Origin of the sequence: Psychrobacillus sp. PGGUH221, assembly GCF_042055255.1 — a bacterium.
Taxonomy (GTDB): domain Bacteria; phylum Bacillota; class Bacilli; order Bacillales_A; family Planococcaceae; genus Psychrobacillus.
Map to the genome: position 1 here is coordinate 1 of NZ_JAQMHQ010000015.1, position 56,772 is coordinate 56,772.

Annotated in this window: 57 protein-coding genes, 2 tRNA genes and 1 rRNA gene; 56 read left to right on the forward strand and 4 right to left on the reverse strand. The window is 36.7% G+C overall.

Features of this window, described 5'->3' with window-relative positions; all coding sequences use genetic code 11:
- The 11 genes from rrf to rsmI all read left to right on the forward strand — a co-directional run.
- Positions 1-97: ribosomal RNA gene (gene rrf, locus PGC35_RS20480) — 5S ribosomal RNA — on the forward strand; the annotation flags it as partial.
- 633 nt (positions 98-730) lie between these two features.
- A complete protein-coding gene (locus PGC35_RS20485) occupies positions 731-2,152 on the forward strand; it encodes an aminotransferase class I/II-fold pyridoxal phosphate-dependent enzyme (protein ID WP_375220499.1) in 1,422 nt (473 codons plus the stop codon).
- Positions 2,153-2,154: 2 nt separating this feature from the next.
- The gene (gene tmk, locus PGC35_RS20490; RefSeq protein ID WP_082461121.1) at positions 2,155-2,793 is read left to right on the forward strand and encodes a dTMP kinase; all 639 of its coding nucleotides are present in this window, start codon (positions 2,155-2,157) and stop codon (positions 2,791-2,793) included.
- Between the two features lie 45 nt (positions 2,794-2,838).
- Entirely contained in the window at positions 2,839-3,168 is a 330-nt protein-coding gene (locus tag PGC35_RS20495) for a cyclic-di-AMP receptor (protein ID WP_375220500.1), read from the forward strand.
- A gap of 24 nt (positions 3,169-3,192) precedes the next feature.
- On the forward strand, positions 3,193-3,633 hold the full coding sequence (locus PGC35_RS20500; RefSeq protein WP_056833321.1) for a YaaR family protein: 441 nt from the start codon (positions 3,193-3,195) through the stop codon (positions 3,631-3,633).
- Positions 3,634-3,705: 72 nt separating this feature from the next.
- Positions 3,706-4,713, forward strand: coding sequence for a DNA polymerase III subunit delta' C-terminal domain-containing protein (locus PGC35_RS20505; RefSeq protein ID WP_056833322.1), 1,008 nt, complete (start codon positions 3,706-3,708; stop codon positions 4,711-4,713).
- A complete protein-coding gene (locus PGC35_RS20510) occupies positions 4,706-5,536 on the forward strand; it encodes a PSP1 domain-containing protein (protein WP_053591106.1) in 831 nt (276 codons plus the stop codon). Before PGC35_RS20505 ends, PGC35_RS20510 begins: the two co-directional genes overlap by 8 nt.
- A gap of 9 nt (positions 5,537-5,545) precedes the next feature.
- Positions 5,546-5,908, forward strand: a complete 363-nt coding sequence (gene yabA / locus PGC35_RS20515) for a DNA replication initiation control protein YabA (RefSeq protein WP_053591105.1) — start codon at positions 5,546-5,548, stop codon at positions 5,906-5,908.
- A 63-nt stretch (positions 5,909-5,971) separates the two neighbouring features.
- Positions 5,972-6,718, forward strand: a complete 747-nt coding sequence (locus PGC35_RS20520) for a tRNA1(Val) (adenine(37)-N6)-methyltransferase (RefSeq protein WP_056833325.1) — start codon at positions 5,972-5,974, stop codon at positions 6,716-6,718.
- The gene (locus PGC35_RS20525; protein ID WP_056833327.1) at positions 6,705-7,007 is read left to right on the forward strand and encodes a GIY-YIG nuclease family protein; all 303 of its coding nucleotides are present in this window, start codon (positions 6,705-6,707) and stop codon (positions 7,005-7,007) included. The genes PGC35_RS20520 and PGC35_RS20525 overlap by 14 nt, the downstream gene beginning before the upstream one ends.
- A complete protein-coding gene (rsmI, locus tag PGC35_RS20530) occupies positions 6,970-7,848 on the forward strand; it encodes a 16S rRNA (cytidine(1402)-2'-O)-methyltransferase (RefSeq protein ID WP_375220501.1) in 879 nt (292 codons plus the stop codon). The genes PGC35_RS20525 and rsmI overlap by 38 nt, the downstream gene beginning before the upstream one ends.
- 62 nt (positions 7,849-7,910) lie before the next feature.
- On the opposite strand, the gene PGC35_RS20535 is transcribed toward rsmI, so the two are convergent.
- Positions 7,911-8,186, reverse strand: a complete 276-nt coding sequence (locus PGC35_RS20535) for a transition state genes transcriptional regulator AbrB (protein WP_053592248.1) — start codon at positions 8,184-8,186, stop codon at positions 7,911-7,913.
- A gap of 344 nt (positions 8,187-8,530) precedes the next feature.
- On the opposite strand from PGC35_RS20535, the gene metG reads away from it, so the two are divergent.
- The 28 genes from metG to PGC35_RS20675 all read left to right on the forward strand — a co-directional run bounded on the left by metG (position 8,531) and on the right by PGC35_RS20675 (position 36,485).
- Complete coding sequence (gene metG, locus PGC35_RS20540) at positions 8,531-10,489, forward strand: methionine--tRNA ligase (RefSeq protein WP_375220502.1); 1,959 nt, start codon at positions 8,531-8,533, stop codon at positions 10,487-10,489.
- Positions 10,490-10,688: 199 nt separating this feature from the next.
- Positions 10,689-11,459 (forward strand): TatD family hydrolase, encoded by a 771-nt coding sequence (locus PGC35_RS20545; protein ID WP_053591100.1) that lies wholly within the window; start codon positions 10,689-10,691, stop codon positions 11,457-11,459.
- A gap of 130 nt (positions 11,460-11,589) precedes the next feature.
- Positions 11,590-12,801: a resuscitation-promoting factor gene (locus PGC35_RS20550; RefSeq protein WP_375220503.1), complete on the forward strand. Its 1,212-nt coding sequence runs from the start codon at positions 11,590-11,592 to the stop codon at positions 12,799-12,801.
- Between the two features lie 179 nt (positions 12,802-12,980).
- A complete protein-coding gene (rnmV, locus tag PGC35_RS20555) occupies positions 12,981-13,541 on the forward strand; it encodes a ribonuclease M5 (protein ID WP_056833334.1) in 561 nt (186 codons plus the stop codon).
- Positions 13,542-13,544: 3 nt separating this feature from the next.
- Positions 13,545-14,423 (forward strand): 16S rRNA (adenine(1518)-N(6)/adenine(1519)-N(6))-dimethyltransferase RsmA, encoded by an 879-nt coding sequence (gene rsmA, locus PGC35_RS20560; protein ID WP_375220504.1) that lies wholly within the window; start codon positions 13,545-13,547, stop codon positions 14,421-14,423.
- A 154-nt stretch (positions 14,424-14,577) separates the two neighbouring features.
- Positions 14,578-14,841 carry a biofilm formation stimulator Veg gene (veg, locus tag PGC35_RS20565; protein WP_375220505.1) on the forward strand — a complete coding sequence of 88 codons (264 nt, stop codon included), beginning with the start codon at positions 14,578-14,580 and terminating at the stop codon, positions 14,839-14,841.
- A gap of 165 nt (positions 14,842-15,006) precedes the next feature.
- Positions 15,007-15,180 carry a small, acid-soluble spore protein, alpha/beta type gene (locus PGC35_RS20570; protein WP_082461123.1) on the forward strand — a complete coding sequence of 58 codons (174 nt, stop codon included), beginning with the start codon at positions 15,007-15,009 and terminating at the stop codon, positions 15,178-15,180.
- Between the two features lie 236 nt (positions 15,181-15,416).
- Positions 15,417-16,283: a 4-(cytidine 5'-diphospho)-2-C-methyl-D-erythritol kinase gene (gene ispE, locus PGC35_RS20575; RefSeq protein ID WP_053591095.1), complete on the forward strand. Its 867-nt coding sequence runs from the start codon at positions 15,417-15,419 to the stop codon at positions 16,281-16,283.
- A gap of 55 nt (positions 16,284-16,338) precedes the next feature.
- A complete protein-coding gene (purR, locus tag PGC35_RS20580) occupies positions 16,339-17,190 on the forward strand; it encodes a pur operon repressor (protein WP_056833338.1) in 852 nt (283 codons plus the stop codon).
- The gene (locus tag PGC35_RS20585) at positions 17,168-17,539 is read left to right on the forward strand and encodes a RidA family protein (RefSeq protein WP_053591093.1); all 372 of its coding nucleotides are present in this window, start codon (positions 17,168-17,170) and stop codon (positions 17,537-17,539) included. The genes purR and PGC35_RS20585 overlap by 23 nt, the downstream gene beginning before the upstream one ends.
- A 516-nt stretch (positions 17,540-18,055) precedes the next feature.
- Entirely contained in the window at positions 18,056-18,343 is a 288-nt protein-coding gene (gene spoVG / locus PGC35_RS20590) for a septation regulator SpoVG (RefSeq protein ID WP_053591092.1), read from the forward strand.
- Between the two features lie 205 nt (positions 18,344-18,548).
- Positions 18,549-19,913, forward strand: coding sequence for a bifunctional UDP-N-acetylglucosamine diphosphorylase/glucosamine-1-phosphate N-acetyltransferase GlmU (gene glmU, locus PGC35_RS20595; protein WP_375220506.1), 1,365 nt, complete (start codon positions 18,549-18,551; stop codon positions 19,911-19,913).
- Between the two features lie 28 nt (positions 19,914-19,941).
- On the forward strand, positions 19,942-20,901 hold the full coding sequence (locus PGC35_RS20600) for a ribose-phosphate diphosphokinase (protein ID WP_056833342.1): 960 nt from the start codon (positions 19,942-19,944) through the stop codon (positions 20,899-20,901).
- A 77-nt stretch (positions 20,902-20,978) separates the two neighbouring features.
- Positions 20,979-21,596 (forward strand): 50S ribosomal protein L25/general stress protein Ctc, encoded by a 618-nt coding sequence (locus tag PGC35_RS20605; RefSeq protein ID WP_375220507.1) that lies wholly within the window; start codon positions 20,979-20,981, stop codon positions 21,594-21,596.
- Between the two features lie 390 nt (positions 21,597-21,986).
- Positions 21,987-23,350, forward strand: a protein-coding gene (locus tag PGC35_RS20610; RefSeq protein WP_375220508.1) for an IS3 family transposase whose coding sequence is annotated in 2 segments (ribosomal slippage) — positions 21,987-22,446 and positions 22,446-23,350 — 1,365 coding nt in all. Because the reading frame shifts where the segments join, the coding sequence is not laid out codon by codon here.
- Positions 23,351-23,972: 622 nt separating this feature from the next.
- Complete coding sequence (gene pth, locus PGC35_RS20615; protein ID WP_053591088.1) at positions 23,973-24,536, forward strand: aminoacyl-tRNA hydrolase; 564 nt, start codon at positions 23,973-23,975, stop codon at positions 24,534-24,536.
- A gap of 45 nt (positions 24,537-24,581) precedes the next feature.
- Positions 24,582-24,812, forward strand: a complete 231-nt coding sequence (locus PGC35_RS20620) for an anti-sigma-F factor Fin (RefSeq protein WP_053591087.1) — start codon at positions 24,582-24,584, stop codon at positions 24,810-24,812.
- Between the two features lie 217 nt (positions 24,813-25,029).
- A complete protein-coding gene (mfd, locus tag PGC35_RS20625; protein ID WP_375220509.1) occupies positions 25,030-28,563 on the forward strand; it encodes a transcription-repair coupling factor in 3,534 nt (1,177 codons plus the stop codon).
- 86 nt (positions 28,564-28,649) lie between these two features.
- A complete protein-coding gene (gene spoVT, locus PGC35_RS20630) occupies positions 28,650-29,186 on the forward strand; it encodes a stage V sporulation protein T (protein WP_053592247.1) in 537 nt (178 codons plus the stop codon).
- A 130-nt stretch (positions 29,187-29,316) separates the two neighbouring features.
- Positions 29,317-30,936, forward strand: a complete 1,620-nt coding sequence (locus PGC35_RS20635; protein ID WP_375220510.1) for a putative polysaccharide biosynthesis protein — start codon at positions 29,317-29,319, stop codon at positions 30,934-30,936.
- A gap of 12 nt (positions 30,937-30,948) precedes the next feature.
- Positions 30,949-32,406, forward strand: coding sequence for a bifunctional methyltransferase/pyrophosphohydrolase YabN (yabN, locus tag PGC35_RS20640; RefSeq protein ID WP_375220511.1), 1,458 nt, complete (start codon positions 30,949-30,951; stop codon positions 32,404-32,406).
- 7 nt (positions 32,407-32,413) lie between these two features.
- On the forward strand, positions 32,414-32,704 hold the full coding sequence (locus PGC35_RS20645) for an RNA-binding S4 domain-containing protein (RefSeq protein WP_053591084.1): 291 nt from the start codon (positions 32,414-32,416) through the stop codon (positions 32,702-32,704).
- Between the two features lie 108 nt (positions 32,705-32,812).
- Positions 32,813-33,115, forward strand: coding sequence for a sporulation protein YabP (gene yabP, locus PGC35_RS20650; RefSeq protein WP_053591083.1), 303 nt, complete (start codon positions 32,813-32,815; stop codon positions 33,113-33,115).
- Positions 33,112-33,609 (forward strand): spore cortex biosynthesis protein YabQ, encoded by a 498-nt coding sequence (yabQ, locus tag PGC35_RS20655; RefSeq protein WP_345798825.1) that lies wholly within the window; start codon positions 33,112-33,114, stop codon positions 33,607-33,609. Before yabP ends, yabQ begins: the two co-directional genes overlap by 4 nt.
- Positions 33,610-33,633: 24 nt before the next feature.
- Entirely contained in the window at positions 33,634-34,029 is a 396-nt protein-coding gene (locus PGC35_RS20660) for an FtsB family cell division protein (protein ID WP_053591081.1), read from the forward strand.
- Positions 34,030-34,166: 137 nt separating this feature from the next.
- The gene (locus PGC35_RS20665) at positions 34,167-34,598 is read left to right on the forward strand and encodes a S1 domain-containing RNA-binding protein (protein WP_053591080.1); all 432 of its coding nucleotides are present in this window, start codon (positions 34,167-34,169) and stop codon (positions 34,596-34,598) included.
- A 208-nt stretch (positions 34,599-34,806) separates the two neighbouring features.
- Complete coding sequence (locus PGC35_RS20670; protein WP_053591079.1) at positions 34,807-36,012, forward strand: EAL domain-containing protein; 1,206 nt, start codon at positions 34,807-34,809, stop codon at positions 36,010-36,012.
- Between the two features lie 23 nt (positions 36,013-36,035).
- Positions 36,036-36,485 carry a DinB family protein gene (locus PGC35_RS20675; RefSeq protein ID WP_053591078.1) on the forward strand — a complete coding sequence of 150 codons (450 nt, stop codon included), beginning with the start codon at positions 36,036-36,038 and terminating at the stop codon, positions 36,483-36,485.
- Positions 36,486-36,888: 403 nt separating this feature from the next.
- Here PGC35_RS20675 and PGC35_RS20680 read toward each other — a convergent pair whose 3' ends face one another.
- From PGC35_RS20680 to PGC35_RS20690, 3 genes are all read right to left on the reverse strand, one after another.
- Positions 36,889-37,605, reverse strand: a complete 717-nt coding sequence (locus PGC35_RS20680) for a nucleotidyltransferase domain-containing protein (protein ID WP_375220512.1) — start codon at positions 37,603-37,605, stop codon at positions 36,889-36,891.
- A gap of 76 nt (positions 37,606-37,681) precedes the next feature.
- Positions 37,682-37,753, reverse strand: a tRNA-Glu gene (locus PGC35_RS20685).
- 18 nt (positions 37,754-37,771) lie between these two features.
- A tRNA-Met gene (locus PGC35_RS20690) sits at positions 37,772-37,845 on the reverse strand.
- Between the two features lie 196 nt (positions 37,846-38,041).
- Between PGC35_RS20690 and PGC35_RS20695 the strand changes: the two genes are divergently transcribed.
- The 17 genes from PGC35_RS20695 (at position 38,042) to lysS (ending at position 56,370) form a co-directional block, all read left to right on the forward strand.
- The gene (locus tag PGC35_RS20695) at positions 38,042-40,417 is read left to right on the forward strand and encodes a SpoIIE family protein phosphatase (protein WP_375220513.1); all 2,376 of its coding nucleotides are present in this window, start codon (positions 38,042-38,044) and stop codon (positions 40,415-40,417) included.
- 296 nt (positions 40,418-40,713) lie between these two features.
- Positions 40,714-42,102: a tRNA lysidine(34) synthetase TilS gene (tilS, locus tag PGC35_RS20700; protein WP_375220514.1), complete on the forward strand. Its 1,389-nt coding sequence runs from the start codon at positions 40,714-40,716 to the stop codon at positions 42,100-42,102.
- A gap of 18 nt (positions 42,103-42,120) precedes the next feature.
- On the forward strand, positions 42,121-42,663 hold the full coding sequence (hpt, locus tag PGC35_RS20705; RefSeq protein WP_053591074.1) for a hypoxanthine phosphoribosyltransferase: 543 nt from the start codon (positions 42,121-42,123) through the stop codon (positions 42,661-42,663).
- A 98-nt stretch (positions 42,664-42,761) separates the two neighbouring features.
- The gene (ftsH, locus tag PGC35_RS20710) at positions 42,762-44,756 is read left to right on the forward strand and encodes an ATP-dependent zinc metalloprotease FtsH (protein WP_053591073.1); all 1,995 of its coding nucleotides are present in this window, start codon (positions 42,762-42,764) and stop codon (positions 44,754-44,756) included.
- Positions 44,757-44,871: 115 nt separating this feature from the next.
- Positions 44,872-45,654 (forward strand): type III pantothenate kinase, encoded by a 783-nt coding sequence (locus PGC35_RS20715; RefSeq protein WP_375220515.1) that lies wholly within the window; start codon positions 44,872-44,874, stop codon positions 45,652-45,654.
- Complete coding sequence (gene hslO / locus PGC35_RS20720; protein ID WP_053591071.1) at positions 45,655-46,536, forward strand: Hsp33 family molecular chaperone HslO; 882 nt, start codon at positions 45,655-45,657, stop codon at positions 46,534-46,536.
- Positions 46,520-47,446 (forward strand): peptidyl-prolyl cis-trans isomerase, encoded by a 927-nt coding sequence (locus PGC35_RS20725; protein WP_375220516.1) that lies wholly within the window; start codon positions 46,520-46,522, stop codon positions 47,444-47,446. The genes hslO and PGC35_RS20725 overlap by 17 nt, the downstream gene beginning before the upstream one ends.
- A 166-nt stretch (positions 47,447-47,612) precedes the next feature.
- Positions 47,613-48,536, forward strand: a complete 924-nt coding sequence (cysK, locus tag PGC35_RS20730) for a cysteine synthase A (RefSeq protein WP_053591069.1) — start codon at positions 47,613-47,615, stop codon at positions 48,534-48,536.
- Between the two features lie 427 nt (positions 48,537-48,963).
- Positions 48,964-50,337, forward strand: a complete 1,374-nt coding sequence (locus tag PGC35_RS20735; RefSeq protein ID WP_375220520.1) for an anthranilate synthase component I family protein — start codon at positions 48,964-48,966, stop codon at positions 50,335-50,337.
- A complete protein-coding gene (pabA, locus tag PGC35_RS20740) occupies positions 50,334-50,924 on the forward strand; it encodes an aminodeoxychorismate/anthranilate synthase component II (protein WP_275783748.1) in 591 nt (196 codons plus the stop codon). The genes PGC35_RS20735 and pabA overlap by 4 nt, the downstream gene beginning before the upstream one ends.
- Before the next feature lies 1 nt (position 50,925).
- Positions 50,926-51,759 (forward strand): aminodeoxychorismate lyase, encoded by an 834-nt coding sequence (pabC, locus tag PGC35_RS20745; RefSeq protein ID WP_375220517.1) that lies wholly within the window; start codon positions 50,926-50,928, stop codon positions 51,757-51,759.
- Between the two features lie 4 nt (positions 51,760-51,763).
- Positions 51,764-52,621 carry a dihydropteroate synthase gene (folP, locus tag PGC35_RS20750; RefSeq protein WP_056833364.1) on the forward strand — a complete coding sequence of 286 codons (858 nt, stop codon included), beginning with the start codon at positions 51,764-51,766 and terminating at the stop codon, positions 52,619-52,621.
- Between the two features lie 6 nt (positions 52,622-52,627).
- A complete protein-coding gene (gene folB / locus PGC35_RS20755) occupies positions 52,628-52,993 on the forward strand; it encodes a dihydroneopterin aldolase (protein WP_275783739.1) in 366 nt (121 codons plus the stop codon).
- On the forward strand, positions 52,990-53,508 hold the full coding sequence (folK, locus tag PGC35_RS20760) for a 2-amino-4-hydroxy-6-hydroxymethyldihydropteridine diphosphokinase (protein ID WP_375220518.1): 519 nt from the start codon (positions 52,990-52,992) through the stop codon (positions 53,506-53,508). The genes folB and folK overlap by 4 nt, the downstream gene beginning before the upstream one ends.
- Positions 53,460-53,678 (forward strand): helix-turn-helix domain-containing protein, encoded by a 219-nt coding sequence (locus PGC35_RS20765; RefSeq protein ID WP_053591063.1) that lies wholly within the window; start codon positions 53,460-53,462, stop codon positions 53,676-53,678. The genes folK and PGC35_RS20765 overlap by 49 nt, the downstream gene beginning before the upstream one ends.
- A complete protein-coding gene (gene dusB, locus PGC35_RS20770) occupies positions 53,675-54,706 on the forward strand; it encodes a tRNA dihydrouridine synthase DusB (RefSeq protein ID WP_056833366.1) in 1,032 nt (343 codons plus the stop codon). Before PGC35_RS20765 ends, dusB begins: the two co-directional genes overlap by 4 nt.
- 173 nt (positions 54,707-54,879) lie before the next feature.
- Positions 54,880-56,370 carry a lysine--tRNA ligase gene (gene lysS, locus PGC35_RS20775; protein WP_375220519.1) on the forward strand — a complete coding sequence of 497 codons (1,491 nt, stop codon included), beginning with the start codon at positions 54,880-54,882 and terminating at the stop codon, positions 56,368-56,370.
- Positions 56,371-56,772 lie beyond the last annotated feature (402 nt).

A 56,772-nucleotide genomic window follows, 5' to 3' on the forward strand; every position in this document is an offset into this window, starting at 1 on the left:
AGGTCACACCCGTTCCCATACCGAACACGGAAGTTAAGCTCTTCAGCGCCGATGGTAGTTGGGGGTCTCCCCCTGTGAGAGTAGGACGTCGCTGGGCAATTGAAAAGTCGTCACCGAGTAATCGGTGATGGCTTTTTTTGTGCGGAAAGAAAAGGCCAAAGGCAAAGAATTGTAGATATACTTGCAAGGAAGAGAGTCTCATAACGTAGGACAGAAGAAAAAATATGTCATCTCAGAGAAAGTGAACTCTATATAGTGAGAAATGGTCGCTTTCATTATCTAATTGATTGCTTTTAAATTCACCTTAGTCGCTTATACGACTCATTTGGTTGCTCTAACAGAAAAACTAGTCTCCCTTATCCATAATATTACTGAAATTACTTACGAAGAATCTATCCACGAGTAATTTGTGGCTACTTTTTTTATTAAAAGTGATGATTGGTCTCGATTTCACAAGAATTGGTCTCGAATTTAAGAATTTAGTTTCGGTATTGTTCAAAATAGTCTCGGTTTCAATAAAATTAGTCTCTTACTGACCTTTAATGGAAATTTTATTAAGGTATTGGATTACTATATAGTCTAATACTAAACTCGAATATTTATATCCTATAGTATAATGGTCATCTCTTATACAACATGTTCGTTACAGAAGTGAATTTAAAACCGTCTTCTCGTTTGTTCATGTATAATAGAGGAAGGAAATATGATCGAAACAGTGGGGTAATAACGAATGCAAGAGAAACGTCCATTAGTTGAAGCAATGGAAAAATTTCATAAACAAAAAAATGTATCCTTTCATGTGCCTGGACATAAAAATGGATTACTATCTAACTTGCCCGGGGCACTGAAAGAGAGTATGCAGTATGACTTTACAGAGCTTACTGGGTTAGATGATTACCATCACCCTGAAGGAGCAATAAAAGAGGCTGAGAATCTTTTAGCTTTGGCATATGGAACTCAGAATAGCTTTTTCTTAGTAAATGGGACAACTGTAGGAAATCTTGCGATGATTTATGCTATTTGTCAGTTCGGCGAGCAAATTATTGTTCAAAGAAATGCACATAAATCAATTTTCCATGCAATTGAATTAGTAGGGGCAGAACCTATATTTGTTACTCCTGAATGGGATGAAAAAACCAATACTGCGTCCTATGTTTCTATGGAAGTTATACATAAAGCACTGGAGGCATATCCTTTTGCTAAGGCTGTTGTACTTACATACCCCAACTACTATGGCGTTGCTTCTTCTGAAATAGAAAGCATTATAAAGCTATGTCATGCAAGTAATATTCCAGTACTTGTGGATGAAGCTCATGGCGCTCATTTTCATGTAAATAGAGGATTTCCGAAATCTGCACTAGAATGTGGAGCTGACGTAGTCGTTCAATCCGCACATAAAACATTACCTGCGTTCACAATGGGTTCCTTTTTACATGTTAATTCTGCCTTCATTGATGCAAAAAAAATAAATAATTATTTGAGGATGCTACAATCTAGCAGTCCATCCTATCTTTTGTTGGCTTCTCTAGATGATGCTAGGAGTTATGTAGAAAGATACAATGAGATAGATTTTAAACAGTTTATGTATAAAAGAAAGTTATTTATAGAGGCTTTAGAAGCACTCACCCATTTGGAAATAGTACAAGTAGACGACCCGCTAAAGTTATTAATTAGAGTAGATAAGTATTCGGGTTTTCAACTACAGAAAGTATTGGAGCAGCAGAATATTTATGTTGAGTTAGCGGATAGCTATCAAGTATTAATGATATTACCACTACTAAAAGTGGAGCATGAATATCCTTTTGCTGAAATTAGAAGAAGAATAAAGCATGCAGTAGATGAATTAAGAAAAGAAGTCCCAAACAGTCCGACGATCAATCAATTTGAAAAGCAAAAATCTATTTCCACATTGCATATGAATATTGGTTTATTAAATGAAAAACAAGGCGAATGGATTCCATATGTACGAGCTACAGGAAGGATATCTAAAGCAAGTATAATTCCTTATCCACCTGGTATTCCATTAATGGTGCCTGGAGAGAAAATAACGATAACAATGTTGACTGATTTAGAGGAATGGATGAATAAAGGTGCGTTATTTCAAGGTCAACATCGACTAGATGAAAAGTTAATATATGTAGTGGAGGAGTAATTGTGAAGAAAAAAGGGTATTTTATTTCTAGTGAAGGTCCTGAAGGTGCTGGGAAAACCACCATCATGAATTTACTAGGCAATAAATTAATAGAAGAAGGCTACGATGTTGTTATGACTAGAGAGCCTGGTGGGATAATGATTTCTGAAAAAATTAGAAACATAATTTTAGATAATAAGCATACAATGATGGATAGCCGTACAGAAGCTTTATTATATGCTGCAGCTAGAAGACAGCATTTAATAGAAAAAGTACAACCTGCCCTAGAGGAAGGAAAAATCGTTATATGTGATCGCTTTATTGATAGTTCGCTTGCATATCAAGGTTATGCAAGAGGGATTGGTGTTGAAGAAATACTAGCGATTAATAAGTTTGCAATTGGTTCAACAATGCCAGATAAAACAATTCTTTTTGATATTGAGCCAAGTGTTGGACTAGCAAGGATCAATGCGCATGATGACCGAGAAAAAAACCGTTTAGATGTAGAGAGTTTAGCTTTTCATGAAAAGGTAAGAGAGGGATATCTATCACTTGTAGATCAATACCCAGAACGGATTCAACTAGTGGATGCATCACGAACTTTAGAAGAAGTATTAAATGAAGTGTATAAAGTTATAAAAAAGGGAATTAGAAGTTATTAGATAATTCATGTTATAATAGAAAAAAAATAATAGGAGTGAGTATCGATGAAATTGATAGTAGCGGTTGTGCAGGGTCAGGATAGTAACCGATTGTCTAATGCTTTAACAAAAGCGAAGTTTAGAGCAACAAAACTTGCGAGTACGGGTGGGTTTCTACGATCTGGAAATACTACATTTTTAATCGGTACCGAGGACTCGTTAGTATCTTCAGCATTAGAGTTAATAAGAGACAATTGTAGAGCACGTGAACAAATGGTTGCACCTGTATCTCCAATGGGAGGAAATGCAGATTCGTATATTCCATATCCCGTAGAAGTGGAAGTTGGAGGAGCTACGGTATTTGTTCTACCGATTGAACAATTCCATCATTTTTGATAATGAGGGAAGGGGTAGAAAAGATTGAAAATTAATCAAGACTTACGAGTAGGAATGGATAAAATCCGAAAAGACACTACTCTAAACAATACACAGTCTGCAAAATTTGGACAAATGGTAGTAAAGCATGATCAAAGAATGCAGACCGAGACACTGACTAGGTTATTAGGGGACATTTCAACAGCGGGTGATCGTCTAGCACGTTCAAGAAATTTACGTGACATGGCAAAATTTAAAATGCTAATACGAAAATTTTTACATGAAGCCGTGGATTTTGGTATGGGATTAAAACAATCGCATACATGGAATCGTTTTGGTGAAGGTAGAAAATTGAAAATTGTTGAGACAATTGACGAAAAATTAGTAGAGTTAGCAGAAGAGATTCTTAACCAAGAGAAAAGCTCCATTGATTTATTAGACAAAATTGGAGAGATAAAGGGTCTACTTATTAATCTATACACGTAGATTTCCCGTGTTTTCGCAGTACGCGAGACACGGGATTTTTTCAAGATTATTTGACCAGAGAGGATGATGGACATGGAAGACTGGTCGATAGAAGGAATAGAAAAATTGCAACCTTTCGCTATTAAGCAGATAAAATCTATTGTGACGAAAAATCGAATAGGACATGCTTATATAATTGATGGAGCCAAAGGAACTGGAAAAACAAAAGTAATGCAATTTTTTGTTCAACTCGTTTTATGTGAAAATCCGATAGAAAATGTTCCATGTGAAACATGTAGATCATGTAAAAGACTAAAATCGTATAATCATTTAAATTTTATGCATATAGAACCAGATGGCCAATTTATTAAAAGAGGTCAGATTGATGAGTTAATACATGAGATGAGTAAGACTGCTATTGAAACGGGACGTAAAATATATGTCATTCACCAAGCAGATCAATTAAATTCAAGTGCAGCAAATACTTTGTTAAAATTTTTAGAGGAGCCACAAAGTGAGATTACGGCAATTCTTCTAACAGATAAAGTCCATGCACTTATTCCAACAATTCGATCTAGATGCCAACAAATCAGCTTAGCTTCCATACCGCAATCTATCTTAAAACAGAAGCTAGTAGAGGAAGGTATTACAGATTCCATGGCTTCTACAGTTTGCAGAATGACAAACTTAGTAGATGAAGCAATAGAATTAGCAAAAGACGAGCAGTTTGGACTTGCTAGGAAATCAGTGTTAAAATTGGTTGAAGCAAGTGGTAAAAGTGTTCAAGATGCACTAATGTGTATTCAAGAGGATTTTGGTCCACTTCTTAAAGAAAAAGAGCAAGCAGAACAAGCATTAGATTTACTACTGTTCGCCTATCGTGATATAGTAGCAATAAAAGCAAGTCCCATCGCAGAATGCACTTATCCGGACATGAGCCATTATTGGAAGCAAGTTGCACTTCATTCAACATATGAACAACTCTCCCAACAATTAGAAACAATCTTGCATGCAAAACAAAATTTGCATAAAAATATGAACCGGACATTGATGATGGAGCAATTAATGCTAAACTTGCAGGAGGGAAATACTTTTGTATAATGTTGTAGGTGTCCGCTTTAAAAAGGCGGGTAAAATATATTATTTCGATCCAGTGGATTTTCATTTAGAGAAAGATGACTATGTCATCGTAGAAACTGCTAGAGGAGTAGAGTATGGCAAAGTTGTTGTACCAATCAAGCAGGTAGGTGAGCACGATGTTGTGCTTCCATTAAAGCAAGTAGTTAGACCTTCGAATGAAAAAGATCGAATTCAAGTAGAAGAAAATAGAGTAGAATCTGCTCAGGCTCTAGCATTAGGGACAGAAAAGATTTTGGAAAGAGAATTAGAAATGAAACTTGTGGATGTTGAATATACTTTTGACAGAAACAAGATTATTTTTTACTTTACTGCAGAAGGCAGAGTTGATTTTCGCGATTTAGTAAAAGACTTGGCTTCTGTTTTTAGAACTCGTATCGAATTAAGACAAATTGGTGTACGGGACGAGGCAAAAATGTTAGGTGGCATTGGTCCATGTGGTCGTATGCTTTGTTGCTCAACATTTTTAGGTGATTTTGAACCAGTTTCTATCAAAATGGCGAAAGATCAAAACTTATCTCTGAATCCTTCTAAGATTTCTGGACTTTGTGGTCGACTCATGTGTTGTTTAAAATATGAAAACGATGAATATGAGACAGCAAGAGAGCAAATGCCGGATATTGGTGATAAAGTAGAAACACCAGATGGATTAGGAAAAGTAGTTAGCATGAATATATTAGAAAGAATACTACGTATAGAATTACATGATCCACTAAGAGTATTAGATTACACGTTAGAAGAAATAATAAACCATGCGGAAAATCCGGTACAATGGACGGGGCAATGAGGTGAATGTGTGATGGACCGAAATTTTTTTGATACAATTACAGAATTTGAAAAACAATTAGAGTCCACGCAGCTGCAATTTCGCGCTTTAAAAGAATTTGTAGCGATAATGGTAGAAGAACGTCAAGCGCTGCAGCAAGAGAATAGTCATTTAAGACAAAGACTTGATGAAATGCACGAAAGAGAAGTTTTACTTGAAAAAGCTCAAGAAGAAAAAGATCGACTAAGCAAAAAGGATATTGGAGAGGGCTATGACAACTTAGCACGACTTTACCAGGAAGGCTATCATGTATGTCATGTTCACTTCGGAAGCTCTAGAAAAGAAGAGGATTGTCTATTTTGCTTGTCATTTTTAAATAAACAAAACATCTAATCAATGGACTGATGCCACTCCCAAGTGGGTGTCAGTCTTTTGTTTTGCTGGAGGAATAAAATAATGGAACAATGGCTAAAGGACGATGAAAGACTCGATTATTTATTGGCGGAAGAGTTAAGAATCATTCAAAGTCCCTCTGTTTTTTCTTTTTCTTTAGATGCTGTTCTGCTTTCCAGATTTGCATATGTACCAATAAAAAGAGGAAAAATAGTAGACTTATGTACGGGAAATGGAGCAATACCGTTATTTTTAAGTGCTCGTACGGATGCTGAGATAATTGGAATTGAACTTCAAGAACGGCTAGCGGATATGGCAAAAAGAAGCATTCAATATAATAAATTAGAGGAACAAATTACAATCATAAAGGCGGATGTAAAAGGTATTCCTAATCAAATAGGTTTTGAAAAATATGATGTAGTAACCTGTAACCCACCGTATTTCCCTGCACATGAGGCAAGCGAAAAGAATCTTAAAGAACATTTAGCTATAGCAAGGCACGAGATACATCTAACATTGGATGAAGCGGTGCGTTCTGCAAGTGAATTATTAAAACAAGGTGGAAAAGCAGCATTTGTTCATCGGCCAGGAAGACTTTTAGACATTGTGACTTCCATGAGAGCCAACCGTTTAGAACCAAAGCGTATTCGTTTTGTATATCCGAAAGAAGGTAAGGAAGCTAATACCTTATTAATAGAAGGAATAAAGGATGGTAAGCCAGATTTGAAAATCTTACCTCCTTTATATGTATATGGGGAGAACGGTGAGTACACAGAAGAAGTGAAAGAGATGCTTTATGGAAAAGAATGAAAAAGCACATACATTTTACGTGCTAGAATGCAGCGATGGCTCTTATTACGCAGGATATACGAATGATTTAGAAAAAAGAATAATCGTACATAATAAGGGGAAGGGAGCAAAATATACGAGGGCAAAACTCCCAGTATCGTGCATTTTCTATGAACAGTATGAAACAAAACAAGAAGCCATGAAAGCAGAATATGCATTTAAGCAACTCACAAGATCACAAAAAGTACAATATATGGGAGGGCAATTAAAGGATGAAATCTCAAAAATCGACCGAACACGAACAAAGTAGCTGTTTGTATTTAGTTGCAACACCTATTGGAAATTTAGAAGATATGACAATGCGTGCCATTCGAATATTAAAAGAAGTAGATATGATTGCCGCTGAAGATACACGAAATACAAAAAAACTATGTAATTATTTTGAGATATCTACACCACTTATGAGCTATCATGATCATAATCAACAAGTAGGTGGAGAAAAAATATTGGATATACTTCGACAAGGTAAGCGTGTTGCTTTGGTGAGTGATGCCGGCTTACCTTGTATTTCAGATCCCGGAGCAGACATCGCAGCAAAAGCTGTTGATGAAGGAATTGCGGTCGTTCCTGTTCCAGGAGCAAATGCAGCTCTTAGTGCATTGATTGCTTCAGGATTATCGACCCAACCCTTTTTCTTTTATGGGTTTTTAAGTAGAAATAAAAAAGAACGAAAAGAAGAAATTACAAAGATTCAAAAAAGACAAGAATCCATTATATTATATGAATCTCCTCATCGCTTGAAGGATTCCTTAAAAGATCTACAAGCATTGATGGGGGGGGATCGTAAGATTGTACTTGCAAGAGAACTGACAAAAAAGTTTGAGGAATTTTTAAGAGGTACTATAGACGAAGCAGTAGCTTGGACTGAGCAATCTGAAATCCGTGGGGAATTTTGCATTGTTTTAGAGGGTACGAGTGAAGAGTATATAGATGAATCGGAGTCTCCTTGGTGGGAATCTTTGAGTATTGAAGAACACGTAAACTATATAATAGAAGAAAAGCAATATAATTCAAAAGAGGCAATAAAGGAAGTAGCGATTCAAAGAGGTTTATCGAAGAGAGAAATTTATCAAGAATATCATGTGAAATGAATATTAATCTACTAAATAAGTAAACATCCGTATGCCCTAAAGGATACGGATGTTTGTTTTTCTTATTTTAAGTTGCTTTGAATCTCTTTAATAAGTAATTCTGCACCCTCTGGGCTTAAAATTAATTTTCCTCCAACTAGACGAAGGTTGTCGTCTGACACTTCACCAGTTACAGCACAAGTCATGTTTGGCATATATTTTTTCAAGATGATTTTGTCATCATCTACATAAATTTCAAGAGCATCTTTTTCAGCAATTCCTAATGTACGACGAAGTTCGATTGGAATAACTACGCGTCCTAATTCATCAACTTTACGAACAATACCTGTAGATTTCATTATTAATTTTTCCCCTCTCACGAGTGCATTTTTTTCGTCAAGATTCGACATAAATCTCTTTGATGTAAACTATCATACCAAGTAATACCATTTCCGTCAATAATTAAATTGCTAGTAAATTATGATTTTTAATAAAAAAATGATATGAAAACCTATGTAATAATAAAAAAACGTTATCTTTTTAGTGAAATAGGAATTATTTTGATATATTAACTATTTAAATGCAATTCATAAATTAGATACTAATTTTCGACAAATGGCTATATTTATTAATTAATTGAAACAATTTCTTCATTTCGATAGAATAAAGAGAAAGTAGAATCAACATTGGAGGCATCCTTACATTGAAAGATCAACAGAAAACATTTTATTTAACGACACCGATTTATTATCCAAGTGGAAAGTTCCATATTGGTACGGCATATACAACGGTGGCATCTGATGCAATGGCACGGTACAAAAGACTTAGAGGTTATGATGTTCGTTTTCTAACTGGGATGGACGAACATGGGCAAAAAATTCAAGAAAAAGCCCAAGAAGCTGGTATGGAGCCTCAAGTATATGTGAATGAAATTGCAGAGGCCGCTAAGAAAGTTTGGGCCTTAATGGATATTTCGTACGATGATTTTATTCAAACAACGGAAGAACGTCACACGAAAGCTGTCGAAAAGATTTTCCAAAAGTTTTTAGATAACGGAGATATTTATAAAGGGCAGTACGAAGGATGGTATTGTACACCTTGTGAGTCTTTTTTCACAGAAACACAATTGGTAGATGGGAATTGTCCAGATTGTGGTCGACCTGTCCATAAAGTGAAAGAGGAATCCTATTTCTTTAATATGAAGAAATATGCAGATCGGTTATTGGCTTACTATGAAGATAATGTAGAGTTTATTGAACCAGAGTCAAGAAAGAATGAAATGATCAATAATTTTATTAAACCTGGCTTAGAGGACTTATCTGTTTCCCGAACTTCTTTTGACTGGGGAATTCCTGTTCCGGGAGATCCGAAGCATGTCATTTATGTATGGGTGGATGCATTAACAAACTATATTACTTCACTAGGATATATGTCTGAGGACGATTCATTGTTCCAAAAATATTGGCCAGCAGATGTACATGTTGTAGGAAAGGACATTGTACGTTTCCATACCATTTATTGGCCAATTTTTTTAATGGCTTTAGATTTACCACTTCCCAAAAAAGTGTTTGCTCATGGATTTATTATGATGAAAGACGGTAAAATGTCCAAATCGAAAGGGAATGTTGTTTATCCAGAAATGTTAGTAGAACGTTATGGTTTAGATGCAACACGCTACTTCTTATTGCGAGAACTTCCCTTTGGACAAGATGGTGTTTTTTCTCCAGAGTCATTTGTGGAACGAACAAACTTTGATTTAGCAAATGATTTAGGTAACCTATTAAATAGAACAGTTTCCATGATTAACAAATACTTTGATGGAAAAATTCCAACTGCTTTAAGCGAATCTACAGAATTTGATGAAACGCTTCGCAATTTTGCGAAAGAAACAGTAGAAAAATATGAAACAAGTATGGAAAAAATGCAATTTAGTGTTGTATTAGGTGACTTATGGGCGTTTATTTCTCGCACAAATAAGTATATTGATGAAACACAGCCATGGGTACTTGCAAAAGACGAAGCTTTGAAAGGGCAATTAGCTGCAGTTATGACTAATTTAGCAGAAAGCTTACGACAAATAGCGACATTAACTCAACCATTTATGACGATGGCACCAAAAGAAATAATATCTCAGCTAGGTTTAAGAGAAGAACTTTTAAACTGGGAACATTTAGGACATTTCAATGTAATTGAGGATGGAACAGAAGTAATTAAAACAGGGGTTCCAATTTTCCCGCGTCTAGAAGTGGATATTGAAGTTGCTTATATAAGAGAACAAATGAGAGGTTCTGTCCAAACTTCACAAGATGAGGAACAGCAGGAAGAAGAGTCACAAGCCGAAGAAATTACTATCGATGATTTCTTTAAAGTAGATCTCCGAGTAGCTACTGTTTTAGAATGTGAACAAATTCCAAAAGCGGATAAATTGTTAAAACTTCAATTAGATTTAGGATATGAAAAGAGACAAGTAGTGTCTGGAATAGCACAACATTATAAACCAGAAGATATTATTGGAAAGAAAGTAATTGTAGTAGCAAACTTGAAGCCCGTAAAACTAAGAGGAGAATTATCTCAAGGGATGATTCTTGCAGGCGAAAAAGACGGATATTTAACACTTGCGACTGTGGATCAAAAACTTGAAAATGGAGCTCAAGTAAAATAATTAATAGAAGACCTGTCACAAAATTTGTGGCAGGTCTTTTTTAAAAATAGTATTTTAAAATACTATACCCCTCTAAATTAATTTGAAAAATATACCTTATAAGGTATATATAAGAGGTAATAAACCAAATAACGTGACTTTTTAAATACGTTTTTATAATATGGATTGTAAATGTAATTAACGGGAGGGAAAAGAGAAATTGTTTATAGACACTCATGTGCACTTAAATGCGGATCAATACGATGAGGATCTTCAGGAAGTAATTAATCGAGCTATCGAAGCGAAGGTTCATAAAATGGTTGTAATAGGGTTTGATCGAAAAACAATTGAACGCGCAATGAAGCTTGTAGAGGATTATTCATTTATTTATGCGGTAATCGGGTGGCATCCAGTAGATGCGATTGATTGTACTGAGGAAGACTTACAATGGATTGAAGAACTCTCTGCGCATGAAAAAGTTGTAGGTATTGGAGAAATGGGACTAGATTATTATTGGGATAAGTCTCCTAAAGATGTACAACAAGCATTATTCCGAAAGCAAATACGATTAGCCCAAAAAGTAAATTTACCGATTATCATACATAATCGCGAGGCGACAGAAGATGTAATTCGAATTTTAAAAGAAGAAGAAGCACATCTAACTGGAGGAATTATGCATTGTTTTGGAGGAAGCGTAGAAACTGCTAAACAATGTATCGACATGAACTTCATGATTTCACTTGGTGGTCCTGTAACGTTTAAAAATGCAAAAAAACCTAAAGAGGTAGCAACTGAAATTCCACTAGAATATTTGCTAATAGAAACAGATGCGCCATATCTAGCTCCACATCCTCATCGAGGAAAAAGAAATGAACCATCACTGGTGCCTCTTGTAGCAGAAGAAATAGCAAGATTAAAGGGTATTTCTATTGAGGAAGTAGCGGTTGCAACTACTGAAAATGCAGAGAAGTTTTTTAAGCTTATTGATTAAAAAATGAAAAACTTTTCCGCCTAGTTTAAAAGTATTTTAAGCTTGTTTTGGGTGAATGAAAAATCCATAAGAGTTGACAAGCTGAAAAGTACTCTATATAATCACACGAGTGAACAAGGAGGCGTTTTTCATGTCAAATAATTCCATGAAAAACCTGTTCTTTCATTCATTGAGGAGCAAGAAAACATTAGTAACGGTAGCATCATTACTATTGTTTCTTGCAGTGGTTTCTTTCGTTTTATTCGAAGGAACAAAGAAAACCGTTGCTTTAACAGTAAACGGTGAACAACAAGAGATACTAACGCATGCAAATACAGTTGGAGAACTATTAGAACAAAATAATATAGTTGTAACCAACAAAGATTTTTTACAACCCTCAGTGAACACATCAATCAAAAATAATTTAGCGATTGAGTGGGAGCAGGCAAGACAAATAGATATCACAGTGGATGGGAAAAAACAAACAATTACCACAGCTGATGATGTAGTTTCAGAAATACTTGCAAAGGCAAATGTTCCAATAAATGAACATGATGCAATAACACCTGCTGCAGATGCAGAGGTTGGACCGGATAATAAAATTGCAATCGAAAAAGCATTTGAAGTAACACTTTTAGATGGCAAGGAAGAGAAGAAGGTATGGTCCACTTCGACTACGGTCGCTGACTTTTTAAAACACCATAACATTCAAATGAATGATTTCGACCGAGTGGAACGGGAAATGGATGAACTAATAAGTCCGAATTCTGTAATACAAGTAGTGCGAGTAGAAAAGGTCACCGATGTAGTTGAGGAAGAAACAAATTTTGCAGTTGAAACGAAAAAAGATGACTCGCTACTAAAAGGGAAAGAAAAAGTAGTGCAAACAGGAGAAAAAGGTTCTGTTTCACGAACATATGAAGTCGTAAAAGAAAATGGCAAGGAAGTATCTCGTAACGTAATAAGCGAGAAGATTACAAAAGAGCCGACCAAAAAAGTCGTAGCAGTAGGGACAAAAGTTGTGACTGCTAGTGTTTCTCGAGGAGAAAACTCTTCATCCGACTCCAAAGATGGAAAAGAGTTTTACGTAACGGCAACAGCTTATACGGCGAATTGTAACGGCTGTACTGGTGTAACAGCTACTGGTATTAATTTAAAGGCCAATCCTAACGTAAAAGTAGTTGCGGTTGATCCTAGTGTCATACCACTTGGATCCAAAGTATGGGTGGAAGGCTATGGTTATGCAGTAGCTGGAGATACAGGTGGGGCGATTAAAGGGAAAAAAGTTGATTTATTCATACCATCTAAATCGCAAGCCTATGAATTCGGCCGTAAAAAAGTACGAATAAAAATCTTAGATTAAATTTATTTATAATTTACAAACGAGTATCGCATCTTCGATTACTCGTTTGTATTTGATTGCCCGATTAGAAAGTGATGGTTTGCGCTTTCTAATTATATAGCTTTCCCTTTCGTTGATTGGGGAAGCTTTTTTGCGTTATGATAGTAAGAACTAGGAAGAAAAGAAAAGAGGAAGTATGTTTGCGTATAAAAGAGTTAATAGTCGTAGAAGGTAAAGATGACACAACTGCAATTAAACGGTCTGTTGAAGCAGATACTATAGAGACGAATGGTTCTGCAATCTCAAAAGAGACACTCGTTAAAATTCAGCATGCGCAAGAAAAAAGAGGAGTAATTGTTTTTACGGATCCAGATTATCCAGGACGACGGATACGCGCTATAATCGAGGAGCATGTACCGGACGTAAAACACGCATTTCTCTCAAAAGAAAAAACAATCGCTAAAAATGGTAAAGGGTTAGGTATAGAACACGCGAAAGAGGAAGATATCCGACAGGCGCTTGCCAATGTTTATACACCAAAGACTGAACTGGACGTTGTACCTGAAATTCCTTTAGAAATTTTAGTTGAGGGAAAATTAATTGGACATCCAAATTCAAAAGACCGAAGAACGAAAATTGGAGAATTATTAAAGATAGGATATACAAATGGAAAGCAATTGCAAAAGCGTCTTTCTATTTTTCAAATAAGCAGACAGCAGCTTGAGGAAGCAATCTTGCAGCTCAATATGGAGGATAATTAATTTATGCAAAAAGATATAGCAACACCAATTCGAACGCAAGAAATATTAAAAAAGTATGGCTTTTCCTTTAAAAAAAGCTTAGGTCAGAACTTTATAATCGATCCAAATATTTTACGAAATATTGTGAGTCATGCGGATCTCACGAAAGATTCAGCGGCAATTGAAATTGGACCAGGTATAGGAGCGCTAACAGAACATTTAGCAAGAGCTGCAGGGAAGGTAGTTGCCTTTGAAATAGACCAAAGATTGCTGCCTGTTTTAGTAGATACACTTTCTCCTTATGATAATGTGGAAATTATTCATTCCGATATTTTGGAAGCTAATGTGAAGCAAATTTTTGAGGATAAATTGACTGGTATTAAAGATGTTATGGTAGTTGCAAACTTACCTTATTATGTTACCACTCCGATATTGTTGAAGTTACTGATGGATCGTTTACCTATACGTGGAATGGTTGTAATGATGCAAAAAGAAGTAGCTGATCGTATTACAGCAGTTCCTGGTACAAAAGCATATGGGTCACTTTCAATTGCTATTCAATACTATATGAAGGCTGAAGTGGCAATGGTTGTGCCTAGAGGTGTTTTCATGCCACAACCTAATGTAGAATCGGCAGTTATTAAGCTCACTCGCCATGAAACTCCACCAGTTCAAGTTATGGATGAAGACTTCTTGTTTCAAGTATCGAGAGGGTCGTTTGTCCAAAGAAGAAAAACAATTATTAATAATCTACAGTCGTCTTTACCAAATGGTAAGGAAAAGAAAGAAATCATTATTGAATGTTTACAAAAAGTGAACATAGATCCTTCAAGACGAGGGGAAACTCTATCTATTGAAGAATTTGGACGCTTAGCAGATGAGCTATATCCTTATTTTCATTAATTTTACTTGTTACAATATTAGTACTGTTTATAAAAAAATCCATTCGAGATATATGAAAAATATATTGACAAGTATGCGTCTTGCTTGTTAAAATGTTTTGTTTGACAAAAATATAAATAGATGGTATAGTAATATTCAGTGAGGTGTAAGCAGAATGCCAAAAACTTTAGCTGATATTAAAAAGTCATTAGATCATCATTTAGGCAAACGTTTGCAATTAAAAGCAAACGGAGGACGTAAGAAAACGATCGAACGTGCTGGTGTTTTAAGAGAAACTTATCATGCCGTATTCGTTATCGATTTGGATCAAGATGAAAATTCTTTTGAACGTGTATCTTATAGTTATACAGACATTTTGACAGAAGCAGTAGAAATCACTATTTTTGACGAAGCAAATAATTTAATAGTTGTAAAATGATTGTTTAGAACTTTTATTTTTACTTTTATATTTCGAAAGAAGCTCCTTTTTTCATTCATTTGAATGGAAAAGGGGTTTTTTTCTGTTTGTAGCACATACTAAGTAAGCTAGTTGTTCATCTGATACAAATTCGCCAAAGCGTATTTAAAAGGGAGGATTCACCATATGGCTAGAAAAGGTATTATGTCTAATGAATTAAAAGAAGAGATAGCAAAAGATCTTGGAATTTATGATGTAGTCAAGACCGAGGGCTGGGGTGGAATTAAATCACGTGACGCTGGTAATATGGTAAAACGAGCAATTGAAATGGCTGAACAACAAATGAAGTCACCAAAATAAATTGTAGAGTACCATGTTGGTTAAATGCCAAAAAGCATGCGAAATCCAAAAAAGTAAACAACTAGCAGGCGGAGAAATTCCGCCTTTTCTTTTTCATATAACATATGCAGGGATATTTTTTCTGACTTTAACTATTGGAACGCTAATAAGTACGCCTCGTCAGTATACGCACTTCCGCTTTTCAGATGCACTATGGTAAAATAGTGGACAACCTAAGTTTAAAAGGAGCAGAAGGAATGTACTATGTAAAAGCACCTGCTAAAATAAATTTAACACTCGATGTCTTGAATAAACGTCCCGATGGTTATCATGAGGTTGAAATGATCATGACAACAGTCGATTTGGCAGACCGTATAGGGCTAGAGTTAAGAGAAGATGGAAAAATACATATACTATCCGTTGACCGATTTGTTCCGAATGATTATCGGAATTTAGCATATCAAGCAGCTAAGCTATTAAAAGAAATGTATTCTATAAAATCTGGAGTAACTATAAAGATTGAAAAAAATATTCCTGTAGCAGCTGGCCTCGCTGGCGGAAGCAGTGATGCTGCGGCAACCTTAAGAGGGCTAAATACTCTTTGGGGTTTGGGGTTATCCTTAGATGAGTTAGCTGAAATTGGAACGAAAATAGGTTCAGATGTTGCATTTTGTGTGTATGGTGGAACGGCACTTGCGACTGGAAGAGGAGAAAAGATTCAAGAGCTTCCATCCCCTGCAAATTGCTGGATCATCCTAGCTAAACCAACATTGGGTGTTTCTACAGCAGACGTTTATGGGAAGTTAAATTTAAAACGTATAGAACATCCAGATACGAAAAAAATGATTGAAGCGATTGAAACGAAGGATTTTGAAAAAATGTGTGCATCTGTAGGAAATGTACTAGAGAGCGTCACATTAAAACTATATCCAGAAGTTGCAGGTTTAAAAGAGCAAATGGAAAAGTTTGGTGCAGATGCTGTTTTGATGAGTGGGAGTGGCCCAACAGTGTTTGGAATAGTACAACAAGAATCCAGAGTGCAAAGAATATATAATGGCCTGCGTGGGTTCTGTGACGAAGTTTATGCAGTTCGATTAATAGGAGAACGAGATTCACTTGCTTAAATGCGTATGATTGTGATAAGTTTTCATTAAAACATTCGTGTTTGGAGGTGATTGGATGAAGTGGAAAAGAAGTGAGCGACTTGTAGATATGACGCAATACTTAATGGAACATCCCCATAAATTAATACCTTTAACGTTTTTTGCTTCTTTATATCAATCTGCCAAGTCCTCGATTAGTGAAGACTTAACGATTATAAAAGAAACTTTTGAAGAAAGAGGAAGAGGATTACTCATTACAGTCCCTGGAGCAGCGGGTGGAGTAAAATTTATTCCTACGATGACAAGTAAAGATGTAAAGGAAATAACTGCGGAGTTAATGGAACAGCTTTCCAAATCGGAACGTTTGTTGCCTGGAGGGTATCTGTATATGACAGATTTACTCGGAAATCCCTCACTCATGAATAAAGTAGGAAAAATATTTGCATCTGCTTTTGCCCATGAAAAAATAGATGCCATTATGACGGTTGCTACAAAGGGTATCTCCATTGCACATGCAATTGCAAGACATTTAAATGTTCCTGTTGTAGTAGTACGAAGAGATAGTAAGGTGACAGAAGGTCCAACGGTAAGTATAAACTATGTATCTGGATCAGCTAGACGTATTCAAACGATGGTCCTTTCAAAAAGAAGTATGGAAAAAGGCCAGCGTGTATTAATCACAGATGACTTTATGAAAGTCGGAGGAACGATTAATGGAATGAAGAGTCTGCTAGAGGAATTTAACTGTGAGCTTGCGGGTATTGCTGTACTAGTTGAGGCGCAGCATGAGGGTGAGCAACTCGTGGATGATTATTTATCTCTAATAAAGTTACATGAAGTGAATGAAAAAGATGGTACAATTGCTTTAACAGAAGGAAACTATTTTGAGAAGGGTGGAAATCTTAATGAAAGCAGTATCAACAACTAATGCACCAGCAGCTATTGGTCCATATGTTCAAGGAGTAATTGTAAACGGAATGTTTTATAGCTCTGGACAAATTCCATTAACTCCACAAGGGGAAGTAGTAGAGGGCTCTATTACGGAACAAACTGCACAAGTTTTTGCTAATTTGGAAGCCGTACTTACGGAAGCAGGCTCTTCTTTATCGAACGTTGTCAAAACACTTGTGTTTTTAAAAGATATGAATGATTTTGCTGAATTTAACGAAGCATATGAAAAGCATTTTGCAGGGCATAAGCCAGCTCGTTCAGCTGTGGAAGTAGCGAGACTACCAAAAGATGTTAAAGTTGAAATAGAAGTAATAGCAGTAGTATAAAGATAGAGTATGCCTTCTTCGGAAAGCATACTTTTTTTATTTAAAATAACTTTGTTAAACTTCAATATTACTAATTAAGATTTGAATAGATAAACCTAATCTACAAGCATTCGCGCTGGCCACACGTCCGCTGCATGCAAAAGCACATTTAGCTGTCTCATACGGCACGTGATGCGGCTGGGAACAACTTCTTGCTGCATAAACATAATTTTCAGGAGGTGCGCCTTACAGGCCGCAAGAGCGCGAAGAATGAGGCCCCGTAAAGGATGTGGGAGTGACGAAGGAGCGACTCATCCTGCGAAGTGCTCCGCAATTATAAAAAGAAAATAAAAAATCCAATTTATAGTAAATTCAATAAAATAGATTAGTAATTTATATGGATAATTATGGATTTCGAGTAAAGCAATCTAATTATTTTATAATATTAAAAAGATTCATAAAAGAAGAAGGATATTTATAAGTTTCGTGGAATAATAATAAAAGAGTTTTTTACTATTAGAAGAGGGGTGCTGTAAAATGGAAGTAACAGACGTAAGATTACGTAAAGTACTATCAGATGGTCGTATGAGGGCTATCGCTTCCATTACACTGGACAATGAGTTTGTTGTACACGATATTCGAGTTATTGATGGGAATGGAGGATTATTTGTAGCAATGCCTAGCAAAAGAACTCCTGAGGGTGAATTTAGAGATATAGCTCATCCAATAAATTCTGGAACTCGTACAAAAATTCAAGATGCAGTGTTATACGCTTATCATTTAAGCGGTGATATAGAGGAGCCGGTAGCAGAAGCTAGTTATTAATAATTAGGTGAATAATATGCTGCTTTTAGGCAAAATATATGAATCAACTAAAACCATTTCTAGCATGAGATGGTTTTTTTGTGCAGAAAAATTATTTATAATACTTGTTTTGTCATGTATTTGTCAAGAGATATTTCCTTGAAAAATGGTTTCATTTCCGCTATAGTCAAAAGAGGAAATTAGCCCACTGGAGGGAAAACGGAAAATGACAAATACTTATGCGGTTGTATTAGCTGCTGGTAAAGGAACTCGTATGAAGTCAAGTCTATATAAAGTGCTACATCCTGTTTGTGGGAAGCCAATGGTGGAACATGTTGTTGAAAACATGGAGAAACTTGGTGTAGATAAGATTGTAACAGTCGTTGGTCACGGTGCAGAAACGGTTCAAAGCGAATTAGGTAATAGAAGTGAATATGCCTTACAAGCAGAACAATTAGGAACTGCACATGCTGTACTACAAGCAGAGACAGCACTTGCAACCCTTACAGGCACAACCATTGTTATTTGTGGAGACACTCCACTGATTACTGCCGAAACAATGAGCGACTTATTGAATCATCATAAACAATCAGGTGCCAAAGCTACCATTCTTACAGCAATTGCGAATGATCCTACTGGTTACGGAAGAATTATTCGTTCAGAGGATGGAAATGTTAAAAGTATCGTAGAACAAAAAGATGCTACATCAGATGAACAACTTGTCAATGAGATTAACTCGGGAACATATTGTTTTGATAATCAAGCATTATTTAAATCGTTAAAATTAGTAAAAAATGAAAATGCTCAAGGCGAATATTATTTACCAGATGTAATTGAGATTTTACAAAAAGAAGGCGAAGTAATTTCTGCTTTTGCAGCAAAAGATTTTGATGAAATTTTGGGAATAAATGATCGAATCGCCCTTTCTCAAGCAGAACAAATTATGCGATCTCGTATTGCACATCATCATATGCGTGAAGGTGTAACAATCATAGATCCTCAGAATACATACATTAGTAGCGACGCAGTAATAGGTGCCGATACTGTTATTCAGCCTGGAGTCATTATTGAAGGGAAGACTATAATCGGAGAAAATTGCACAATTGGACCAAATAGTCATATTGTTTCAAGTGTAATTGGAAATGGAACAACTATTCATTCTTCGGTTGTTCTATCAAGCGAAGTAGGCGATCATACCTCAATCGGACCGTTTGCACATATCCGCCCACAGTCAGACGTTGGGAATGATGTGAAGATTGGAAACTTTGTAGAAGTGAAAAAGTCTACAGTTGGGAATGGAAGTAAAATTTCACATCTAAGCTATATGGGAGACGCATCTATTGGTTCAAATGTGAATATAGGTTGTGGAACCATAACAGTGAATTACGATGGTAAAAATAAGTTTAAAACTACAATCGAAGATGATTCCTTTGTTGGCTGTAACTCCAATTTAATAGCGCCAGTAACAATTGGCAAAAATTCGTATGTTGCTGCTGGTTCTACTATTACAAATGATGTGCCTGGAGAAGCTCTTGCGATTGGTCGAGCTAGACAAGAAAATAAAGAAGGCTATGTAAACAAACTAAAATAAAATTAACCCACTACTCAGGAGGATTATCATGCCAGAACAATATAACAATTCGAAATTGAAAATATTCACTTTAAATTCTAATAAAAAGTTAGCAGAAGAAATCGCAAAAGAAGTAGGGGTTCCGCTAGGAAAAAGTACAGTTACTAGATTTAGTGATGGAGAAGTTCAAATCAATATCGATGAAAGTATCCGTGGTTGTGACGTATTTATCGTTCAATCCACTTCTGGCCCTGTAAATGAGCATATTATGGAATTATTAATCATGCTTGATGCAGTAAAACGTGCTTCCGCTCGTACTGTTAGTGTGGTTTTACCTTATTATGGATATGCTCGACAAGATAGAAAAGCACGTGCACGTGAACCAATCACAGCGAAGTTAGTTGCAAACCTATTAACTACGGCTGGAGCTACACGCGCAATCGTGCTAGATTTACATGCTCCACAAATACAAGGATTCTTTGATATTCCAATTGATCATTTAGTTGCTTCACCTATTTTATCTGACTATTTCTTAGGTAAAAACTTAGATCCATCCGAAATTGTTATTGTATCACCAGACCACGGTGGAGTTACCCGTGCTCGTAAAATGGCAGACCGTTTGAAAGCTCCAATCGCTATTATCGATAAGCGTCGTCCTCGTCCGAACGTTGCTGAAGTAATGAATATCGTTGGTAATGTAGAAGGAAAAACGGCAATTCTAATTGATGATATTATCGATACTGCTGGAACTATTTCTATTGCTGCTAAAGCATTGATGGAAAGTGGTGCAAAAGAAGTTTATGCTTGCTGTACACACCCTGTATTATCTGGACCAGCAATCGAACGTATAGATAACTCTGTTATTAAAGAGTTAGTTATTACAAATTCTATTCAACTTGCAGAAGATAAAACTTCACCTAAGATTAAAGAATTGTCTGTTGCAAAATTATTAGGCGATGCAATCGTCCGCGTTTTCGAAGAGAAGTCAGTAAGTACTTTATTTGATTAATCTTACCAGCGTTTGAAACATCCTCTTAATGGGTATATATCTAATAAGGATAAGAACTTTTAGGAGGATGGATATAGATGAATACATTGGTTAAAACAAAAAAACGTGAGCATAAAGAAAATGCACAACTAAGGAAAAATGGTTTCATCCCAGCTGTAGTTTATGGTTTTCAAATGGAATCACAATCTATTGCTGTAGATGAGAAGGATTTAGCTAAAACCATTCGAGAAGTTGGTCGCAATGGAGTCATGAAACTAGAAGTAGACGGAAAACAAGTAAACGTAGTTTTGAATGACTACCAAATGAATATTCTAAAAGGTCATATGATTCATGCGGACTTTTTAGCGATTAATATGAAGGAAGAGTTAGAAGTGAACGTCTTGGTTAATGTCATTGGTGACTCGGTAGGAGTTTCTGAGGGTGGAACGCTTCAGCAACCTAACAGAGAAGTAACCATTACAGTAAAACCTTCTGATATTCCAGATAGTATTGACGTGGATGTAACGAATATGGCAATAGGTGATACAATCACTATCGCTGATATTCGCGACAAAACAAACTATACAATTTTAAATGAAGATGACTATACATTAGTGACCGTCTCAGCACCTCGCGTAGAAGAGGAAGAAACAGAGACTACAGATGCTGAAGCCGAAGAAAATAATGATACTGAAGAAGCAAAAACAGAAGAATAATTATAAAAGAAAAGAGGTTGTCTCAAAAAGACAATCTCTTTTTCTCTGTAGTTGTTAACACATAAGTCTGCGTTTCAGATTGAAGACAAAAGGCTGTTGGATAATTGGTATCGTTATTATTTTGTTTTTTTGTCATCATTTTCATTACATCAAGATTATTTCCTGAGTAAATAGAAAAAAACAATAGGTAGCATTTTTTATTGCTTAGCGAGGATACTGAAAGAGTCTATAGAATTTGACTTTACTAAATAATGTTGTCCAATAAATACGAAAATCGTTGAAACGGCTCCCTTTCCGCGGGCGTTGCCTTAGCCTCCTCGCTACGCTGCGGGGTCTTGAACTGCACCCCAATTGTTAGACACACATCTAACAATTGGAGGTGCCTTTTTTATGGCAAGAAGAACGATTGAACAGAAATTAGATGCCATTTCTCGTTACGAAAATGGTGAAGAAAGCCTTAATTCTATTGCTAAATCTCTCCATATTTCTAATACTGAAACGGTTGATTTTTGGATAAAAAAATACCATAAACATGGACTAGAAGCTTTTAAGAAGAGCTATACAATTTTTACTTTAGAAGATAAACTAGACATACTTAATTTTATGTCCGAGAATGGGTTGTCTTCTTTAGAAACTGCAGTGCAGTTCAATTTACCTTCTCCAGGCACGATTCGGAAATGGCGAATTAGTCTAAGAAACAATGATTTAGACGCCCTAATCATAAAGAAAAAGGGGTGTCCTAATATGAAAAAAGACAATCAAAAACAAACTAAAAAGCAAGCCTTCGATGAGAGCTCATTCAAGGCATTACAAGCAGAAAACGAACGTTTACTTATGGAGATCGCCTATCTAAAAAAGTTGAATGCCTTAGTTCAAGAAAAGGAAACATTACAACGAAAGACAAAGCACAAGTAGTGTATGAACTAAGGGATCAATTTAGCGTAAATGCATTAATAAAAATAGCTGGCATCAAACGTAGTACTTATTATTACTGCACAAAACGCTTTAATAGCCCGGATAAATATACGGAACTGAAATCGACGATTTCTACTATATATCACGAGCATAAAGGGAGATATGGTTATCGTCGAATAACACTAGAATTACGTAATCAAGGCTTCCTGATCAATCATAAAACGGTTCAACGGCTTATGAAGGAACTGGGTTTGAAATCTCTTGTTCGCATGAAAAAATATCGCTCTTATAAAGGAAATTTAGGTAAAATTGCGCCAAATATTCTCAAACGTGATTTCGTTGCGACAAAGCCAAATGAAAAGTGGGCAACGGACGTAACAGAATTTCATTTATTTGGTGAGAAGTTGTATCTTTCCCCTGTAATAGATTTATATAATGGTGAAATTATTGCCTACAATACTCATTGTCGTCCTACGTATGAACTTGTATCAAAAATGTTAGACAAAGCTGTCACTTTCTTATCCGAAGGAGATGCCCCAGTATTACATTCGGATCAAGGTTGGCATTATCAAATGAAGCAATACACTCATGTCCTAAAACAACATGGTATTACCCAAAGTATGTCTCGAAAAGGAAACTGTTTAGATAATGCAGTAATTGAGAACTTTTTTGGTTTATTAAAATCTGAGCTATTATATATACAAGAATTTGAGAGTATGGTTCACTTCAAGCGTGAGCTTGAACGGTATATCGAATACTACAATCACGAACGTATTAAAGGGAAATTAAAAGGATTGAGTCCGGTTCAATTCCGAATTCAATCCACCATAGCTGCTTAACTGTATATAATGTCTAACTTTTGGGGGTCACTTCATCTTCAGCTAACGCTATTCCCGCTGGAGTGTCGCCTTTTCCAACGATTTTCTATAAATACTAATTGAAAAAATATAAGTGATAAAAATTGCTCTATTAATGGCAGGATGGTTTTCTAATTGAAAAACTGATATTAATTGGAGTGGAAGGCGGCGACTCCAGCCGGAATAGCAAATGTTTTCTACACCGAAAGCGAAGCGGCTGAAGCCATGCTGGCGGAACGCGTCCGCCTGGAACGTAAATACTGTTATGAAATCTCATTGAGGACTTTTTCAGTGCTCTCAGCTTAAGGAAGGAAGACTAAGTACGCCTCATCAAATGGAAGGCAATCTAAGTTCACCGCATTCTACGGCAACGATTGCATGACCCACATCTTATGGGCCTCAATGCCTTCATGACCAACATCGTGTTGGCCCAAACGGCTCGACGCTCGCCCGCGGAAAGCGAGTGGTAAGATTCTGAAAACCTGATCTATCCTATAAAAAATAAATCAAGTTTGTCTACAGTCTGTAACGTAGAAGAATCTGCGTTTTTCTCTATGTATATGTTAAAATAAATGAAATACGTAATTAAAGGAATGGAAAACGAATGAAAATCATCATCGGTTTAGGGAATCCAGGTAAACAATACGAGGCAACCAGACACAATATAGGCTTTCATGTTATAGATGAATTAGCTGATCGATTAAATACTCCACTGACTCAATCAAAATTTAATGGTATGTATGGCGTTGCTCATATTGGAACAGAAAAAGTGATGCTATTGAAACCATTGACATATATGAATTTATCTGGAGAGTGCGTTGTACCAATGATGGATTATTATAACGTTGAGAATGATGAGATTGTCGTTATTTATGATGATTTAGATTTACAGGTAGGAAAGCTCCGTTTACGCCAAAAAGGAAGTGCAGGCGGTCATAATGGAATAAAATCTCTTATTCATCATTTAGGTACACAGGAGTTTAATCGAATTCGTATTGGAATTGATCGTCCTAAAAATGGAATGAAAGTACCTGATTATGTTTTATCAAAATTCACAGAAGAAGAAAAATCAGATATGGCACATGCAGTTAAAAAAAGTGCGGATGCATGTGAAGCGTGGCTATCAAAAACCTTTTTAGAAGTGATGAATATTTATAATGGTGCATAAATTATGACGTCTAGGCCTATACTTCCTAAAAAGGAGGTTTTGGGCATGACCATACGATATAAATGTCGACATTGTGAAACAGAAATAGGCCAATTGCCTTTGGACTCTATAGATGAGCATTTTTTGAAAAAAAATGAAATAACACCTGAAGAAAAAGATTTATATATAGAACTTGGAAATGAGGGGGATTTCACAGTACAGTGTATTTGTGAAGAGTGTCAAAGTTCTCTCCAAAAATTTCCGAATTACTATGCATTAAAAAAGTGGATACAGTAGAGTTGCTTTGGCACGTTATAGTGTGCAAAGCCTTTTTCTGTTTTGAAGTTGTCTATCAGGGTAGATAAAAGGCACCTACAGTTTTCTACTTTTTAATTGTCTAGTTACTGGTGCCAGCCGCTAAGTAGTCTAATACTAATCTTCTTATTATGCATTAGTAATAGCATTCGCGGCTATACAGGCGCCTTACGCTTTTCTTATAAAACGGGGGATTGAAATGGAGCTTTTAAGCAATATATTACGGGAAGATTCACATATACAAAAACTATTAAAAGAATTAGAGAGCGGCCAAGATCAGCAGCTCATAACAGGACTCTCTGGCAGTGCGAGAGCTGTTTTTAGTAAAATGCTCTATAGTACACGTAAAAAAGCTATTCTTATTGTTACACCAAATTTACTTCATGCTCAAAAGCTAACGGAAGATTTAGTAAAACTAGTTGGAGAAGATTTAGTACGCTTATTTCCTGCGGATGAGCTTATAGCTGCAGACATTTCCATAGCTAGTCCAGAGTTACGGGCACAAAGAATCGAAACGTTAGATCACATGCTATCGAAAAAAAATGGAGTATATATTGTGCCGATAGCTGGACTTAAAAAACATATGCCATCTGTGAAGGATTGGCGAGAGAGCACAGTCTCCATATCGGAAGGCGAGGAAATAGTGTTAGATACACTATTACAAAGTCTTATAAATATGGGCTATGTTCGTCAACCAATGGTTACTGCACCTGGTGAATTTGCTTTAAGAGGTGGGATTGTAGATATATACCCACTCTATTTAGAGCACCCAATTCGTATAGAGTTGTTTGATACGGAGGTAGACTCTATTCGAACATTTTCCGCAGAGGACCAACGTTCATTAGAAAAATTAAAGGACATTCGAATATTACCAGCTACTGAATATGTATTAACTGAGAATAAAAAGAAATTACTTGCCGATAAATTGGAAGAATCTTTAGCGGAAAGTCTAAAAAAAGTAAAAATAGCGGAAATGAAAGAGCAATTTTATCAAAATATCCAGCATGATATCGAACTTTTAAAACAAGGTGAGCAGCCAAAAGAATTTATGAAGTACGTGTCGTTGCTTGATGAACATAATAGCTTTTTAGGTAATTATTTCGATGCTAATGGAATGGTTTTATTTGATGAGCTTGGAAGAATTCAAGAAGTTACCGAAACACTTGAAAGAGAAGAAAATGATTGGTTTTTAGCTCTATTAGAGGAGGGTAAAACTGTTCATGATGTAAAACCTTCTTATAATTTAAAAGAGATTATTCAGATGCTTCCAAATGAAAAATTATATTTTTCATTATTTTCTCGTACGTTTTCAGGTATAACGATTAAAAAAAATATCGGCTTTTCCTGTAAGCCAATGCAAAACTTTCATGGACAAATGCATCTATTGAAAAATGAAATTGATCGTTTTTCACAAGGAAAGTTTCGAGTAGTAATTCTAGCTGACGGTAAAGAGCGTGTCCAAAAGGTTCATACTGTTTTAGAAGATTACGAAATAGTTTCAAAGATTGGAGCTTCTGGGGAGGATTTGAAAAACTCCGGAATTTTTATCGTGGACGGAGATTTGGAAGCTGGTTTTGAATTACCGCTCCAACGCATTGCTGTCATTACCGATTCTGAGTTATTTAAACAAAAACATAAGAGAAAAGCAAGAACACAAAAAGTAACGAATGCAGAGCGCATTAAAAGCTATTCGGAAATAAAGCCTGGCGATAATGTTGTACATATACATCATGGAATTGGGAAATATATCGGAATAGAAACGCTTTTAGTTAATGGTATTCATAAAGATTATTTACACATACGCTACCGTGGAGAAGATAAACTATTTGTTCCTGTGGACCAAATCGATCTTATTCAGAAGTATGTTGCTTCTGGGGAGAAGGATCCGAAGCTACATAAACTAGGCGGAGCGGATTGGAAAAAGACAAAATCAAAAGTATCTGCAGCTGTTCAAGATATTGCGGATGAGTTAATAAAACTTTATGCAAAGCGTGAATCGGAAGTTGGATATGCATTTGAGCCGGACGGTGAAATGCAGCAATCCTTCGAGGCTGCTTTTCCATATGAAGAAACGGATGATCAGCTTCGTTCTATACAAGAAGTAAAAAAAGATATGGAAAAATCACGACCGATGGATCGTCTAATTTGTGGAGATGTTGGTTATGGAAAAACAGAAGTAGCTATACGTGCAGCTTTTAAAGCGGTAATGGAAGGAAAACAGGTTGCCTTTTTATGTCCAACTACTATTCTTGCTCAACAGCATTACGAGACAATGTTAGAACGTTTTCAAGAGTTCCCTATTGAAGTTGGTTTACTTAGCCGTTTCCGTACTAAAAAACAGCAAACAGAGACGATTAATGGATTAAAAAAAGGGATGGTAGATGTCATAGTCGGTACACATCGTATTCTATCTAAGGACGTTGTGTATCGAGATTTAGGGCTATTAGTTGTCGATGAAGAGCAGCGATTCGGAGTAAAGCATAAAGAAAAGATAAAACAATTAAAAACAAATGTAGATGTACTTACGCTAACTGCAACTCCAATTCCTCGGACATTGCATATGTCAATGATTGGAGTTCGGGATTTATCTGTTATCGAAACACCGCCTAAAAATCGTTTCCCAGTCCAAACGTATGTGATGGAATATAATGGTGCACTTGTACGTGAAGCAATAGAAAGAGAGCTAGCAAGGGGAGGACAGGCGTTTTATTTATACAACCGGGTGGAAGACATTACTCGAAAAGTAGATGAAATTCAAATGTTAGTTCCAACCGCAAGAGTAGGTTTTGCGCATGGACAAATGCCTGAAACAGAACTAGAGTCTGTCATTATTAGCTTTTTAGAAGGGGAATATGATGTACTCGTAACAACAACTATTATTGAAACAGGGATTGATATACCAAATGTGAATACGCTTATCATACATGATGCTGATAAAATGGGATTATCGCAGCTTTATCAACTTCGTGGTCGAGTAGGACGCTCGAATCGAGTAGCTTATGCTTATTTAATGCATCAACGAGATAAGGTATTGACGGATGTTGCGGAAAAAAGATTACAAGCAATTAAGGAATTTACAGAACTTGGCTCCGGATTTAAAATCGCAATGCGTGATTTGTCTATTCGAGGAGCAGGGAATCTATTAGGTTCTCAACAACATGGGTTTATTGATTCCGTTGGTTTCGACTTATATACACAGATGCTTGAAGATGCAATTGAGGAAAAACGAACAGGTATAAAGAAAGAAGAAATACAAGATTTAGAAATTGTTTTATCGACAGATGCTTATATTTCTGACGAATATATTCCAGATGGATATCAAAAAATCCAGATGTATAAACGTGTTAAAGCAATGGACAAGGAAGAGGAATATATGGACCTTGTTGATGAGCTGCAAGACCGTTTTGGAGACATTCCCCTGGAAGCAGAAAAATTGCTACGAATTGCTCGTATGAAAGTTTGGGGTAAAGATGTAGGAGTCGAATCAATCAAAGAAGTAAACAAGATTGTGTCTATTCGATTCAGTACCGAGGGTACACAAAACATTGATGGTGCCATGCTTGTTGAAAAGTCGATGAAATATGGTCGTGCAATTGGATTTAACATGGATAATCGAAATTTGGTCATTACAATCGATGAACGTAAAACAGGGAAGTTTAATCCTTTTGATGTGTTAGAAGAGATGATGCGGTTGTTGCCTGAGGCAAAAAAAGAAAAGTCTGAAGTGAATTAGCACTTTGCATATTTTATGGTAATGTGATGCATACTATGGCAGAAATGAAAATTAATACCCAATCAGTCGAAAGTGAGGCACATTACATGAAAGCAACAGGCATCGTACGACGCATTGATGATTTAGGTAGAGTAGTAATTCCGAAAGAAATTCGCAGAACGCTTCGCATCCGTGAAGGTGATCCACTGGAAATTTTTACGGATAGAGAAGGTGAAGTAATACTAAAAAAATACTCACCTATCAATGAACTCGGGGATTTTGCAAAAGAGTATGCAGAAACATTATACGAAACGCTAGGTACTCCGGTATTAATAAGTGATCGTGACGAAATGATTGCAGTGGCAGGTTTATCCAAAAAAGATTATCTAAATAGAAGACTAAGCCCAGATGTAGAAGAAATCGTTAGTAAACGTTCTATTGTTACGGAAAAACATGAAAACTCAGTAGAATGGGTACCAGGGGTTTTTGAATCAGTCAAATCCTACTGTATTGCTCCAATTATCTCATCAGGAGATCCAATAGGCGCTGTCTTTTTAATTTCTAAAGTCCATTTTGTTGGGGAAGCAGAGTTAAAAGCAGTCGAAACAGCAGCAAATTTCTTAGCAAAACAAATGGAAACTTAATTTATCGAAGGTCTTTTTCTATTAATAGAGAAAGGCCTTTTTCCATGTCTGTTTGTGTTGCTCATTCCCTGGAGATATGCTGTTTATTTTATATTCATGTATAATAGTTGCATTGAGGGATGGAAGAAGGATGAAGGAAATGAGTAACGAATGGAACATGAAAACGTATATGAAGGGCGCAGCCATGTTGACGATTGCAGCGATTATTGTAAAGCTATTAAGCGCTGTTTATCGTGTTCCATTTCAAAATTTGGTTGGAGATGAAGGATTTTATATTTACCAACAGGTTTATCCGTTCATTGGTATTGTAACAACTTGGACTTCTTTTGGATTTGCCGTTGCATTGTCAAAAATACTATCAGAATATAAAGCTACCAAAAATGATGAAGCTATTCCAAGAATTATACAAATTGCTTTCGTTTTTATTGGAATCATTTCAATTCTATTTTTTCTTTTACTATTTGCCGGAGCTGAATTTCTTGCAAGTACAATGGGTGATGTCCAGTTAGCTCCGTTATTAAAAGCGGGCTCCTATGTTATTTTGTTAATGCCAATGCTGGCTGTGTTAAAAGGAAAATTTCAAGCAGATGGCAAGATGCAGCCGGTTGCTTATGCACAAGTGATCGAGCAAGCAGTACGAGTGATTATCATTTTATTAGGTACATGGATTGTCGTTTCTACTAGTTTTGATTTATACAAGGCTGGCAGTATGGCAATGTATGGTGCAGTGGCAGGGGAACTAGCAGGTGTTGTTTTTCTTTCTTATGTATATTGGAGAGGATTAGGAAATCTTCATACAAACAAACCGAAACAAGTAGTTCCAATTTGGCCAATTGTAAAGGATTTGACCATTGTTAGTATTAGTGCAAGTATTAGTGCGCTATTGTTTTTACTTTTTCAGTTGGTGGATTCTTTTACTATTTTTCAAACGTTAGTAGAAAGCGGCTTGGAAAAGCAACAAGCGATGGAGATGAAAGGAATTTATGATCGAGGACAGCCGCTAGTCCAATTAGGAATTGTTATTGCCTCTACTTTATCTTTAGCGGTAGTTCCGTTAGTTGCACATCGAATCAATAAAGAAAAGGGAAGAACGGCTATCCCTTTCATGCAGCTTACATACCGTGTCGCTTTCACCTTTGGAATTGCTGCAGCATTAGGGTTGATTGTAGTTTTACCTTATGTAAATGAAATGTTATTCCAAACTAGAGCTGAGTCCTTCACTTTGATGGTATTTGCATGTCAAATAATATGGATGTCCTTAATATTAACGTTGATGGCTATGCTTCAAGGAAGTGGGAAAGTAAAAATCCCTACTTTATTTTTACTGGTTGGCGTATTTTGTAAATGGCTATTAAATGGTATGCTTGTCTCATCTTATGGGATTGTTGGTGCAGCAATAGCAGGAAATATTAGTTTAGCGATTGTATTTTTAATGATGTTTTATTATTTTAAAAAGAACTGGAACATTTCGTTTGCCTCTATTTCCTTTTATAAAGGCATTGGAATTGCTTCGCTTATGATGGTAATCTGTGTAACCGCGTATGTGTGGGTGGCAGATGCTATACTCTTCGATAGTTTATCCAGTCGACTACAGTCTGTCGTTATTTCTATTAGTGCTGTAACACTTGGAGCAACCATTTTCTTACTAATCATTGCAAAAAGACGTGTAATCGGGGAAAAAGAGTGGTTTTTATTGCCTTTTGGACGAAGAATGGCTACATTTCAACTATGGTTGAATAAAGAAAAGTAAGGTTGTGAGCAGATGAATGAAATTACCATTATTGGCCTCGGGGCAAGCGACTTAGATCAATTGCCTCTAGGTATATATAAAAAGCTAAAAGCATCAGAACATTTATATGTTCGTACGGAGCAGCATCCTGTTTTGCAAGAATTAAAAACAGAAGGACTTACATGGAAAAGCTTCGATGAAATTTATGAAAAGAATGATCAATTTGAAGGTGTTTATGAGGAGATTGTGAAAACTTTACTTCAGTTAGCAATTGCTAACCCTGTGACGTACGCAGTACCCGGACACCCATTAGTAGCTGAACAAACGGTACAATTACTTATTGAAGCGGAGCAACAAGGCAAAGCGAAAATTAAAATCGAAGGTGGACAAAGCTTTTTAGATCCTATTTTTGGCGCGTTAAGAATAGATCCTATCGAAGGATTTCAGCTTTTAGATGGTACAAGTTTAAAACGTGACGACATTCAAATGAATGCGCACGTATTAATCGGACAAGTTTATGATGCGTTTAGCGCTTCCGAAGTGAAGCTTACGCTCATGGAAAAATATCCAGATGAATATGTCGTTACTATCGTCACTGCAGCTGGTTCAGCTCAGGAAAAGTTAACGAAAGTGCCTTTATACGAGCTGGATCGAGTAATGGAACTCGATAATTTAACAACATTATACGTTCCTCCTATACTCCAACAAGAAAATAGATTAAAGGAATGGCAAACCCTACGTAAAATTGTAGCTGATTTACGTGGTCCTAATGGATGTCCATGGGATAAGGAACAAACACATACGACGCTAAAGAAATATGCCGTAGAAGAAGTGTATGAATTATTACAGGCAATAGATGAAGAAGACGATGATCATATTGTTGAGGAACTCGGCGATGTGCTATTACAAGTATTTTTACATGCTCAAATTGGAGAAGATAATGGATATTTCAGCTTAGAGGATGTACTAGAGTCAGTATCCAATAAAATGATTCGCAGACATCCCCATGTTTTTGGAGATGTGATCGCCACAAATTCAGAAGATGTGCTTCGTAATTGGCAGCAAATTAAAGCGCAAGAGAAGAAAGAACATAACGAGTCATTGCTAGATGGGGAATTGCGTGCAGATTCTTCGTTGCTTACTTCTTATAATTTTCAAAAGAAAGTAGCAAAAGTTGGTTTTGATTGGCCAGATGTATCTGGAGCATGGGAAAAGTTCGATGAAGAGCTAAAAGAATGGAAGAAAGAGTTAAAAGATGGCAATATAGATACACAGACGGATGAGTTAGGGGATGTATTGTTTACGCTCGTTAATTTAGCTCGTTTTTACGGCTTATCTCCAGAGCAAGCGATCATGCAAGCAAATGAAAAGTTTAAAAGGAGATTCCAATATATTGAGTCGAGTGTTAAAAAGGGAAAAGGAGACTTTACTCATTATAATCTGGAAGAGCTCGATTCTTTTTGGAAAGATGCAAAGAAATTAGAGAGGTAGTGTTGTTATGAGATTAGATAAATTTTTAAAAGTTTCTCGATTGATTAAGCGTAGAACACTTGCAAAAGAGGTTGCAGATCAAGGAAGAATTACGATAAATGGAAAAGTGGCGAAGGCAAGCTCCGATGTAAAGGCGGGAGATGAACTATCTATTCGATTTGGTCAAAAGGTAGTAACTGCTATTGTTGATGCGATAAGAGATTCTGCTAAAAAAGAGGAAGCTGCATCGATGTTCACGATAACAAAAGAAGAGAGATTAGAAAAAGTAGATCCAGCATTTATTGATGATGAAGATTAAAAAATAGAAAACAAATAAATTTTATAAAATAAAAAGCGTGGCATTTGTCATGCTTTTTTTTTACGTGCATACAATACAAAGAGAGGACAAGGAGAGGAGAGAGTATAAATGCAATTTCAAGCAGAAAATCAAACAATTACTATTCCATCGGGGGACCACGTTATTTCCTTAAGAAATCGTAAAAGAATGGATCTAACATCGGTTAAATCTATTGAACGATTCGATCAACAAGAATTTTATGTAAGGACCTCACAAGGAATCCTCCATATTAAAGGAGAAGATTTAAAGATCGTACACCTAGACGTAGATAAAGGTCTCCTAACATTAGATGGGATTGTACGAGTTATGCAGTACGATGAAGAGCAGCAGTTAGACGGAGCAAGAGGATTACTTCATAAACTATTCGGATGACACTCTCTCTACAATTTCTAAGCTTATTATTGATGATAGCGAGTGGTATTCTAGTTGGTGCAATTATCGAAGGAACGCGCTTTGTAACGGAAAGCTTTTCAAAGCGTTCCTTCGTTTATAAATATCGAGTCGGTTTAGAGATAATTATATGGATTTCTCTAGGGTTGGGAACTTTTTACTTACTTTATGAAGTTCGAGATGGCATATGGAGAATATATGATCCACTTGCACAAATAGTAGGAATCCTTTTATACGAACAACTCTTTCAGCCAGTTTTTCGATTGGCGGGAAGGATTTTTTTAAGTTTAATCGTTAAGCCCATTTGGTTTATTATTCGTTTGTTCATAACAATCATTCGCAAAATAATACAATTGATTGTTATTATAGTCTTATTTATAACTAAACCTTTTCAATACGTTTATAAAAAAACAATTCATTTGGCCCTTCAGAAAAAACCAAACTTCCGTTATAATAAAAAGTACACTAAAAATTGAAACAGTTTGACGGGAGAGGGCGAAATGGGAGAGAAGCAAAGAAATGTATCTACAGAGAAACGACTTGCATCAATTAATACCGATTATGTTCGTTCCATCGAACGTCAAGAAAATCGTAAACATGCAAAAAAAGTTCGTTTATACAGACGTTTAGCTACATTTACAGTGATGTCCATTTTAATTGTCGGGTTTCTGATTACTTCATTAATAAATAGTAATAAAACGTTAGAAGAAAAAAAACAGCAAAAAGAACAAGTTTCAGAAGAACTAGCTAAAGTACAAGAAGAGCAAGAAATATTGAAACTTCAAATTTCCAAATTAAATGATGATGAGTACATTGGAAAATTATTAAGAAAAGATTATTTTCTTTCAGAAGAAGGAGAAATCATTTTTACTTTGCCTGAAAATGAAGAAAAATAATATAAAAATAACGCTTCAAAAGAGTAGTCTTATTGACACTCTTTTTTTGTTAGCTATAATAAAGATAAGGTTTGTATGAAAAAATTCGTACAATCACGTTAAGAGTCGTTTAAATTTTAAGGAGGAGCATTTTTTTTATGTCAATTGAAGTAGGCAGCAAGGTACAGGGTAAAGTAACAGGAATCACTAACTTCGGAGCGTTCGTAGAGCTGCCAGGAGGCTCAACAGGTCTAGTTCACATTAGTGAAGTTGCGGATAATTATGTGAAAGATATTAATGAGCACTTGAAGGTTGGAGATGTTGTAGAAGTTAAGGTGATGAATGTTGAAGCGGATGGCAAAATCGGATTATCTATTCGTAAAGCGAAGCCTCAAGCGGAAAGACCAGAGAGACCAGAACGTCCTCAGCGTCCACGTAACAACAATCGCCCAAATGATCGCGATCGTCCAAACAAAGAAAATTTCGAACAAAAAATGGCTAGATTCTTAAAGGACAGTGAAGATCGTTTGTCTACGTTAAAGCGTGCAACTGAATCTAAGCGTGGTGGCCGAGGCGCTAAAAGAGGATAATTAGCTGTCTGTTTTATCGGTAGAAAAAATGTTTAATAGATGAGAAGGTGTTCAGCATTGCTGACACCTTTTTTTGTACTAAAAAATTATACTAATAAATATAATTGTATCTAGTACCTTTTTTTCATTAAAATGGATTGTTAATATATAAGTATCGTTTTCTTAGGTAAAACGAGTACGATTGTCAATCGTTAAAGGAGGTTTTTATATGGATGCAATTGATGTACTAACGAATTTAGATAATTTGAAAGCATATTTTCAGCCAATATTTAGTGCAGACGAGCATATTGTAGTTGGTTATGAAGTAACCGGAAAACTTCAAATGGATGACAAGTTAATAAACTTAACATCATTTGCATATGATGAAGATATTCCAGAAGAGTATCGGGTTGAAGTGGAACATAAAATATTGCATTTGGCACTTTCTCAACTTGCTGGAGAAGTGAAAGATTTTGATATTTACCTTCCATATAATGCAAACTTACTTATATTAGATTATGGTGAAAGTTATTTTGAAATTATAAAAGAGTATATTTTAGAAGAAAATCTCCCCCGCATTGTTCTTGTAATTTCAGAGCATAACTTTAAAGGAGATTTTAGCCAGCTTAATAATATCCTTCGCTATTTACGTACATACGGAATGAAGGTTGCTATAAATCAGGTAGGCTCCGAAAGCCATTTGGATTATATTAAGATGATCTCCCCAAATATCTTAAAAGTGAATATTGAGCAATTGAGTTATGAATCGTGGAGTGCACAAAATGATTTATTTACGTCCCTTGGTACGTTAGCTCGTAAAATGGGAGCGAATATGTTATTTGAAGGTATTGATACTGTACATCAGCTTCAATTTGCTTGGAAGAATGGTGGAAGATATTATCAAGGAAAGTACTTGTCTGATTCTGCTACAACGGTTATTCCAAAAAATCAGTTGAAGGAAAGATTTAAAAAGGAATGTCAGCAGTTTATTAAAATAGAAAAGCGCATGCTCGAAGAAAATTATAATGAATTGAAAAACTTACAAAATCTTTTAGAAACGACTATCCAGCATTCAAAGCCTGCAAGTGATAATAGCGAGCAACTTTTGGCGCTAGCCAAAGAACTTGATGTATATTCTTTCCGTATTTATATTTGTAATGAAGATGGTTTCCAAACTTCACCTAATATTATGCGCATGGATAAGAAGTGGACTGTTCAAAAAGAGGCTATTAATAAAAATTGGAGCTGGCGTCCATATTTTTTAAAAACAATTATAAAAATGCGCAATGATCAAAGTGGAGTATTTTCTGATGTATATAGCGATATCGACACTGGAGAATTGACACGAACATTTTCAATACCAATGAATGAAAGTGAATATCTATTTATTGATATTTCCTATGATTACTTATTTAAGCATAATATATTTAGATAAAGAAGTTTTTAGGGGGAAAAGGTGTGAATAAAGAGGATATTTTAAAAGCACATGTAGCATATGTGAATTGGTTAGATGAACTTACGAATTTAAATGAGATAAAAGGAAACACACCATACAAAGAAGGTAAGTGGTCGCCAAATGAAATTGTGATGCATTTAGCCGAGTGGGATCGATTTACCCTAGAAGAACGAATGCCTTATATGAAAGAAGGTGCAAAGCTTGAAACGTTTCCAAACTTCGAAGACTTTAATGCAAAAGCCGCAGCCCGTGCTCATGAACAAACATTTACAGAGACCCTTGCTTATGCAAAAACTCAACGGCAAGCTATTATGGAACAACTCGAACAAATCGCTGAAATAGAATGGGACAAAATTTTCTATATTGGTAACCATGAATTAACTATACGTAGTTACTTCACAGATTTCATGGAACATGATCTTCACCATAAAAACCAAATAGCTTTAAAATAATTTATTGCCTAAGACTGTATATACTCAAGATTTTGAGTTTATACAGTCTTTCTACTTTTTCAAAATAGGCCAAATCCGTTTATTTCAGCTCTAGTAGGACGCTTTCCGCCGGCATGGCTTCAACCCGCTTCCCTTGCTCCTGCGCAAAGCAAGTCGCAAAAAACAATGCTCCTGCGCAAAGCTCGTCGCAAAAATTAATTTCGCTACGCTCAGTCCAGGGTCTTTTCGCTCATGCACCTGATGCTTCGCTTTCGGTGCAGAAAACATTTGCTATTTCGGCTGGAGTCTCCGCCATCCATCAGCTTCAATCTATGTATTGGCTAATTAAATAATGATATATAACAAGGTCCTCCATTAAACTTACAACTCTCTCGAGGTGATGGGCCATTATAACAGAACCCCTTTATATTTTTCCTAAAGAAAACCCTTCAAATAAACGTCCCCCGTAAGGATGTAAAATATCCTCTACAAGTTGAATTACCTTATTTTTTTCACCAGTTTTATAATAAATATCAAATGATTCAACAAACCGATTGGCAAAATTCTCATCATGATGTTTTAATGCACGGACAATCCATTTAGAGGCACCAATCCATTTACCATTCGTTCGTAACACAAATTCACTTAATAATTCGGCTAGTGTATTTGCTATAAAAATTTCTTCTGCTCTATTAGTACTTCCAATGAAATCATCTAATGCGTCCGTAATAAAGTATCGTTTTAAATTTATAGTCTCGGGTGACCAAATTTCTGGCCCTTTTGCTAACAGTTCTTTGGCTTCGGTTTTAATAGAATCTAAAATATCGTTGTCTTTCAAGATGAGCCCTTCTGCAACCATGCGGGGCAAAGAAGGTCTAGCTCTTTTGGAGTCACTTTCAAAAAAGGTTTTATAAGAAGTGAGATTATGAACAAAAACTTCAATCGGCCATCCACCTAAAACAAGAGATTCTCTAAAAGAGATTTGACTATTGTTATAAAATACAACAATATCTAGATCTGAAGTTTTTGTAGTTTCCCCTCGGATTACGCTTCCTGCTAAAAGAGCACCTTGGCAATTAGGATGATGTAAAGAGATAAATTGCTTTGCAGCTTCGATAGGTTCTAGTCTGTCAACATGCATCGAGCATTCTCCTCTATTTTTTTGTATTAAAAAAGCAGTTCCAAAAATTCGACTTTTGGAACTGCTTTTTATTAGATGACCCCTACGGGATTCGAACCCGTGTTACCGCCGTGAAAGGGCGGTGTCTTAACCGCTTGACCAAGGGGCCAGATTAATGGAAAAAATATGGCGGCAGAGGGGATCGAACCCCCGACCTCACGGGTATGAACCGTACGCTCTAGCCAGCTGAGCTACGCCGCCAATTTAACGAACAAATTACATATTACAAGCGTTTGGGCCAAGTGTCAATACTTCTTGAAAAAATATTTTCTTTCTCCTATTATTTATTGGCTAAACGAGTCGAAAACTTTTTTGGAGAGGGTGTCAGAAACAGACATACTTCTTGTTCTAAATCTAGGTATACTTCCATCAATAGCTGAATAGGGGGTATATACTTTTGAAAACATTGTATGAGCAAAATCAAAAAAGAAATTTTTCGTGGAGAAAGGTTTTAGAAGAGATTCAAGTTCGAAAAGTAGCCATATCATTCGCTCTTATTTTTTTTATACTTGCTTTCTTCCTAGCGCAAGTCGTATTATTTGAAGCTTCCGTTCCATTCTTCCTTCCTATATGGGCATTAGTAAGCTTACGATTTAAACGTTTTTTACCTTGGACCATTGCAGGGGCTTTGCTTGGTAGTATGACGCTAGGACTTGGACAAGTAGTCATACACGCAATGCAAGCGTTTATATTTCCACTTCATTCAAAAAGATTGATCAGGAAGATTCCATTACCCTTATTTGTATTATTAGATGTTGTTTTTATACAAGTAATATGGCAGTTAGTGTCCTATTGGGGCCAGATTCCAGGTTCCGTTTGGCTAGCAATCGGCTATGAAGGCCTTTTGAGTTTATTTATGACTATATTTTTATTTCAATTATTTCTCCCATTGCCAGATATACTTCATAAAAGATGGACGGCAGAAAGAATGGGAGCTGCTTTATTAATAGGAGCATTAGTCTTAACGGGTATGTCCTCGTATATTTTTGGATACGTTTCGATTCCTTTAATTCTTGCTCATTTAGTAATAGCAATTGCCTCTGCAGTAGGTGGAATTCAGCTTGCAACCGTCGTTGCAGTTCTAGCAGGGACAATATTAAGTATTTCAAAGCTAAGCTTCAGTGGCATGATAGCGGTATATGCCGTTACCGGCTTTTTAGCAGGGCTGCATAAACCATTTGGCCGACTTTGGCAGGCGTTTAGTATGCTAGGCGCTACATTTTTCTTTATTTTATACGACCGAACTTTACCACTAGATAGTGTTTATATAGGTTCATTGGTAACCGCTTCATTGTTGTTTTTTGCTATACCTTCCAGTTGGATTAAATCTTTAAAGGAGGAACTTTACCCGGATACTTCAAATATTCTTCTGCGCAGACAGAAGTGGATGACTGAAAAAGTAAACAATCAGTTACAGGAATTCCAACATTTCGTAGACTTTATTACAAGTTTTATTTCTGATCGATTTAACAATAAAGGAGCTGTTGAAAAAGAGCAAAACCAGGCATTTGAAACATGCCAGTCGTGTTTTCAATATGAAAAATGTTGGGGGGCAAAATCAAATGGAATCCCATCGCTGATGGCACAATGGGAAAATGAACCTAAAAAAAATAGAATACAAATTGAAAAGAGAATCGGTTATAAGTGTGTGAAACCAGTAAAAATCATTCAAGAATTAATAGAAAGGGAGGCAAAAAAACAACTAAACAACCAAATGCAACACGGTAAAAAAATGTACGCTTTAAAGCTACGTGATATTGGAAACCATATGAATGAACTTATAAACAATTTAGATAACAGTATGACTTTATATACATCTCACGAAGAAGAAATCAAACAGAAGTTTGATCAGTGCAATATCCCGTTTTTTCAAATTGACGTTTTAAATATTGCAGTAGGGCAAATGGAGGTTGTTTTCTGTTTGCCGGTAGAATCTAGAGCCAAAATGGTTGGCGAGAGATTAATACTGCCAATACTTTATGACTTATGGAAAGAACCATTTGAAATAACGTCCATGAAAGAAGTTCATCAACCATATGAGCATATTCAAATGACTTGTAAATCTTCTGTACGTTTTCAAGTAACACATGATGTTTATACATCATCCAGCAGAAATACGATATATTCAGGAGATGCCCATGCAGTATTTCCTTTACACCCTGGATTACTTGCGGTTATTTTATCAGATGGAATGGGGAATGATATCGAGGCACACAGAGAAAGTAGACGAGTAATGCAGTTTATGCGAGAATGCCTAAATAAAAAAATGGATCCTGAAACAACGATGCATACTCTTCATTACATGATGAGTTTGCAAGATGATACGGATAGCTATGCAACGGTAGATTTAGCATTGATCGACTTACAAAAAGGAGAACTGTGGTCTTGGAAAGCTGGTAGTATGTCTACTTATTTGATAAGGGGGAATGAGATGCGTAAAATTGAAAGTAAGCATGTGCCATTTGGTTTCCTGCCTACTTTTACTATTGAGGCAAGAAAAGTCGATATTAAAGATGGCGATATTCTGCTAATGCTATCGGATGGTGTCTTCTCATCCAATACGACCATAGACAAACAAGAGCTGTATTATCAAAAAATACTCCAAGATCCAACAATGAACGCAGAAAGATTTGTAAAGAAATTAGAAGAAACGTATTCATTACCTGGAGACGACCGAACGGTTATCTTCATGCAAGTAAAACATGTAGTTCCAGAATGGTCTATTTTTTCACCACGTGAAGCAGCTAAATTCCAAGAAAAAATGGTACACTAAATAGAAAAGCGCAAGCGCCTGTTAGAGGAATACAGTCTAAATTCGCGACATCGTGTCGCAACGACTGTATGACCCACTTCGTGTGGGCCTCCGACAAGCAAATGGGAAGATTCGAAATCCAACCTGTTGGATGTAGAAGATTTTCATTTGACCTCGAGGGGCAAGGCGCTGGAGTCTGGACAAAAAGAAAAGCGTAAGCGCCTGACAGTGCCCCGAGCCGTGCGCGGGAGCAACGTCCTTCCTGCGACGAGCTATGCGCAGGAGCAAGGCGCTATAAAAAGAAAAGAGGTGAGAAGATGCTTTCATTCGCTCAAAAGGTAAAAAAGTATATCGACAAGCACAACTTGATAGATAAAGGTGAGCGTCTTCTTATCGCTTGTTCTGGTGGCGCAGATTCAGTTGCTTTAGTAAGAGTTATGTATGAACTTCAAAAGGACTATGAAATAGATATTGCTATTGTGCATACCGATCATCAGTTAAGAGGAGAAGAATCTGCACAGGACATGCGATTTGTGGAAGAACTTGCAAACAGCTTGAAATTACCCTTTTACGGAATGAAAATAGAGGTACCCAGCAGAGTCGCTGAAGAAGGTGGGAATGTTCAAGTTATTTGTAGAGAAGAACGCTATGCATATTTTGAAGTAATTATGGAACAACATAATTATCACAAATTAGTTTTAGGTCATCATGCAGATGACCAAGTAGAAACTGTCATAATGTCGTTAGTGAGAGGTACACTATCCTCCTCTATAACTGGGATACCAAGAACTCGAAATTTTTCAACAGGAGAAATTATTCGGCCTTTTTTAGGGGTAACAAAAGAGGAAATTTTCAACTATGTTCATTTACTAAATCAACGTTTTAGACATGACCCAAGTAATGACAAGCATACATATACAAGAAATCGGATTCGACATAAAGTAGTACCTTTATTACAAGAGGAGAATGCTTTAGTAAGTGACAGAATTCAGTTATTTGTTGAGAAGCAACAACAGGATGATACACTTCTTCAAATAATGGCAAAAGAAAAATTTGAACAGCTTGTGACGGTTGATTCAAATCATTCCTTTTTTCTTGATACAATGCACTTTAAGGAAGTTCCCATCGCTTTACAAAGAAGGGTAGTTCTACTACTATTAAACTATCTCTATAATGAATCCGATACATTTCTAAACGATCGGTTAATTGAGTCGATCCTTTTCGCTTGTAATGAGTTTGAAGGTAATTCAGTAATTCATTTACCAAAATCTTTTTTCCTTGTTCGGCATTACAATAAGGTCCAATTTACATCCTCCATCAAGGAACCTGCATTAATGGGTAAAATGGAAATACAAGAGGATTGTTGGTTTGAGGTTGGTGCTGGTTTTTCCATATATTTAACGAGAAATATAGAGGCAAATATTTCGGAAGAAAAATTTTATGTCCAGTTGGATCACGATCAGCTACCACTTTTCATAAGACAAAAAGCTGAGGGAGATCGTATCTATATGAAAGGGATGTCCTCTCCAAAGAAAGTTTCTCGGTTATTTATCGATGAGAAAATTACAGCCGAAGATCGCTATGTTTGGCCACTACTTGTAAGTAAGAACAATGATATACTAGCAGTAATTGGGCTTCGTTACGAAGAGCGATTTTCGAAGGAGTATCATGGACAGAATTTTGTCCTATACTTAAAAAAACATTAACTATTAGGGGGGACTAAAATGTTAGAAAAAGACATTCTAGAAGTATTATTAACAGAAGAACAAATTCAAGAAAAAACCCGTGAACTTGGTGCGGCACTATCAGAAGAATATAAAGATAAGTTCCCGCTAGCTATTGGTATTTTAAAAGGTGCTATGCCATTCATGTCCGATTTGATGAAACGAGTAGATACTTACATTGAAATGGATTATATGGATGTATCAAGCTACGGTAACGCTACTGTTTCTTCAGGTGAAGTAAAGATTGTTAAAGACTTAAATACAAGTGTAGAAGGACGCGATATTTTAATTATCGAGGATATCATTGATAGTGGAATGACACTAAGCTATTTGGTGGATTTGTTCAAATATCGTAAAGCAAAATCAATAAAATTGGTTACACTGCTTGATAAACCGTCTGGTCGAAAAGTAGATTTACAAGCAGACTATGTTGGCTTTGAGGTACCAGATGCATTTGTAGTAGGATACGGATTAGACTACGCAGAAAAATATCGTAATCTGCCATATGTAGGTGTGTTAAAGAAAGAAGTTTATACTTTTTAATTTTAATGGTGAAATAAAAGGCTTTTCATTGTACGCCCAAAAATTCGTATGATAAGATTACATATAGTTTTTCTGTTTACCTTGTGAGGAGGCTAGGAATGAATCGAGCACTGCGCTACGCTATATTATACCTATTAATATTTTTTGTGATTGTTGGAATTTTCGCTACGTTTAATACGAGCAATCAACCAACAAAAGAAATTCGCTTTGACGAATTTATGACTTCCCTTGAAAAAGGAGAAGTAACAAGCGTTGTTCTGCAACCTGAATCTGGAATTTATGTTGTAGAAGGCGAAATGAAAGGCTATGAAGAAGGGGAAAAATTCTTAGCTAAAGCCCCATATAGTGAAGATTTACAATCAGAAATTAGAACACTGGCAAAAACACACTCAGTTCAAGTTGATTATAAAGAAACGCCAAAAACAAGTGGCTGGGTACAATTTTTCACAGGGTTACTACCATTCCTGATTATCATTATTCTATTCTTCTTCTTATTGAGTCAATCACAAGGCGGTGGTAACCGTGTGATGAACTTCGGTAAGAGTAAAGCGAAATTGTATGACAATGAAAAGAAAAAAGTAAGATTTACAGATGTTGCTGGGGCAGATGAAGAAAAGGCTGAACTAGTAGAAGTAGTAGATTTTCTAAAAGATCCACGTAAATTTGTGGAGATTGGAGCACGTATTCCGAAAGGGATCTTATTAGTAGGTCCTCCAGGTACAGGTAAAACATTACTTGCTCGTGCGGTAGCCGGAGAAGCAGGCGTACCTTTCTTCTCTATTAGTGGTTCGGATTTTGTTGAAATGTTTGTCGGTGTTGGGGCATCTCGTGTGCGTGATTTATTTGAGAACGCGAAGAAGAATGCACCATGTATTATTTTCATCGATGAGATTGATGCAGTAGGTAGACAACGTGGAGCTGGTCTTGGTGGAGGTCACGATGAGCGTGAACAAACACTAAATCAATTACTTGTAGAAATGGATGGTTTCGGTGCAAATGAAGGTATTATTATCATTGCTGCAACGAACAGACCAGATATTTTAGATCCTGCACTTCTACGTCCAGGTCGTTTTGACCGTCAAATCACAGTTGGTCGTCCAGATGTTAAAGGACGAGAGGCAGTACTTAAAGTACATGCCCGCAATAAGCCACTTGACGAATCAGTTGATTTAAAAGCGATTGCACAACGTACACCAGGTTTCTCTGGTGCAGATTTAGAAAACTTATTAAACGAAGCAGCACTAGTTGCAGCGAGACGTAATAAGAAAAAAGTAGATATGAGTGATATTGATGAAGCAACGGATCGCGTAATTGCAGGTCCAGCTAAATCCGGTAAAGTTATTTCAGAAAAAGAACGTAAAATTGTTGCATTCCACGAAGCGGGACACGTAGTAATCGGATTAACACTTGATGATGCGGAAATCGTTCATAAAGTAACAATCGTTCCTCGTGGTCAAGCAGGTGGATATGCGGTAATGCTTCCAAAAGAAGATCGTTACTTCATGACGAAACCAGAGTTATTAGATAAAGTTGCAGGTTTATTAGGTGGGCGTGTAGCAGAAGATATTACTTTTGGTGAAGTATCAACTGGTGCTCATAATGACTTCCAACGTGCTACTGGTATTGTTAGAAGTATGGTTACTGAGTATGGTATGAGTGACAAATTAGGACCAATGCAATTTGGTCAAGCACAAGGTGGAAACGTATTCCTTGGACGTGATTTTAACTCAGAGCAAAATTACTCCGATGCAATTGCGTATGAAATCGATCAAGAGATGCAAACAATGATTAAAGAGCAATACAATCGTACAAAACAGATTTTAACGGAAAAACGTGATTTGTTAACACTTATTGCTACTACGTTATTAGAAGTTGAAACACTCGATGCTGCTCAAATCAAACACTTAGAAGAGCACGGAACACTTCCAGAACGCGTATATGATTTAACGGATAGCGAAGCTGAAGTGGAAACAAAAGAAGAAGTATCGGATGCAGTAGGAGCTCCAGCAGACCCTTCAACTGGTGACTTACCAAAAGAAAATGGTCCTACAGATGAGCCGAAAAATCCGATTCAAGAAGAACGTAGAGATTAATAGAATGTATTAGCTGATTGTGAATCGCAGACTTGCGAGGCAATCAGCTTTTTTCTTTGTCGCTATATATGGTATGATGTGTGGGAAAACTTACCGAGAAGTGAGGACAAGTTAGATGATACTCGTGTTAGATACAGGTAATACAAACATTGTACTAGGTGTTTACGATGATGATAAACTTATTCATCACTGGCGAATGGAAACAGATCGTCTGAAAACAGAAGATGAATATGGTATGCAAGTAAAAGCTTTATTTTCACACGCCAATATTTCTTTTAATCAAATAGAAGGTATTATTATCTCATCGGTAGTACCGCCAATTATGTTTTCTTTAGAAGCGATGTGTAAAAAATATTTTGGTATTAAGCCAATAATTGTAGGTCCTGGAGTTAAAACAGGGTTAAATATAAAATATGAGAATCCCCGTGAGGTTGGAGCAGATCGAATTGTAAATGCAGTAGCTGCCATCCATGAATATGGCAGTCCGTTAATCATTGTAGATTTTGGAACTGCAACAACTTATTGTTATGTCAACGAAAAAGGTGAGTATATGGGAGGGGCTATAGCTCCTGGAATCGGTATCTCCACAGAGGCACTTTTTACTCGTGCAAGCAAACTTCCTCGTATTGAGCTAACTAGACCTGAGCATGTCATTGGGAAAAATACTGTTTCTGCGATGCAAGCTGGTATTGTGTATGGTTATGTAGGACAAGTAGAAGGAATTGTGAATAGAATGAAAAAAGTATCGAAACATAACCCTAAAGTGATAGCAACAGGTGGGATGGCATCTTTAATCGGAGATGAAACAACCATTATGGACGTAATTGATCCTTTTCTAACATTGAAAGGTTTGTATTTAATTTATCAAAGAAACTTAGATGAAAGAGGTTTGAAATAAATGGGAGATTACTTAGTAAGAGCATTAGCATTTGAAGGAAATGTCCGTGCATATGCAGTCCGCACAACAGATACTGTAGGGGAAGCGCAACGACGTCATCAAACATGGCCAACTGCATCAGCGGCCCTTGGTAGGTCAATGACTGCTGCTGTTATGATGGGGATAATGTTAAAAGGGGAAGACAAACTCACAGTAAAAGTAGAAGGTAATGGCCCAATCGGACCAATGATTATTGATAGTAATGCAAAAGGGGAAGTTCGCGGGTATGTCACTAACCCACAGACCCACTTTGATTTAAACGAAGTTGGGAAATTAGATGTACGTCGTGCAGTAGGTACAGAGGGTACATTGACTATTGTTAAAGACCTTGGTTTAAGAGATTTCTTTACAGGTCAAGTACCTATCGTTTCAGGTGAAATTGCTGAAGACTTTACGTATTATTTTGCTGTTTCTGAGCAGGTACCTTCCTCTGTTGGTCTTGGGGTACTCGTAAACCCAGATAACACAATTTTGGCAGCGGGTGGTTTTATCATCCAGCTAATGCCTGGTACTGATGATGAAACAATTACTGTTATCGAGGAACATTTAAGCAAAATGGAGCCTGTTTCTAAAATGATTGAAAAAGGATTAACTCCTGAGGAATTGCTTTTTGAAATTTTAGGGAAAGATAATGTGCAAATTTTAGATTCTATCCCTGTATCATTTGAATGTAATTGTTCTAAGGAACGTTTCGGTAGTGCGATTATTAGCTTGGGAGTAAGTGAAATTCGCGATATGATTGAGGAAGACGGAGGGGCAGAAGCACATTGTCATTTCTGTATGGAAAAATACCAGTACTCAGTAGATGAATTGGAGTCGTTTATCGATGAAATCAACGCGTGATAACTTTAATCCACAACAAAAACGACATTTAAAAACAAAACCAGTGCTTTTGTTACTTGGTATTCTTTTGTTTGGCAATTTACTCTGGTTTATTGCTTGGCTAATACCAAATGAAAAGGCAAATGGAACGGAACAAGTCGCCTCTGTTGATGGGAAAGGTATTACGAAAGAACATTGGATGGCTTCTATGGAATCAATGTACGGGAAAGAAGTGCTGCTAGATCTCGTTAATGCAGAAGTGATGGAAGCAGCTGCAAAAAAATACGAAATTAAAGTAACTGATCAGGAAGTGGATTTAGAGGTAGCTCTTATTCGTTCTACCCAAGAAGGGACAGATACATCTCTTCAAACGTTAAATGAAGAATCGATGCGTGCAAAAGTTCGTTCACGTTTAATTTTGGAAAAGGTTTTAGCCAAAGACATAGTGATAGAAAAAGATGCCATAAAAGCTTTTTATGATGATAATAAAAACTTATATAATATTCCGACATCCTACCGTACAAGTGTTATTTATGTTTCCTCAGAGGAGGAGGCTAAGGAAGTTGTAAAAGAATTAAAAAATGGTTCTTCTTTTGACGGTCTGGCAAGGGAACGATCAAAAGACACGAGTTCCGCTAGCTTAGGTGGAGACATTGGATATGTTTCAGAAGGAACGAAGTCTGTAGATGATGCAATCTTATCGGCGCTACCAAACATAGAAACAGGTAAATGGAGCGATGTGATTAGCTTAAAAGACGGTCGGTTTGCTGTCGCGCAAGTAGTGAGTGTTTTTAAAGGTGAATCATTTTCTTACGACGATGTAGAAGATCATATTCACCGAGAGCTTGCGCTTGATCAGTTGCCTCAGTCGGTTACACCGGAAGTGTTCTGGGAAGAGTTTGATGCGCAATGGTCGTATAGCGAAAAATAGTAACAACAAAGCTTATAATTTAAGTTTAAACAGCGTATTCTATGGAATGCGTTGTTTTTTTAAATAAAATTGCGTTTGAATCTAATTTTATTGACAATGAATCTTTTAAATTGGTATTATTAAGAAAATAAAACCTATTAATATAGTAGGGATTGGGAGTGTAACGATGACGAAGTTTGCGCAATCAGTAGTTGATTTAATTGGAAAAACACCAGTAGTTAAACTAAACAGAGTGTCAAACCCTGAGGATGCAGAAGTATATGTGAAATTAGAATTCTTCAACCCAGGAAGCAGCGTGAAAGATCGTATTGCATTTGCAATGATTGAAGCTGCAGAAAAAGAAGGAAAATTAAAAGATGGCAGCACACTTATCGAGCCTACTAGTGGAAACACAGGAATAGGACTTTCTATGATTGCTGCTGCGAAGGGTTATAAAGCAGTATTAGTTATGCCCGATACAATGAGCTTAGAGCGTAGAAACTTACTTCGTGCTTACGGAGCTGATTTAGTATTAACTCCAGGAGCAGACGGGATGAAAGGCGCAATCGCAAAAGCGGAAGAACTAGCAAATGAAAATGGTTGGTTCATGCCACAACAATTTAATAATGAATCAAACCCGGAAATTCACCGTTTAACAACAGGTCCTGAAATTGCAGAAGCATTTGATGAACTACATGGTTTTGTGGCAGGAGTTGGTACTGGAGGTACAATCACAGGTGCGGGTAGCGTATTGAAAGAAAAATTCTCAGATATTCATATTGCTGCAGTAGAACCAAAAGATTCCAATGTTCTATCTGGTGGTAAACCAGGTCCACATAAAATCCAAGGAATTGGAGCGGGATTTGTACCAACAGTATTAGATACAGAAATGTATGATTCCATTATCCAAGTATCGAATGAAGATGCTTATGCAACTGCTCGCGAAGTTGCAAAATTGGAAGGTATTCTTGGTGGGGTATCTGGAGGAGCAGCTATTTATGCAGCACTTCAACTTGCAAAACAACTAGGAAAAGGGAAAAAAGTTCTTGCGATAGTTCCAGATAACGGAGAGCGTTATTTGAGCACACCACTTTATCAATTCGAAGACTAATTCAGACTGATGAAAAAAGCTCGCATTCTTCGTTGCTCCTGCGCAAAGCTCGTCGCAAACAAGAGAGAGTTTGCTTGCACTTCGTTGTAAGCTCATGAACTTTAGTTCTATTCGCTTCCGCCTCGGTGCTCCTGCGGTTACTCGTCGCAGAAAACCATTGCTGGCGCGCGGGCCCACAGGATTTGGGGCATGCAGCCGTTGCTGCAGGACGCGGCGTACTTAGGTTGCCGACTGACAAGCGTTTTCATCTAGTCTGAAAAGAACTTCTTCAAATTTTAGAAAAAAATGAGCTAAATTGAGCGGGAGCATAGTGCTTCCGCTTTTTTATGTGGCGAAAAGTACTGGTTTCAAGTTAAGATGAAGGCAAACGTTTTTAGGAGGATTTCAAGAATTGGATTTACTTACATTACAAACTAAGACCTTTCATATGTCAAAAGAAGATTTTTTCTATGCTTATAAAGAAATCACAAAATCGGAATCACATCATTTATTTTTAGAAAGTGGTAGAGGTGGCCGTTTGAGTGTTGCTGCTTGGAATCCTTTGGCGATTACTAAATCTTTAGACACTGGATTACATATAAAATGGAGGAATGGGGATGAAGAGATACGTCATGGAGAGGCGCTTACGGAGTTAGAAAAGCTTATTGAATCCTACCACATCCCATTTCAAGAGAATTTGCCTGATTTTCAAGGTGGAGCAGCTGGTTTTATAAGCTATGATTATGCACGCAAAATAGAAGTGCTACCAACATTAGCTGAAGATGATCTACAAATACCTGATATCTATTTTTATTTATTTGATTTCTGGGCTGTACTTGACGTGGAAACTCAACTTGTTACTTGTATGAAACTCTCTACGAGTAATATAAATTTAGAGGATATGGAAGATGCTTTTAAGACTTCAAGTAGCAAAGCAGAACGTAAATTTTCATATGAATCTGCCGCAGAAGTAACTAATGATGATGCGGAGTTGCTCGTCTCTGTGAGTGGAAATGAATTTGAGGCTGCTGTCCGTCAAGTGCAGGAGTATATTGCTCAAGGGGATGTATTCCAAGTGAATTTATCGGTTCGCCAATCTAAAAGGCTAAATGCTGAGTCGGTTGCTATGTATGAGGCACTTCGTGCATTTAATCCATCTCCCTATATGGCTTATATCCAGTCACCAGATTTTGCTGTTGTTTCAGGATCACCAGAGCTATTAGTGAAGAAAAAAGGAACCGAATTATCGACACGTCCTATCGCTGGAACGAGACCGCGTGGTAAAAGCAATGAAGAAGATATCACATTGGCTAATGAGCTTATAGAAAATGACAAAGAGCGAGCAGAACATGTTATGCTGGTGGATTTAGAAAGAAATGATTTAGGACGGGTCTCATCCTATGGAACTGTTGAAGTAAACGAATTTATGGTCATCGAACGCTATTCGCATGTTATGCATATTGTTTCCAATGTAAGAGGTACACTTCGTCCAAGTACATCGAATACAGAGATTATTCAAGCGATGTTCCCAGGAGGTACGATCACAGGCGCTCCGAAAATCCGTACGATGGAAATAATTGAAGAGCTTGAACCGGTTCGACGCGGATTATATACGGGATCAATAGGTTGGTTAGGGTTTTCAGGTGATTTAGAATTAAATATTGTCATTCGCACTGCTTTTATTCAAGACGGAATGGCACACATTCAAGCGGGGGCGGGAATTGTAATCGATTCTGTTCCGGATGCAGAATATAAGGAATCCTTAAATAAAGCAAAAGCATTATGGCAAGCAAAAGCTATGGCAGAAAGAGGTCAGCTATGATTTTAATGATTGATAACTATGATTCCTTTACTTATAATTTGGTGCAATATATTGGTGAACTTGGGGAGAAAGTGACGGTTGTTCGAAATGATGAGCTAAGTATCTCGGAAATAGAACAGTTATCTCCATCTATAATTGTTGTTTCTCCAGGCCCTTGTACACCTAATGAAGCTGGTATTAGCCTGGATGTCATTGCTCATTTTGCAGGAAAAATACCTGTTTTTGGTGTTTGTCTTGGACATCAGTCGATTGGACAAGCATTTGGTGGTAAAGTAATACGCGCAGAAAGACTAATGCACGGAAAAACCTCTCCTGTTTATCATGATGGAAAAGGAGTTAATACAAATATGCCAAATCCTTTTCAGGCGACAAGATATCATTCTTTACTAGTAGAAAAAGAATCATTGCCTGATTGTTTAGAGGTGACTTCTTGGACAGATGAAGGAGAAATAATGGGGCTTCGTCATAAAGAGTTCGCAGTAGAAGGTGTACAATTTCATCCTGAATCGATTATGACAGAGGAAGGTAAAAAACTAATTCAAAACTTTTTTGAAGCATATAGCCCTGCAGTAAGGGAGATTATTTAATATGGATGCTTGGAAAGATGGAGAATATTATCGAGCAGATGAACTTACAATTTCTCCTTATGACCATGGCTTTTTGTACGGGCTAGGGTTTTTTGAAACATTTCGTACGTATGATGGAAAAGTATTTTTATTGGAAGAGCATTGGAGTCGACTTTCTCGAGCACTAGCTGATTTTCGTATTACAATGCCTTTTGATCAAAAAACAATTATGGAAGCTGTAAAAGTATTAACTACTATGAATAACGAGGAAGACGGTTATTTTCGTTTAAACATTTCAGCAGGTGTCCATGATATCGGGCTACAGCCTAATAGTTATGACAAGCCGACTGTTATTTTATTTCGAAAACCTTTACACACTGTACCTAGAGGAACAGAAAAGTCGGCCGTTTGGTTAGAAACAGTGAGAAATTCGCCGGAAAGTGGCACACGTCATAAATCTCATCATTATGCGAATAATATACATGCTCGATTCGAGGTTGCATCACTTGCGTCACTAGAGGGTATCTTTCTAACTTCTGATGGTTTTGTAGCAGAAGGAATTACGTCCAACTTATTTTGGGTAAAAAATGGGAAGTTATTTACACCTTCTTTGGAAACAGGAATATTAGCAGGCATCACACGTGATTGGATCATTAAAAATTCACCAATAGTAGTGGAAGAAGGTTTATTTAAACAAGATGCATTGAATGAAGCGGACGAAGTATTTATTACCAATGCAGTACAAGAAATTGTGCCTATAAAAGATATAAGCGAAAAGCATTATTTAGGAAACCAAGGACCCGTTTATGCTACGCTTCATGAGATGTATGTAAAGTGTATTCAGAAAGAAGGATAAAAACATGAACTTACAATTTAATACCAAGCCTTTTGAAGCTGGTGGGGTTACGTTAGATTTTCGAAAAGAATCAATTGTTATGGGGATATTAAATGTTACACCGGATTCCTTTTCGGATGGTGGAAAATTTAATAACGTAGAAGCCGCAGTAGCTCGTGCAAAGCAAATGGTTACAGATGGCGCCAAAATCATTGATATTGGTGGTGAATCCACAAGACCTGGGTACACTATGATTTCAGATGAAGAGGAAATAGCGCGTGTCGTACCAGTTATAAAAGCAATTACTGCTGAAGTAGATGCGGTCATTTCCATCGATACATATAAGTCAGAAGTTGCAAGAGCAGCAATACTGGCAGGTGCACATGTCATTAATGATATTTGGGGCGCAAAAAGAGATTCAAAAGTTGCCAAGGTAGCTGCAGAATTAGGAGTTCCAATTATATTAATGCATAATAGAGATAACGAAGAATATACAGATTTTTGGCCAGAAGCAAAACAAGATTTAGAAGAATGTATTCAAATTGCAAAAGCAGCAGGAGTAACCGATGATAATATTTGGTTAGATCCAGGTATCGGCTTCGGTAAAACTACAACTCAAAATGTTTGGATGATGCAGCACTTAGATGAATTAGTAGATATGGGTTATCCAGTTTTACTTGCAACATCTCGAAAACGTTTAATCGGTAATGTACTAAATCTTCCTGTAAATGAACGAATGGAAGGTACAGGGGCAACCGTGTGCTATGGTGTTCAGCTTGGTTGCCATATGGTGCGAGTACATGATGTGAAGGAAATTGCCCGTATGACAAAAATGATGGACGTGCTAACAGGAAAGGTGCAATTTAAGGAAAGTGAGGCTTAATTTTTTATGGACTATATACATCTGAATGATTTAGAATTTTACGGGTTTCATGGTGCGTTACCTGAAGAAACAAAGCTCGGTCAAATTTTTCGAGTAACCATCACACTAGCTTGTGATTTAAAAAAAGCTGGTGAAACCGATAACTTAGATGAAACAGTAAATTATGCAGAGGTATTTGAGCTTTGTAAGGAAATAGTAGAAGGCAAACCATATTTATTAATAGAAGCAGTTGCTGAAAATATCGCTGGGCGTATCTTATCAGAATATGAATCTAAGGTGAGTGGCTGTCGCATACAGCTAGTTAAGCCTAATCCGCCTATTGCAGGCCATTATGCTTCTGTCGCGGTTGATATTACGAGAGGTATACTATGAATATAGCGTATTTATCATTAGGATCTAATATCGGAAATCGATTTGATTTTCTTAGAAAATCTGTTCAATTACTAAATGATTCTGAAAGTATACAAGTAATGCAAGTTTCTTCTGTTTACGAAACAGATCCAGTTGGGTATGTAGATCAAGCTGCCTTTTTGAATATAGTGGTGGAGCTTGAGACATTATTTACACCGCAGGAATTATTAAAGAGATGCAATGAAATAGAGGCAGAACTAGGTCGTACTCGTGAAGTTCGTTGGGGTCCTCGAACTGTAGACCTTGACATTTTGTTGTATAATGAAGAGAATATGAAAACGGAGAACCTTATTATTCCTCATCCAAGGATGACGGAGAGAGGCTTCGTGCTCGTACCTCTTGTGGAGTTAAATTCGGATTTAGTTGAGCCTCTTACAAAGCGTTCTTTATTGGAGCTTGCACAAGTTCAGAAAGAAGGCGTTCATATATGGAAAACGTTCGATGGGGTAGACGCATTCGTGCATTTCGACGCTTAAAAAGGTTGAGTCAAGTTGAACTGGCGAAAGAAATGGAGATGTCTGTGTCTATACTCGGGCAAATAGAGCAAGGGAAAAGAGTTCCAAGTGAACGGCAGTTAGATAAAATTGCTTCCTTGTTAGATATACCGATAGAAGAATTAAAAGGAGAAATAAAGGCAGGTGAATGATTTTGACAAAAGCAGCGACAAAACCATTTAAAATTGGAAATTTTGAAATGGATAATCGTGTCGTGTTAGCGCCAATGGCAGGTATTTGTAACTCTGCTTTCCGATTAACTGTTAAAGAGTTTGGAGCAGGGTTAGTTTACGCAGAAATGATTAGTGACAAAGGAATCGTTAATAAAAACGAAAAGACTTTGAGCATGCTTTATATAGATGAGCGAGAAAATCCTCTATCACTTCAAATTTTCGGGGGAGAAAAAGATACACTTGTAGCAGCTGCCAAATACGTAGATCAGCATACTTCTGCGGATATCATTGATATTAATATGGGGTGTCCGGTAAACAAAATTATTAAGTGTGAGGCTGGAGCGAGATGGCTTCTTGATCCTGAGAAAATTTATGAAATGGTTTCTGCGGTAGTCGACAATGTAAATAAACCTGTTAGTGTAAAAATGCGTACAGGTTGGGACGATGATCATATTTACATTGTAGATAATGTTCGTGCAGTAGAACGTGCTGGCGGAGCAGCGGTTGCCGTACATGGTCGTACTCGTTTACAAATGTATGAAGGGCACGCGAATTGGGATTTGATTCGTCAGGCAAAGGAAGCTGTGAATATACCGGTTATCGGTAACGGTGATATAAATACTCCACAAGATGCAAAGCGTATGTTAGAAGAAACTGGCGTCGACGCTGTAATGATAGGGCGAGCAGCTCTAGGAGACCCATGGATGATTTATCGTACGGTGGAATACTTGGAGACAGGTGAACTTAAGCCTGAACCTACAGTAGAAGAGAAGATTGAAGTGTGCTTATTACATTTTGATCGTTTAACTGCATTAAAAGGAGAAGGTATCGCTGTAAGAGAAATGCGTAAACATGCTTCTTGGTACTTAAAAGGTATTCGTGGTAATGGTAAAGCGCGTAATATGATTAATCAAACAGAATCTGCACAAGAGTTAAAGGATTACTTACGTTATTTTGCGGAAGAAGCATCAAAAGAATATAATGCTGACTCTGTTCTTGCTTATTAAAATGAGGGCTATCACTTACTAGTGATGGCTCTTTCCGTTTTAAAAGATAATCAGAATAGTGAAATATATTCTTTCGTGTAGGAAAAAGGTGAACAGCGTACAGAAATTGTGTACAATAAGTTCAACGTAATAAAAGATAGTTGCGGATAATAGGTAGTGGAGGAGTGACAAACATGTCTAATGTAGAAGAATTAAGCGATCAAATTTTGGTGAGAAGACAGAAGATGACTTCTATACAAGAAAAAGGATTAGATCCTTTTGGTAGCAAATTTGAGCGTACCCATTTAAGTGATCAAGTAATTGCTGAATATGATCAATTTACTAAAGAACAATTAGAAGAAACACCTCATGAAGTCGTAATTGCAGGACGAATTATGACTAAAAGAGGAAAAGGGAAAGCTGGATTTGCACACATTCAAGATTTGGGCGGTCAAATTCAAATTTATGTACGAAAAGATGCAATCGGAGAAGAAGCGTATGAATTATTTAATACAGCTGATTTAGGAGATATTGTAGGAGTAAGAGGGAATGTATTTCGTACACAAGTAGGCGAACTATCGGTGAAAGCGGTAGAATTCACATTCTTAACAAAATCCCTACGTCCAATGCCAGAAAAGTTTCACGGTTTAAAAGACGTTGAGCAACGCTATCGTCAACGTTATTTAGATTTAATGACAAGTGAAGAAAGTAAAAATACATTTATTGCTAGAAGTCGTATTATTCAAGCGATTCGTCGTTATTTAGATGGACAAGGCTATTTGGAAGTTGAAACACCGATGTTACATACAATCGCTGGTGGAGCAGCTGCTCGTCCTTTTATCACGCATCATAATGCATTAGATATGGAATTATACATGCGTATTGCGATTGAATTGCATTTAAAACGTCTAATCGTAGGTGGATTAGAAAAAGTATATGAAATTGGTCGTGTTTTCCGAAATGAAGGTGTTTCAACACGTCATAACCCAGAATTTACAATGATTGAATTGTATGAAGCGTATGCTGATTACCAAGATATCATGAACTTAACAGAGAATCTTGTTTCTCATGTTGCTCAAGAAGTATTAGGGACAACTACTGTTACTTACGGTGAGGATCAAATTAACCTTGCTCCTGGCTGGAGACGTTGGCATATGGCAGATGCGGTAAAAGAAACTACCGGTGTAGACTTCTGGAAAGTAATGACCAAAGAAGAAGCGCATGGTTTAGCAAAAGAACATGGTGTTGATGTAAAACCTACGATGGAAGTTGGTCATGTATTAAATGAGTTCTTTGAACAAAAAGTAGAAGAAACATTAGTGCAACCTACATTTATATATGGACATCCTGTAGAGGTATCTCCTCTTGCGAAGAAAAATCCGGAGGACGGTCGTTTTACAGATCGTTTTGAATTGTTCATTGTTCGCCGTGAGCACGCAAACGCTTTTACAGAACTAAATGACCCTATTGATCAACGTCAACGCTTCGAAGCCCAATTAGCTGAAAAAGAAGCAGGTAATGACGAAGCGCATGAAATGGATGAAGATTTCTTAGAGGCATTAGAATATGGTATGCCGCCAACAGGTGGTCTTGGAATCGGTATTGACCGTTTGATTATGTTGTTGACTAACTCTGCATCTATTCGCGATGTATTATTGTTCCCAACAATGCGTCATAAAGATTAATCGTTTTATAAAGTTCTATATATATGAAGGAGAGATGCTACTATTTGTAGTGCCTCTCTTTTTTTATAGTTACTATATGTAGTATGTAAAATAGGAAGGGAAGTATTTTAAAAAAAGTTAATAAAAACGCTTGCCATAAGTTAAAGAGGGTGGTATAGTTATCAAGTTGTCATTTTTATTACCGATTCACATCGAAAATAAAATAAAAAAGTTGTTGACATAGATAACGAGATTTGGTATGATATTAAAGTCGCCAAAACGACAACACAATAAAATTTAAACATGAACATTGAAAACTGAACATGCAAAACGTTAAGACATATAGCTTGATAGACTAGCTTCGGTTAGTCGGATAGCAAACAATTTTGACATCATTTAATGATGATGCCAGCAAAACAAAAT

What these genes read in the sequence shown, in the direction of transcription:
- glmU (WP_375220506.1), top strand. Translation starts at nt 18,549, where the DNA reads ATGACAAATACTTATGCGGTTGTATTAGCTGCTGGTAAAGGAACTCGT.
- rsmI (WP_375220501.1), top strand. Translation starts at nt 6,970, where the DNA reads ATGAAATCTCAAAAATCGACCGAACACGAACAAAGTAGCTGTTTGTAT.
- veg (WP_375220505.1), top strand. Translation starts at nt 14,578, where the DNA reads ATGCCAAAAACTTTAGCTGATATTAAAAAGTCATTAGATCATCATTTA.
- PGC35_RS20665 (WP_053591080.1), top strand. Translation starts at nt 34,167, where the DNA reads ATGTCAATTGAAGTAGGCAGCAAGGTACAGGGTAAAGTAACAGGAATC.
- yabP (WP_053591083.1), top strand. Translation starts at nt 32,813, where the DNA reads ATGCAATTTCAAGCAGAAAATCAAACAATTACTATTCCATCGGGGGAC.
- PGC35_RS20670 (WP_053591079.1), top strand. Translation starts at nt 34,807, where the DNA reads ATGGATGCAATTGATGTACTAACGAATTTAGATAATTTGAAAGCATAT.
- dusB (WP_056833366.1), top strand. Translation starts at nt 53,675, where the DNA reads ATGATTTTGACAAAAGCAGCGACAAAACCATTTAAAATTGGAAATTTT.
- lysS (WP_375220519.1), top strand. Translation starts at nt 54,880, where the DNA reads ATGTCTAATGTAGAAGAATTAAGCGATCAAATTTTGGTGAGAAGACAG.
- yabQ (WP_345798825.1), top strand. Translation starts at nt 33,112, where the DNA reads ATGACACTCTCTCTACAATTTCTAAGCTTATTATTGATGATAGCGAGT.
- PGC35_RS20765 (WP_053591063.1), top strand. Translation starts at nt 53,460, where the DNA reads ATGGAAAACGTTCGATGGGGTAGACGCATTCGTGCATTTCGACGCTTA.
- PGC35_RS20645 (WP_053591084.1), top strand. Translation starts at nt 32,414, where the DNA reads ATGAGATTAGATAAATTTTTAAAAGTTTCTCGATTGATTAAGCGTAGA.
- PGC35_RS20620 (WP_053591087.1), top strand. Translation starts at nt 24,582, where the DNA reads ATGACCATACGATATAAATGTCGACATTGTGAAACAGAAATAGGCCAA.
- PGC35_RS20495 (WP_375220500.1), top strand. Translation starts at nt 2,839, where the DNA reads ATGAAATTGATAGTAGCGGTTGTGCAGGGTCAGGATAGTAACCGATTG.
- PGC35_RS20520 (WP_056833325.1), top strand. Translation starts at nt 5,972, where the DNA reads ATGGAACAATGGCTAAAGGACGATGAAAGACTCGATTATTTATTGGCG.
- folP (WP_056833364.1), top strand. Translation starts at nt 51,764, where the DNA reads ATGAACTTACAATTTAATACCAAGCCTTTTGAAGCTGGTGGGGTTACG.
- cysK (WP_053591069.1), top strand. Translation starts at nt 47,613, where the DNA reads ATGACGAAGTTTGCGCAATCAGTAGTTGATTTAATTGGAAAAACACCA.
- PGC35_RS20550 (WP_375220503.1), top strand. Translation starts at nt 11,590, where the DNA reads ATGTCAAATAATTCCATGAAAAACCTGTTCTTTCATTCATTGAGGAGC.
- ispE (WP_053591095.1), top strand. Translation starts at nt 15,417, where the DNA reads ATGTACTATGTAAAAGCACCTGCTAAAATAAATTTAACACTCGATGTC.
- PGC35_RS20735 (WP_375220520.1), top strand. Translation starts at nt 48,964, where the DNA reads ATGTCAAAAGAAGATTTTTTCTATGCTTATAAAGAAATCACAAAATCG.
- PGC35_RS20600 (WP_056833342.1), top strand. Translation starts at nt 19,942, where the DNA reads ATGCCAGAACAATATAACAATTCGAAATTGAAAATATTCACTTTAAAT.
- yabN (WP_375220511.1), top strand. Translation starts at nt 30,949, where the DNA reads ATGAATGAAATTACCATTATTGGCCTCGGGGCAAGCGACTTAGATCAA.
- hpt (WP_053591074.1), top strand. Translation starts at nt 42,121, where the DNA reads ATGTTAGAAAAAGACATTCTAGAAGTATTATTAACAGAAGAACAAATT.
- spoVG (WP_053591092.1), top strand. Translation starts at nt 18,056, where the DNA reads ATGGAAGTAACAGACGTAAGATTACGTAAAGTACTATCAGATGGTCGT.
- PGC35_RS20505 (WP_056833322.1), top strand. Translation starts at nt 3,706, where the DNA reads ATGGAAGACTGGTCGATAGAAGGAATAGAAAAATTGCAACCTTTCGCT.
- PGC35_RS20680 (WP_375220512.1), bottom strand. Translation starts at nt 37,605, where the DNA reads ATGCATGTTGACAGACTAGAACCTATCGAAGCTGCAAAGCAATTTATC.
- PGC35_RS20485 (WP_375220499.1), top strand. Translation starts at nt 731, where the DNA reads ATGCAAGAGAAACGTCCATTAGTTGAAGCAATGGAAAAATTTCATAAA.
- PGC35_RS20535 (WP_053592248.1), bottom strand. Translation starts at nt 8,186, where the DNA reads ATGAAATCTACAGGTATTGTTCGTAAAGTTGATGAATTAGGACGCGTA.
- PGC35_RS20725 (WP_375220516.1), top strand. Translation starts at nt 46,520, where the DNA reads ATGAAATCAACGCGTGATAACTTTAATCCACAACAAAAACGACATTTA.
- pabC (WP_375220517.1), top strand. Translation starts at nt 50,926, where the DNA reads ATGGATGCTTGGAAAGATGGAGAATATTATCGAGCAGATGAACTTACA.
- ftsH (WP_053591073.1), top strand. Translation starts at nt 42,762, where the DNA reads ATGAATCGAGCACTGCGCTACGCTATATTATACCTATTAATATTTTTT.
- PGC35_RS20570 (WP_082461123.1), top strand. Translation starts at nt 15,007, where the DNA reads ATGGCTAGAAAAGGTATTATGTCTAATGAATTAAAAGAAGAGATAGCA.
- PGC35_RS20585 (WP_053591093.1), top strand. Translation starts at nt 17,168, where the DNA reads ATGAAAGCAGTATCAACAACTAATGCACCAGCAGCTATTGGTCCATAT.
- pth (WP_053591088.1), top strand. Translation starts at nt 23,973, where the DNA reads ATGAAAATCATCATCGGTTTAGGGAATCCAGGTAAACAATACGAGGCA.
- mfd (WP_375220509.1), top strand. Translation starts at nt 25,030, where the DNA reads ATGGAGCTTTTAAGCAATATATTACGGGAAGATTCACATATACAAAAA.
- hslO (WP_053591071.1), top strand. Translation starts at nt 45,655, where the DNA reads ATGGGAGATTACTTAGTAAGAGCATTAGCATTTGAAGGAAATGTCCGT.
- PGC35_RS20715 (WP_375220515.1), top strand. Translation starts at nt 44,872, where the DNA reads ATGATACTCGTGTTAGATACAGGTAATACAAACATTGTACTAGGTGTT.
- pabA (WP_275783748.1), top strand. Translation starts at nt 50,334, where the DNA reads ATGATTTTAATGATTGATAACTATGATTCCTTTACTTATAATTTGGTG.
- PGC35_RS20525 (WP_056833327.1), top strand. Translation starts at nt 6,705, where the DNA reads ATGGAAAAGAATGAAAAAGCACATACATTTTACGTGCTAGAATGCAGC.
- tilS (WP_375220514.1), top strand. Translation starts at nt 40,714, where the DNA reads ATGCTTTCATTCGCTCAAAAGGTAAAAAAGTATATCGACAAGCACAAC.
- PGC35_RS20660 (WP_053591081.1), top strand. Translation starts at nt 33,634, where the DNA reads ATGGGAGAGAAGCAAAGAAATGTATCTACAGAGAAACGACTTGCATCA.
- folB (WP_275783739.1), top strand. Translation starts at nt 52,628, where the DNA reads ATGGACTATATACATCTGAATGATTTAGAATTTTACGGGTTTCATGGT.
- PGC35_RS20605 (WP_375220507.1), top strand. Translation starts at nt 20,979, where the DNA reads ATGAATACATTGGTTAAAACAAAAAAACGTGAGCATAAAGAAAATGCA.
- spoVT (WP_053592247.1), top strand. Translation starts at nt 28,650, where the DNA reads ATGAAAGCAACAGGCATCGTACGACGCATTGATGATTTAGGTAGAGTA.
- rsmA (WP_375220504.1), top strand. Translation starts at nt 13,545, where the DNA reads ATGCAAAAAGATATAGCAACACCAATTCGAACGCAAGAAATATTAAAA.
- purR (WP_056833338.1), top strand. Translation starts at nt 16,339, where the DNA reads ATGAAGTGGAAAAGAAGTGAGCGACTTGTAGATATGACGCAATACTTA.
- PGC35_RS20635 (WP_375220510.1), top strand. Translation starts at nt 29,317, where the DNA reads ATGAAGGAAATGAGTAACGAATGGAACATGAAAACGTATATGAAGGGC.
- folK (WP_375220518.1), top strand. Translation starts at nt 52,990, where the DNA reads ATGAATATAGCGTATTTATCATTAGGATCTAATATCGGAAATCGATTT.